This is a genomic window from Methylobacterium sp. NEAU K, from assembly GCF_030700285.1.
In the GTDB taxonomy this organism is placed as follows: Bacteria; Pseudomonadota; Alphaproteobacteria; order Rhizobiales; family Beijerinckiaceae; genus Methylobacterium.
This window is the reverse complement of the sequence record NZ_JAUYZJ010000039.1, coordinates 1-45878: the sequence shown is the minus strand read 5'-3', so window position 1 is coordinate 45878 and position 45878 is coordinate 1. Positions and strand designations below refer to the sequence as shown.

34 protein-coding genes, 1 tRNA gene and 1 riboswitch are annotated in these 45878 nt (G+C 67.6%); of the genes, 15 read left to right on the top strand and 20 right to left on the bottom strand.

Annotated elements, in window-relative coordinates; genetic code table 11:
- Positions 1-128: 128 nt before the first annotated feature.
- The 3 genes from Q8W67_RS23170 to Q8W67_RS23160 are packed head-to-tail and all read left to right on the top strand — an operon-like array spanning position 129 to position 2677.
- Entirely contained in the window at positions 129-743 is a 615-nt protein-coding gene (locus Q8W67_RS23170) for a TadE/TadG family type IV pilus assembly protein (RefSeq protein WP_305550167.1), read from the top strand.
- Positions 744-751: 8 nt separating this feature from the next.
- The gene (locus Q8W67_RS23165) at positions 752-1348 is read left to right on the top strand and encodes a TadE/TadG family type IV pilus assembly protein (protein WP_305550166.1); all 597 of its coding nucleotides are present in this window, start codon (positions 752-754) and stop codon (positions 1346-1348) included.
- A 15-nt stretch (positions 1349-1363) separates the two neighbouring features.
- Positions 1364-2677 carry a TadE/TadG family type IV pilus assembly protein gene (locus Q8W67_RS23160; RefSeq protein ID WP_305550165.1) on the top strand — a complete coding sequence of 438 codons (1314 nt, stop codon included), beginning with the start codon at positions 1364-1366 and terminating at the stop codon, positions 2675-2677.
- A 1053-nt stretch (positions 2678-3730) separates the two neighbouring features.
- On the opposite strand, the gene Q8W67_RS23155 is transcribed toward Q8W67_RS23160, so the two are convergent.
- The 5 genes from Q8W67_RS23155 to Q8W67_RS23135 all read right to left on the bottom strand — a co-directional run bounded on the left by Q8W67_RS23155 (position 3731) and on the right by Q8W67_RS23135 (position 12788).
- A complete protein-coding gene (locus Q8W67_RS23155; protein ID WP_305550164.1) occupies positions 3731-4969 on the bottom strand; it encodes a hypothetical protein in 1239 nt (412 codons plus the stop codon).
- 767 nt (positions 4970-5736) lie between these two features.
- The gene (locus Q8W67_RS23150; protein WP_305550163.1) at positions 5737-6696 is read right to left on the bottom strand and encodes a DUF1775 domain-containing protein; all 960 of its coding nucleotides are present in this window, start codon (positions 6694-6696) and stop codon (positions 5737-5739) included.
- Between the two features lie 101 nt (positions 6697-6797).
- Positions 6798-8948: a TonB-dependent receptor gene (locus Q8W67_RS23145; RefSeq protein WP_305550162.1), complete on the bottom strand. Its 2151-nt coding sequence runs from the start codon at positions 8946-8948 to the stop codon at positions 6798-6800.
- 523 nt (positions 8949-9471) lie between these two features.
- Entirely contained in the window at positions 9472-11502 is a 2031-nt protein-coding gene (locus Q8W67_RS23140; RefSeq protein WP_305550168.1) for a TonB-dependent receptor, read from the bottom strand.
- Between the two features lie 240 nt (positions 11503-11742).
- A riboswitch (cobalamin riboswitch) is annotated at positions 11743-11940 on the bottom strand.
- Positions 11941-12167: 227 nt separating this feature from the next.
- The gene (locus Q8W67_RS23135; RefSeq protein ID WP_305550161.1) at positions 12168-12788 is read right to left on the bottom strand and encodes a tyrosine-type recombinase/integrase; all 621 of its coding nucleotides are present in this window, start codon (positions 12786-12788) and stop codon (positions 12168-12170) included.
- A gap of 207 nt (positions 12789-12995) precedes the next feature.
- Here Q8W67_RS23135 and Q8W67_RS23130 point away from each other — a divergent pair, with 207 nt between their 5' ends.
- On the top strand, positions 12996-16790 hold the full coding sequence (locus Q8W67_RS23130; protein ID WP_305550160.1) for a hypothetical protein: 3795 nt from the start codon (positions 12996-12998) through the stop codon (positions 16788-16790).
- Positions 16791-17773: 983 nt separating this feature from the next.
- Here the strand turns inward: Q8W67_RS23130 and Q8W67_RS23125 are convergent.
- The 9 genes from Q8W67_RS23125 to Q8W67_RS23085 all read right to left on the bottom strand — a co-directional run bounded on the left by Q8W67_RS23125 (position 17774) and on the right by Q8W67_RS23085 (position 24318).
- Positions 17774-18478 (bottom strand): hypothetical protein, encoded by a 705-nt coding sequence (locus tag Q8W67_RS23125; protein ID WP_305550159.1) that lies wholly within the window; start codon positions 18476-18478, stop codon positions 17774-17776.
- Between the two features lie 17 nt (positions 18479-18495).
- Complete coding sequence (locus tag Q8W67_RS23120) at positions 18496-18954, bottom strand: hypothetical protein (protein ID WP_305550158.1); 459 nt, start codon at positions 18952-18954, stop codon at positions 18496-18498.
- A gap of 14 nt (positions 18955-18968) precedes the next feature.
- Positions 18969-19445 (bottom strand): hypothetical protein, encoded by a 477-nt coding sequence (locus tag Q8W67_RS23115; protein WP_305550157.1) that lies wholly within the window; start codon positions 19443-19445, stop codon positions 18969-18971.
- A gap of 84 nt (positions 19446-19529) precedes the next feature.
- Positions 19530-19991 (bottom strand): hypothetical protein, encoded by a 462-nt coding sequence (locus tag Q8W67_RS23110; protein ID WP_305550156.1) that lies wholly within the window; start codon positions 19989-19991, stop codon positions 19530-19532.
- 320 nt (positions 19992-20311) lie between these two features.
- Positions 20312-20656 carry a hypothetical protein gene (locus Q8W67_RS23105; protein WP_305550154.1) on the bottom strand — a complete coding sequence of 115 codons (345 nt, stop codon included), beginning with the start codon at positions 20654-20656 and terminating at the stop codon, positions 20312-20314.
- 105 nt (positions 20657-20761) lie between these two features.
- Positions 20762-21718: a replication initiator protein A gene (locus Q8W67_RS23100; protein ID WP_305550153.1), complete on the bottom strand. Its 957-nt coding sequence runs from the start codon at positions 21716-21718 to the stop codon at positions 20762-20764.
- Positions 21715-23262: a bifunctional DNA primase/polymerase gene (locus Q8W67_RS23095; RefSeq protein ID WP_305550152.1), complete on the bottom strand. Its 1548-nt coding sequence runs from the start codon at positions 23260-23262 to the stop codon at positions 21715-21717. The genes Q8W67_RS23100 and Q8W67_RS23095 overlap by 4 nt, the downstream gene beginning before the upstream one ends.
- Before the next feature lie 6 nt (positions 23263-23268).
- Complete coding sequence (locus tag Q8W67_RS23090; RefSeq protein ID WP_305550151.1) at positions 23269-23463, bottom strand: AlpA family transcriptional regulator; 195 nt, start codon at positions 23461-23463, stop codon at positions 23269-23271.
- A 174-nt stretch (positions 23464-23637) separates the two neighbouring features.
- A complete protein-coding gene (locus tag Q8W67_RS23085) occupies positions 23638-24318 on the bottom strand; it encodes a hypothetical protein (RefSeq protein WP_305550150.1) in 681 nt (226 codons plus the stop codon).
- A gap of 788 nt (positions 24319-25106) precedes the next feature.
- On the opposite strand from Q8W67_RS23085, the gene Q8W67_RS23080 reads away from it, so the two are divergent.
- Complete coding sequence (locus tag Q8W67_RS23080; protein WP_305550149.1) at positions 25107-26441, top strand: IS1182 family transposase; 1335 nt, start codon at positions 25107-25109, stop codon at positions 26439-26441.
- A gap of 555 nt (positions 26442-26996) precedes the next feature.
- On the opposite strand, the gene Q8W67_RS23075 is transcribed toward Q8W67_RS23080, so the two are convergent.
- From Q8W67_RS23075 to uraD, 5 genes are all read right to left on the bottom strand, one after another.
- Positions 26997-27073 (bottom strand) — tRNA-Arg (locus Q8W67_RS23075).
- 726 nt (positions 27074-27799) lie between these two features.
- The gene (locus Q8W67_RS23065) at positions 27800-29146 is read right to left on the bottom strand and encodes an NCS2 family permease (protein WP_305550148.1); all 1347 of its coding nucleotides are present in this window, start codon (positions 29144-29146) and stop codon (positions 27800-27802) included.
- Positions 29146-31881: a molybdopterin cofactor-binding domain-containing protein gene (locus tag Q8W67_RS23060; RefSeq protein WP_305550145.1), complete on the bottom strand. Its 2736-nt coding sequence runs from the start codon at positions 31879-31881 to the stop codon at positions 29146-29148. Before Q8W67_RS23060 ends, Q8W67_RS23065 begins: the two co-directional genes overlap by 1 nt.
- Positions 31878-32705, bottom strand: a complete 828-nt coding sequence (locus Q8W67_RS23055; protein ID WP_305550143.1) for an FAD binding domain-containing protein — start codon at positions 32703-32705, stop codon at positions 31878-31880. The genes Q8W67_RS23060 and Q8W67_RS23055 overlap by 4 nt, the downstream gene beginning before the upstream one ends.
- 292 nt (positions 32706-32997) lie before the next feature.
- Positions 32998-33894: a 2-oxo-4-hydroxy-4-carboxy-5-ureidoimidazoline decarboxylase gene (gene uraD, locus Q8W67_RS23050; RefSeq protein ID WP_305550142.1), complete on the bottom strand. Its 897-nt coding sequence runs from the start codon at positions 33892-33894 to the stop codon at positions 32998-33000.
- A gap of 404 nt (positions 33895-34298) precedes the next feature.
- Between uraD and pucL the strand changes: the two genes are divergently transcribed.
- Positions 34299-35141, top strand: a complete 843-nt coding sequence (gene pucL / locus Q8W67_RS23045) for a factor-independent urate hydroxylase (RefSeq protein ID WP_305550141.1) — start codon at positions 34299-34301, stop codon at positions 35139-35141.
- Between the two features lie 670 nt (positions 35142-35811).
- Here pucL and Q8W67_RS23040 read toward each other — a convergent pair.
- The gene (locus Q8W67_RS23040) at positions 35812-36246 is read right to left on the bottom strand and encodes a hypothetical protein (RefSeq protein ID WP_305550139.1); all 435 of its coding nucleotides are present in this window, start codon (positions 36244-36246) and stop codon (positions 35812-35814) included.
- Between the two features lie 489 nt (positions 36247-36735).
- Between Q8W67_RS23040 and Q8W67_RS23035 the strand changes: the two genes are divergently transcribed.
- From Q8W67_RS23035 to Q8W67_RS22995, 9 genes are all read left to right on the top strand, one after another.
- Complete coding sequence (locus tag Q8W67_RS23035; protein ID WP_305550138.1) at positions 36736-37200, top strand: hypothetical protein; 465 nt, start codon at positions 36736-36738, stop codon at positions 37198-37200.
- Positions 37201-37508: 308 nt separating this feature from the next.
- Positions 37509-37799 carry a hypothetical protein gene (locus tag Q8W67_RS23030; protein WP_305550137.1) on the top strand — a complete coding sequence of 97 codons (291 nt, stop codon included), beginning with the start codon at positions 37509-37511 and terminating at the stop codon, positions 37797-37799.
- Between the two features lie 331 nt (positions 37800-38130).
- The gene (locus Q8W67_RS23025; protein WP_305550136.1) at positions 38131-39027 is read left to right on the top strand and encodes a LysR substrate-binding domain-containing protein; all 897 of its coding nucleotides are present in this window, start codon (positions 38131-38133) and stop codon (positions 39025-39027) included.
- Positions 39028-39238: 211 nt separating this feature from the next.
- Entirely contained in the window at positions 39239-39988 is a 750-nt protein-coding gene (locus Q8W67_RS23020) for an SDR family NAD(P)-dependent oxidoreductase (protein ID WP_305550135.1), read from the top strand.
- Positions 39989-39999: 11 nt separating this feature from the next.
- Complete coding sequence (locus tag Q8W67_RS23015; protein WP_305550134.1) at positions 40000-40866, top strand: transketolase; 867 nt, start codon at positions 40000-40002, stop codon at positions 40864-40866.
- On the top strand, positions 40863-41885 hold the full coding sequence (locus Q8W67_RS23010) for a transketolase family protein (RefSeq protein WP_305550133.1): 1023 nt from the start codon (positions 40863-40865) through the stop codon (positions 41883-41885). Before Q8W67_RS23015 ends, Q8W67_RS23010 begins: the two co-directional genes overlap by 4 nt.
- Positions 41876-42763: an NAD(P)-dependent oxidoreductase gene (locus Q8W67_RS23005; RefSeq protein ID WP_305550132.1), complete on the top strand. Its 888-nt coding sequence runs from the start codon at positions 41876-41878 to the stop codon at positions 42761-42763. Before Q8W67_RS23010 ends, Q8W67_RS23005 begins: the two co-directional genes overlap by 10 nt.
- Before the next feature lie 197 nt (positions 42764-42960).
- Positions 42961-43977: a TRAP transporter substrate-binding protein gene (locus Q8W67_RS23000; RefSeq protein WP_305550130.1), complete on the top strand. Its 1017-nt coding sequence runs from the start codon at positions 42961-42963 to the stop codon at positions 43975-43977.
- A 12-nt stretch (positions 43978-43989) separates the two neighbouring features.
- Positions 43990-45878, top strand: a 1889-nt coding sequence (locus Q8W67_RS22995; protein WP_305545069.1) for a TRAP transporter large permease subunit, incomplete at its 3' end; no start/stop codon positions are given.

Here is a 45878-nt window from a genome sequence, read left to right as displayed (position 1 = left end):
ATTTCAATTTCTGGTGGCTTTAGAAACGGATCGTCAATCGCTTCGACCTTATTGTAGCCGGCGCGACGCCTGCCGAGGACGCAGGAGGCAGACGTTTGGGGCGACCGATGGGCCACGAGCCGGCACACTTGGCCGTCACTCGACGATTGCGAAATTGCCTGTGGGTCCTGCGGCGTTTCTACCGCGCGGGGGAAGGTGCGACAGCGGTAGAGTTTGGCCTGCTCGGGCTGCCATTCCTCGCTCTGATCTGTGCCTGCCTGGAGAATGGCCTGGTCTACTGGGAGCAGGAGATCCTTCAGCAGGCCGTCGTCGATGCCGGACGACAGATCTACACCGGTCAGTTCCAGACGACGAACGCCGGCATCACCAACTCCACGACTTTAATAGCCAACTTCCGAAGCGCAATCTGCACGATGCCGAATGGCGCGGTTCGGTTGACGATCTTCAATTGTGCCAACGTGCGCGTCAGCGTCACCCAAGCGGCGAGTTTTTCCGGCGCTTCTACAGTTTCCCCTGTAGCCATCGACTCGTCGACGCATATCAGCGATTGGAATCCGAGTTTTCAGGGCTACACCTGCGCTGGCGCTTCTGCCATCATGATTGTCCAAGCGGCAGTAGATGTACCAGTCTTCTTTCCCTTGCTCGGATCCACGGTGGCGACCTTACCGAACAAACGTCGCGTTCTCCAAGCCGCCACTGTGTTCAAGGTCGAGCCCTACAACACCAAGTCGGTATGCTCGTGAGCTGCGCCATGTTCACTCGCTTCCGCACAAATCAGCGTGGCGTGGCCGCGATCGAATTCGCAATGATCCTACCCGCCTTGGTGACGATCTATTTCGGAACCGTCGAGTTGACGCGCATCGGCGATACGACTCGCAAGCTGACCCTATTCGCCCGAGCACTCGCTGATCTCTCAGGCCGGGCTGACAACCCGAGCCCGTCAGCGTCCGACATGACGACCATCGCCTCCGCTGCGAGCGCGATCATGCAACCGCTCGATGTGTCCGGACTGCAGATCGTCGTCAGCGCGATGGGCGTCGAGAGTGTCGGCGGTACTCTTTTTGGCGGCGTCTGCTCAAGCTGGGCCCAGAACGCCACGGCACGCGCGCGTCTGGTGATCGCTGGCACCAACGGCGTGCCTGCCGCGCCCGCCACCTACCAGTTCGACGGCGCTCGCTACATTTTGGCCGAGGTTTCGATGACCTACACGCCGCTCATCGGGAGCAGCCTCTACAGATGGATCTTCGGGACGCGGCAACTGACCTTCACGCGCCAGATCCCCTGGGCCGAGCGCACTACGAACGAGATCGTCATGCCAGGCGGAGCCGCCTGTCCGAATTATAGCTGAGTTGCTTGAGGGGTCGTGCTGCGATTTTCAAGACAGGGCGCACGGCGCCTTCGCACCTCCACAGAACAGTTTGGACGTGCCCGATCGGGTCAGGTCGCGATCATGTTCGCGCTGATGTCCATTCCGGTCTTGTTCGCGACGGGCGCGGCGGTCGACTACGGCCGGCGCAACGCTGCAAAAGTTCAACTCGACGCCGCCCTCGACGGCGCGGTGCTCGCGGTGATGGCGCAAAAATCTAATACCATCGCTCAATCCAGTCTCACGGCCTTGGAGACGCAGTTTCGCACTGAGGCTGCGAAAGTGCCCGGCGTGACGGTCAACAGCTTCACACCCGGTCCGGTCGTGAATGGGGCCTCGACGTTGAGTTTGACCGCGAGCTACAAAGCCAACATCAAGACGACAATCGGCAGCATCATGAAGGTGCCAGCATTGTATTTTGACGGAGCTTCATCGAGCACGCGCAACCTGTTTCAGTACATAAATTTCTACCTGTTGCTCGACACTTCGCCATCCATGGGGCTCGCAGCTACCGATACCGACGTGAACAACATGAAGCTCGTTACAGGCGGGTGTGCATTTGCGTGTCATGAACATACCTACGACAAGAAGGGGAGAGTGACTGGCGACAGCACGACTGATAATTATCACATCGCACAGAAGAACAATATCAAACTCCGCATTCAGGTACTGAGAGATGCGGTTTCAGCGCTCGTAGACCAAGCCAATTCCAGTATGTCTCTCGCCCAGCAATTTCAGATGGAGATGTGGATTTTCAATGATTCGACCACGCAAACCCGGCTGCAGGCGATGACGCCGACGTTGAGCCAGATCAAAACAGCCGCTCCAAGTATTGATATTGCTTATGCGTACTACAACCAAGATGACAATCAAACTGATTTCGAGCGTGCGATTGCTAAGATGAACACGACCATACCCGCGAGCGGCACCGGTACCACTGCAGGTTCGCCGATCCGGTTTCTATTTTTTGTCACTGATGGCGTTGAAGATACTGGAGGAAGCGTCACAAATAAGAGTGCAGGTTTTCAGTATACGAGCAACCGCTTCATTGGTCCGTTCAGCCCATCGACATGCAATACGCTCAAAAATAATAATGTTCGCATTGGAATCATTTACACGCAATATCTGCCAATTTATGATAACGGTTTCTATAATTCCTATGTCAAACCGTATGAAAACAACATTGGTCCGATGTTGAAGGCTTGCGCATCGGACGGTCTCTATTTCCCAGTCGCATCAGGCGGCGATATTACATCGGCAATGCTGCAGTTATTCTCGACGGCGGTAGCTTCAGTGCGAATTAGCAATTAACATTTGGCGCTTCGAGTGCGACTTGAAGGCGTTCGCCCAGCGAATGTGGCCGAGCGACGGCTGTACCTCCACGAAGCGCACCGACCTGAGCGGCCACAACACTCACTCTGCTTCCAGGGTGACTGACCCAGCACTGGTTTCGATCGTCTTGACCCGTGCGCTGAACCAACAGTGATCCGGCAAGGTGCTCAGGTACCGGTTGCAGGCTGTAGGATGGACGGCGCCCGAGGTGGTCGGCATCACTGCCAGCAACTCGCGCAGGAAGCCCGCGACCGCGACCCCACGTCGCTCCGGCAGGTACTACTCTTCGCGGAAACGCTCGTAAGCTGAGACGATATTCTCAGCGACGATGGCCGCGAACCGCTCCTGAGCTACCTCCGTAATAGGCCTGTTCCTCCTACAGAAATCCGCTCCCGCTGTGCCCTCTGACGGTGTTCGGCCGCCGAATGTAGGTCATGACGGTGTCCGCGTTGCGGTGGCCGCTCTGGTCATGATCCGGGCGAGATCGGTGCCGCGCTCGGGCGCACTGGTGATGTATCCTCCACATCACGGCAGGCTGACCATCTCATGACACGCATGGCGGGAGGGCCCAGAACCTCCTCCCTCTGGAGTCGAGTTCGCTCAAGGCGACGCCGTCCCCAGTGGGCCGCTTCAACCCCTCTGTCGCTCCAAACCGGCCATTCCGTTTTCGGCCAGACCCGGTCATTCGTCGAGATGTCGGAATGTCCAAAGCGGCCAGAATGAACGAGCGCTCTGCGCGCCGCTGGCGTTGATGACGCCCCCATGAAGGGCGGCTGTCGCCGCGGGGGCGAGCTACAGCTCGCGGGTCGCGGATTAGCCCGTTTTGCGCGGAATTGCGGGGGCGAGGGCGCTCTAGTTTCAAACACCTGCGCGGGGCGCGAACTGGGCAGAATCGCGGGATGGGCGGGTGCTGGTGGGTCGGTGCCGCGGGTGTGTCCGCGATCGCGCGGATGTGCACCAGAATGGACTCGGGCCGGCGGCATGGGGTTGCCGCCGGCCCGAGCCGTCTCGTGTTGATCGTCGCGAGGTGCGTCAGGCGGCAGCGCGTGTGCGCGTCGTGGCGCGGACGCGCCGCGGTCGTTCGCCCGTGGCCGGGTTTACGACGAAGGGGGCGTCGGTCGGTACGGGCGACATCGGCGCGTTGTCCGGCGTTGGCGCATCTGCCGTTGCGGCCGTCATCGCGAGTTCGAGCTCGCCGTCGAGCAGCCACCAGTCGGTGTAGCGACGGTGGAGGGCGGCCGCGTGCGCGGGCTGGCCGGCGGCGGCTAGCGCTGCGAAGGCGTGCTCCAGGGTCAGCGGCACGAACGGGATCGGGCCGGCCTGCGGGTCGGTGAGTTGGCGGCTGTAAGTTGCGGCCGCGGCGTGTGCGAGTTGGTTGTGCGCGGGGGCGATGAACGCGAGCGTCGCCGTGTCCGCGAGGCCGGCTGCGATCGTCGCTGCGGCGAGGCAGTGCTGGCGGTAGGGCTGCTGGCAGGCCGGGCCGGTCAGCGTCTGGTCATCGGGCGCGATGAAGAGGCCGGGCGTCGTGCGCGCAATCTCGGCGTGGCGCGGATGGGGCGGGGGCGCAGGGTCGTGGCCGGCCTCACTGTACTTTATCTCGATGCAGATCAGCGCGCGGGCGCCGGTCGCGGTGCGGCCCCGAATGACAACATCGAAGGCGGTTCGGTCGTCGGTGAAGCGCGGGTCGCCACGGCCGGGACTATGCTCGAACAGGATGTCTGTGACCTGCGCCAGCAGGGCGGGGAACAGCTCGGCCATGAAGCGGGTGGCGAGAGCGGGGTTGGCGGCGAGTGAGCCGAACAGGTTGAAGGCGAGCGGCTGTGAGGACAGCAGGTTCGTGCGCAGACGGCTGATGTCGTAGGCGGACCCGGGCTCGCGGTAGATCAACGCTCGGGCCGCCACGGCGGCGATCTCGGCGTTCATGAAGTTGGCGCCGGTGCGGCCGGCGGCGATCGAGATGCGCGAGCCGAGGCGGCGGACGCTGTGCGGATTAGCGCGGTCAATATGCGTGCCGATCGGCAGGTCGCGGTCCTCGCGCCAGAGCGCCTGGAGGAAGCGGGCGGCGGCCTTGAAGCGGTGGTCTGCGGGGACGAAGACGGCATGGCGGCGGCGGGCGGTCTCGGGGATCAGCGGCAGGTGGGACGGGGGTGCGCCGAAGCCGGATGGGTCGAGGACGGCGCGGGCGGTGTCGGCGAGTGCGGTCGGGATGCTGCGCGAGTCATGGAAGTCGCTGGTATCGGCGAGCCGCGGCAGCGGGATGGTGGCGTCCATAGTCGGGGGGCCTCGTGGCGACCGCGGGGGTGCGGCCGGGACGTGGTTCCCGGGATGGGCAGAGTAGTGAACAGGCGCCGCCGTAGGACGCCGACACCGGCGCAGGGTAGGCAGGCGTGGGAGGGCGGCGGCGACCGCACGGCAAGCGAGGCTCGGCGGTGGGGGCGGCGGTGGGGCTGCCTGGGGTCCAGGCGCAGGTAGAGAGGGGTTGGATGCGATGTAGCCGGTGGGACACGCGCTCGACACGCGCAGCCGTGCGTCAAAGCGCCGTCCGGTCACTTGGGTCCGAGACGCGCCAAGAGCTGACATCAGCTCGATGCCCGATAGCCGACATTCAGTTTCAGGTGATCATCCGTCTGGTGTCGACCCTTATCTGAAGTTCAGTAGGTCCGCTTGCGGGCAGCCTGATCCAGTCCTGTGACCAATCCTGATTGAGGACGGCCAGGGCCGCCGTCGCGTCATGAGCGTGGCGCGACAGGTAGCCGAGCGCGGCGGCGTGGAGGGGCTGCTATCTGATCTCGATGCGCGTCCGTGGCAGCAGTTCCTGCCGTGCAAGCTCCTTCACGGTTTCGCTGAGGGCTTTGCTCTCGATCTTCCGGCGCAGGCTTTCGTCCGTGTGGCCCATGTAGGGTCGCTCTGAAGTCCACCGACCGCGGATCATTCCAATCATTGAAGGCCTCTGCATGATCCTCGCTGAGGCCCGCTCGCTGCAACTAGAAGTCCGATGGTTGTAACATGGGTTAGGATCTCGACCATCCCCATTCGGATCAGTGCTCGTGCTGATGCTCCCCTGCGTTCGGAGCTTGCGCCGCAATGCCCTCGACAGTGAATGCTACCGGAACCGTTCCAGCTTTCTCGAAGGTCAACGTGCCGTCGACCTTGTCGCCCTTCGCGAGCGGCTGTTTCAGGTCCGTAAACATCAGGTGGTAGCCGCCGGGCTTCAGCGTCACAGTCTCGCCGGGCTTGATCACGAGGCCGCCCTCGACGGGGGCCATCTTCATCACACCGCCGTCCATCGACATCGCGTGGATCTCGCCGCGGCTCGCCCTGTCGAGGGAAACTCCGGTGAGCTTGTCCGGCTCGGTTCCGGCGTTGGTGATGCTCAGATAGCCACCGGCCACCTTGGCGCCGTTCGGCGTTGCGCGCGCCCACGGTACCTGGATGGACAGAGCGCCGGCTTTGATCGGGGCCGGGGTCGGCGCGCCACCCTGCGCGGCAACGATGAGCACGCCGGGAGCGGGCGTCTTCATAGAATGCGCGGACGTGCCGGCAGGAGGGATCTCGCTCCAGCTGTAGCTGCCCTTGTCGCAGTCCTGCTGCACCGGGAAGTACACGGTCTGGCCGGGCACGAAGGCGTCCGAGATCCGCGCAAAGAAGGTGAACTCGTCGACCTCGTCATCGGGTAGGCGTCCCCCGGTCCAGGTGATGGTCTTCACCCCCTCCGAGATGGCGTCGTGGTAATATGGGTACGCTTTGGCATAAGCGCCCTTGGTGGTCGTCACCTGCCAGCCGGGCTTGGGCATCGGCTTGGCGCCGACCACGCCCTCGGGGATCGTCACGCTGACCTGTGTGGTCGGCGACCCAGCGCAGCCGTGGGTGATCTGGACGACGCCCCGATAGGAGGCGTCCGGTGATGCTTCCTTCCGCTCCATTACGGCGTGAGCCTGTGCCTCTGTCGCTGATAGCGCAACAAGGCCGACGAGCGCGAGGCGAGTGGCGAGGTGCATGGCCGAGGATCCGAGGAGTGACTGGTGGAGGGCGAGGTGGGATGCTGGCCGTTTGGCCACGCTGGTTTGAGCCAGCGCAGCGGTGAGGACCCGCTTAGGGCTCAGAACGAGGCGCGCACCCCCGCGAACACGCTGCGGCCGTTGCCAGGGTAGAACGCCGCCAGCGCCGCTGCACCGCCGGCCGCCGCCTGGGCGTTGTTCACCACCGCGATGTCGGAGATGTAACGCTCGTCGGTCAGATTACGGGCGTCCACGAACAGCGACACGCCGTTGGCGAAGTCGATGCCGGTCTGGATGTTGAACAGCGCGTAGCCAGGCGCCTGCAGTGTGTTGGCGTGGTCCGCGAAAGCCCCCTGCGGCACCCAGTCTACCGACGGGGCGAAGTAGAAGCCGCTCGGGTGGCGGTAGCTGAGGACCGTGCGCAGCACATCATCCGGGATGCCGGCGATGCGGTTGTTGCCGTAGACGGGGTCGCGCACGAACCGGAAGTCGTTGTGCGTCCAGATCTGGGTAACGGCGAGCGTGTCACCGATCCCGGTCAGGTCTCTGACGAGATCGAGCGAGACGGCGGCCTCGACGCCCTGGTGGATGGTGCGAGGCGCGTTGAACGTCGCCGCCTGGATGCCGAGGCCCGGGTTGGTCGAGAAGTTGATCAGCTCATCGTGCAACTCGGCGCGGTAGAGGGTCACGTCCCAGGTGAGCCGGTCGATGTGCCCGCGGGAGCCTGCCTCGTAGGTCCAGGCGCGCTGGGCCGCGAGCGGCACGAAGGTGGCGCTGATCAGGTTCTGCTGCACCAGATCGCTGAAGTCCGGCACGTCGCGCGAGCGGGTGATGTCGGCGAACACCTGGATGTCCGGCAGCGGCTGCCACAGCAGGCCGATCTTCGGGTTTACCCCCTCGTAGGTGATGTTGCCGTACTGCACGGCCGGGCTCGCCGGCAGACCGCCCTTGTTGCTGTAGGTGCGGTTCGACGAGAACAGCTTGGCTCCGGTCATCAGCGCCACATCGGGCAGGAACCAGAAGCGGTTTTCGCCATACGCCTCGTAGTTCGAGGCGCTTTGCAGGGCGTTCAGCGTCGGCACTCCGCGCTGACCCTGGATGTTGACGAACTGCTGGGCGGAGTTCTGGCCCGCGAAGGCGCGCAGGCCCAAGATCGTATCATTGCGGTAGCCGCCGACATCGAAGGTGCCGGCCCAGTGCGGGCTGATGCCGTAGGTCCAGCCGTCCTGGTCGATGACCTGAAAGATCGGGTGGTAGAGGTTCTTGTGGATCGCCCAGGTGTCGATGTCGAGCTTGCCGACATCGAGCAGGAACGAGGTGCGGTTGGCGACCCGTTCAGTCTCGACCTGCCGCGACTGGTTGCCAGTGATGGCCGAGAGGTTGGCGATCCGCGGCGTGTTGAGGGCCTGGCCGAGCGTGATGGAGCCGGGCAGCTTCTGCTCGGTCAGGTAGCCGCCGAGATAGAACCGCGTCTCGACGCCGGGCGCGAGCTGGTAGCCGATGTTGGCGTTGAAGTTCTGGGTGCGCTGAGACTCGTGGTCCCGGAACCCGTCCGAGTTGGTGAAGGTACCGTTGACCATGAAGTCGACCGGCCCCGAGATGCGCGAGAACTGGAAGTTCTCCCGGATCGTGCCGAAGCTGCCACCATCGATGCGCAGGATGTTGGGCGCGAAGGCCGTGTAGGCGGTGGGCGTGACGAAGTTGACCGCGCCGCCCAGCGTCGTGGCGCCGAAGGTCAGCGCGTTGCCGCCCTTGTAGACCTCGGCCGAGCGCAGGGCGAGCGGGTCGATCTGGTAGAAGTCGCCGCTGCCGTCGGCGAGGTTGAACGGGATCCCGTCCTGAAGCACCTCGATGCCACGCAGGTGGAAGCCGCGAGCAATGCCGGAACCGCGGATGGAGAGGCGCAACTCCTGTCCGTATCGCTCCTGCACGTAGACGCCAGGGACGTCCTTCAGCACGTCGCGCAGGGTGTTTGCGTAGCGATCCTGGAAGTCTTTGGCATCGACAAACGCGACCGAGCCGACGGTCGAGTTCACAGCGGCGCGCTGCTGAGCGACGCTGGGCACCGTGACGGAGCCGGAACTCTCGCCCGGTGTGGACGAGGTTCCGACGCTCGGTGCGGAGGAGCCCGCCACGCTCAGTTCGGGGAGGGTGACGGATTGCGAGGCGACGGACTGGGCGAAGGCCGACGTGGAGGCGAGCAGCGTCAGCAACAGGGCGGCGTACAGCTCGACCCGAGGTATGCGGTACATGATGGGACGTCCATAATCTGGGTGATCGGGATGTGGCGATCAGCTCAGACGACGGGCGGGGCTCTCGCTTGTGCTCGGAACCGTGGGGGAGCGCGGGGAACGGCGACGACTTCAGGCCGCCAGGCGAGGCTCACGGCATGGCGACGCGGCCAGACGACGGTCGACACTGCGAGAACGGGGACATGGCTTGCCGGATGGACATGGGCCGCGGTGCAGCAGTCGCAGCCGGCATGAGCGGGCGCCGGCTTGGCTGGCCCACTATCATCCGTTCCTGGGGCGCCGACGCAGAGGTGATGGTCCGGCCCGGAGAGGCTGACTGAGAGCACGCCGCCGAGGAAGCTCTGCAGCGCGAGCGCGTACAGCGCGGCCACGGCGACGGCCACGCGGACAGCAGCCCAGCTTGGCCGAAGCGCGCTCATGTCCAGCGGGTAAGGCACGGGCGCGAGCTGCGTCAACGCACAGTTGTGGATCTACCAACGATTTCAGTCGCCTGTGGCGAAAGAGTCGTCCTGTTCCTGTAGCCTCAGAACCGACCCGCGATGGTGAGGCGCACGGCCGTGGGCTCGACCGGGTGGAACACGCGGTCGATCAGACCCTCGGCGGGCTCGCCGGGCAGGCGCGAGACGTAGGCGTAGGTGATCTGGTCGGACTTGCTGTTGGTCAGGTTCAGCACGTCGAGGGAGACGCTGATCCCGTTCTCGAAGGCGTAGCCGACCCGGCCGTTGAACAACGCGGTCGGTCGCGAGCGGATGGAGTTGTCCTCGATAAGCGGCCGCGGCCCGAAATACCGGAACCGCAGGGATCCGAACCAGCCGAGCGGCTCGCCAAAGGTGACGCCAGCCGACGCGATGGTAGTAGGCGCCTCCGGCACGCGATTGCCGACCGGGTCGTAGTCAGAGAAGCGGGCGTTGGTGATCGTCAGATCTCCCTCCAACGACAACCACGGCGTCACTGCGTAGCGGTTGGTCCACTCGACACCGAAACGCCGGGTAGGGCGGCTCGGCTCGGTGGTGCCGGTGTCGCCCTGGAACAGGTTCTCCGAGGCGAAATCGAGCCGGAACAGGGCCAGGCTGGTCTCCAGTCCGGCGATCGAGCGGTTGCGCAGGCCGATCTCGTAGCCGGTCGACGGCACCAGGAACGGCGAGCGGGTGGTGTTGAACAGCGCGCTTGACGGATCGACCGTGGCGGTCACGCCGCGCACGTCGTTCGAGTGGAAGCCGCCGCCGTAGTTCACGTACAGCTCGGTGTCGAACCACGGCCCAAGGGTCAGGCCGAGCTTCGGATTGACGATGCTGTCGCGCGCCTTGCCCGAGTTCGCAGGCGTGTCCGAGACGACGCTGGCGTAGTAGCCGTCCGCGCGGAAGCCGATCGAGGTCCGCAACCAGTCCGTCCAGCGGACCCGGTTGTCGAAGTAGAAAGCCCCGCTCGTCTCTAGCACACGGTCATCGAGCACGCCCGAGCGGTACTGTCGGTTCGTGGTGTTGAACAGGCCGACACGGATCGAGTCGGTGCGGGTCTGGACGCCAATCTCGTTTTCCATCGGCCGCCCGAACAGGTCGCCTTGGAAGATGTGCAGGGCCTCGCCGCCACCGATGATGCGCTGATCAAGCTGATGGAACTGGTCGCCATTGACTGGATCGTTGAGGAAGTAGGTGAAGTCGTTGAACAGGTTAAGCTGGGACCGGATCACGTAGGCCGAGGCCCGCGTCACCCCGGTGTCGTCCGTCGCGCTGAACTTTCCCGACAGCGAGAAGCGCGAGGTGTCGCCGCCGTCTGTGGGATTGATCGTGCCGTAACGGCTGATCAGCCCTTCCGTGATGGCGCGCTCGGGGATCTGGTTGGTGGCAGTCCAACGGGCCGCGTAGGCCATACCGGTGACGGAGAACCCGTCGAGTGCCGTGCCCTGGCTGTAGCGGGCGACCCCATTAATCTTGCGCAGGGCGTCAGGGACGACCCATGGGCCGTCGTAAACCTGGGCTTCCCCAGCCAGGAGGAGGTTGCCTTCACCGAGCGGCACGGTGGTGATCGACAACGCCCGCTTGTAGCCGAACGAGCCGATTGAGGTCAGCGCGACATTCTTCGCGGTCGTGTCGAGGTAGTCGATCCGAACCGAGCCCGCCGAGGCAAAGTCGCCGTCACGCACGAAGTACGGCCCCTTGTGGAACTCCACCGCACCGACGAGTTCCGGGATCAGGAAGTTGATGTCGGCGTAGCCCTGCCCATGGGCATGGGTGCGCATGTTCAGCGGCATGCCATCAAGGAATAGGGCGATGTCGGTCCCGTGGTCGAGGTTGAACCCCCGCAGGAAGAACTGGTTGGCCTTCCCCTCCCCGCTATGCTGGGTGACGATCAGGCCCGGCACCGCCTCAAGTACCTCGCCCGGGCGCGTCACCGGGCGGCTGTTGAGCTGCGCCCCCGTGATGACGCTGGCACTGGCGGAGTCCACGGGCCTGCTGATGCCACCGATGCCAGTCGTACCCCCGACGTAGCCTGCGCTCGCGGACGGCCCGACTTGCGGCGCCGCGGCTGCGGCGGTCTCAGCGGTGACAGAGATCTCCTCCAACGTCGTTTCTGCGGTCGCAGCATTTGGAGCGGATCGGTCCTGAGCTATGGCCGATGATGCCAAGGCGGCGATGCCTAGGCCCGACAAGGTCGAGAGCGTTCGGGTAGTTGGACGACGGGACAAGGAGGCCTCGGGCGACGGCAGTGGCACGTCACCGCGAACAAGTCCGAGAAGACCACGTCAGCATGGCCGCCTCGTCACCCACCTGGACACCCCGCCCGGCGCGTTTCGCGTGTGACCACGGCTGACGGCAGGTCTCCTGGCTCGCGGGTCGTCGCCCTCTCATCGTCTTCCCGGGCGAGACTGCCCAGTGACGTCGTGATGAAGGACTCGCCGCTTACAGTTGCGGGGGCAGCCGCGGCATCGAGGCAGGCCCCTCACCGCGTTCCCTTTTGATCCCCGAAGGGAACCGTCACGGTCAGGCTAGGTGATCGGCCGACGCTCCGTCAACGCGACGAGGCACGTTCCTGTGATGTGTGCCCTTTTGGCTGCATTCCGGAGATCGCCTCTGCGAGTGTTCGATCGCTGCCGACAGGACTGGGAACAGGCTCATGCCGAGGGGCCGCTTCCAGGTGTCGAGCCAACTCCCGCTGTCCACCCTTCTCGGACGGTGGGTCGCTAGATGCGGCAGCCCATTGGGGCCGCCGCGGTGAGGGTCAGATGTCAGTCTGCTCGGACAACACCAGGGCGTCATCCGCCTCAATGCCGAGATAGCGCACCGTGCTCTCGAGCTTGGTGTGCCCGAGCAGCAGCTGACAGGCGCGTAGGTTGCCCGTCCGCCGGTAGATCAGCGCGACCTTCGTCCGGCGCAGGCTGTGCGTGCCGTAGCCCGCCGGGTCTAGGCCGATCAGCGCCACCCACTCGTCGACGAGCCGGCCGTACTGGCGCGTCGTCAGGTGCTCGCCGGGGCGGCTGCGGCTGGGAAACAACCAATCGCTGGCCCGCGGTCCCCGCAGCTTCAGCCAAGCCGCCAACGTCTCGCGGGTCGTCTCGGTCAGCTCGAACGGCACGGGCCGGCCGGTCTTCTGCTGCACGATGGTGGTGCGCAAGCGGACGCCGTCGCCAAGGTGGACGTCGGCCACGCGCAGGCGGACGAGGTCGCAGCCGCGCAGCTTGCTGTCGATGGCGGTGTTGAACAGGGCGAGGTCGCGGGTGCGGCCCTCGTGCTGCAGGCGGGTGCGGATCGCCCAGATATGCTTCGGCTTGAACGGCGGCTTAGGGCCGATCAGGCGTCCCAGGTTCCAGGGCCTGCGAATGATCTCGATGGTGGTGGGCATAGCAATGCTCCGTTTGTGGAGCCCTTAACATCACACCCCGGCTGCGATCCGCTCGCGCCGCAGCGGCACGCCAACATCCATCAGAAATCGGCTCGACGGCCGGTATCAGACTATCCCATATTCGACGTGTTCAAGCCTGCACCGCTGCCTCTAACACCACCGCATCTCGCGGCTGCCAAAGAGCGACGGCAACCCTAAATAGTTCGCATGTTTGAGGTCACTGGCGATGACGTCGCTGCCCTGAGCGACGGCGATCTCCGTACGCTGATAAACCTGTTGTGCGAGGCAGAGCTGCGCCGTAGGGGCCTTCCCACCGCGGCGGTTACCGCGGGCGGCGATCAGGATGCCCCGGACGGTGGTGTAGACGTGCGCGTCGCGTTGCCGCCGGAGACCGCCATCGGCGGCTTCATCCGCCGGGCTGCCACCGTCTACCAAACCAAGAAGTCCGACATGACGCGGACAGCGATCCTCAAGGAGATGCGCCCACGTGGCATCCTCCGCCCGGCGATCGTCGCACTGGCTGAGGAGAGGGGCGCCTACGTCATCGTCAGTTCGGGTGCCAAGACGGCTGATCCGGTGCTCAATAGCCGGCGGACGGCCATGAAGGAGGCACTGCACGGCGTCCCATCCGCCGCTGACCTGACCATCGACTTCTACGATCGGACGCGCGTAGCGACCTGGGTCCGCGACCACCCGGCTATGGCTCTCTGGGTTCGCGCCCGGATCGGCCGTTCGTTGCGCGGCTGGCGCCCGTTCGGCCGGTGGTCGTCGCAGCCCGCCGGGGCGGACCCTTCCTACCTGCTGGACGATGCCGCCCGCATTAGGACGAACGCTATCGATGAGGCCGACAGTCTAAGCGCGGCCGGCGGTATCGAACGTATTCGAGCTGAACTGAGCGAGCCGGGCAAGTCTGTGCGCCTCGTGGGGCTGTCTGGCGTCGGCAAAACGCGGCTCGCCGAGGCGTTGTTCGACTCGAGCGTCGGCAAACCGGGCCTCGACCCATCGCTGGCGTTCTATGCCGATATTGCCGACGAGCCTGATCCGTCGCCGGTCGGCCTTGCATCCGACCTGATCGCCGGTCGCACCCGCGCGATCCTCGTGATCGACAACTGTCCGCCGGAGACGCACCGGCGGTTGACCGAGATCGTCAAGGCGGAGGGCTCGACGGTCAGTCTGCTCACGATCGAGTACGACATCCAGGACGGCGAGCCCGAGGGCACCGACGTATTCATCCTTGAGACGTCATCTGCGGCGCTCATCGAGCAACTGCTGGCTCGGCGCTTCCCGTCACTGTCGCAGGTTGACGCGCGCACCATCGCAGAGTTCTCCGGAGGCAACGCACGCATCGCGCTCGCGCTGGCCGAGGTCGCGCCTAGGAGCGGGACTGTTGCAAGCCTCGGCGACAAGGAGCTGTTTCGGCGGCTGTTCGAGCAGCGTGACGCCCCAGACGCGTCGCTGCTGCCGATCGCGCAGGTCTGCGCCCTACTCTACTCGTTCGAGGGTGAGTCTCTCGACGGCGAAGCCGCCGAGCTGCCGGTCCTGGGCAATGTGATCGGTCGTACAGCGGAAGACGTGCGAACCGCCGCGATCAGGCTGAAGCGGCGTCAGCTTGTGCAGGCGCGCGGACCATGGCGGGCGGTGCTTCCGCACGCCGTCGCTAACCGCCTCGCGGCCACCGCGCTTGAAGAGATACCGCGCTCCCGTTTGATGGCTGCGCTGGTGGAGGCCGCCTCAGACCGCGTCCTGCGCTCCTTCTCCCGGCGTCTCGGCTACCTCGACGCCAGCGAGGAGGCGCGCGACATCGTGCGATCGTGGCTCGCGCCGGGCGGCTTGCTCGCCGATATCACGCACCTCAACGAACTCGGGATCGCGGTGCTGACCAACGTCGCTCCGGTTGCGCCGGAAGCGGTATTGGCCGCGTTGGAAACCGCGATGCAGGGGGCGGATGACGAAGCAATCCGGAAATGTACCCCATTCGTCCGATTGCTACGCGCGCTCGCTTATGAGCCGGCGCATTTCGAACGCGCAGCGACGCTCCTCGTGCAGCTTGCTCGGTTGCCAAAAGAAAATCGCCTCCGAGGCGACGCCGCCGAAATCTTGGAATCTCTGTTCCCTATCAGACTGTCGGGAACGCGAGCGCCCCTCGAACTGCGCCTCAAGGTCGTAGAACGGCTGCTGCGTTCCGCGGACGAGAACGAGCAGCGCCTCGGCATCAGGTTGCTGCGGGCCGTTATGAGGACGGAGCTGTTCACCTCTGGCTATGACTTCGAGTTCGGTGCGCGCTCGCGCGGTTACGGCCTTCACCCGCGCAACGAACAGGAAGTTCGCGAATGGTACGGAGCCGCGCTCGGGCTCGCGGCGCCGTTCCTGTCCGCGAACGGCCCCGTCCCCGATGGCGTGCGGGACGTGGTCGCCCGCGCGTTTCGAGGTCTGTGGGTGCGGGGCGGCCAAGCCGCTGAGTTGACGCGTCTCATCCATACCATCGTCGGTGTGCACGGCTTCTGGCGCGACGGTTGGGTCGCCGTTCGACAAACGCGCATCTATGGCGGCGAGCATCTATCGCCGGACGCGCTGGCCGAGCTCGGAGCACTTGAGGACGCTCTGCGTCCGCGGACCACGATCGACAAGATCCGCCACGTCGTTCTGCACGGGGGCGGGCACAGCAGGGATCTCGACGATCCGGTCGAGGATGACGACACGGGAACGCGCGAGATCACGGTGATCAAGCGCTTGGCGCAGGAAATCATCTCAGACGAGGTCGCGTTCCATGCTCTGCTGCCTGATCTGGTCGAGGCTGACAGCTACAAGGTCGGGTTCTTTGGAGAAGGTTTGGCCGAGATATCCGAGGCGCTACAAGCGACCTGGGACGCCCTTCGTGCACACACCGCTGCCGCCTCGAAACCAGGTGTCTCCGTCTTGTGCGGGTTCTTGACCGGCGTCGAACGGCGGGATGCCGCCCTCGCACGGACGATCCTCGAGGAGGCGCTGGAAGATCCCATCCTCGCCCCGTTTTTTCCCATCCTGCAATCGAACGTGACGTTCGATGACGCCGCGCTGGCCCGGCTCCATCGCGCGCTCGCGACCGGGGTGACCCCAGTAGAGCGATTTGCCCGGCTCGCATACGGCGGCGTTGCGAGCACCGTCTCTGAACCAGACCTGAAACGCCTTCTCCTGACGATTGCCGAGATCGAGGGTGGCAACGCGATCGCGCGGCAGATCCTCCACACGAGGTTTCACCTCGACCGCAGCAACAGGCGAGAGTCCGGCCCCGATCTTGTCGAGACCGGTCGCGTGCTGCTCTCGGATTTTCGGTTTGAGCGTGAGCGCAGGCGTCACTCCCTTGAGGACCATGAGTTGGCATTGATGGTCCGCGTGTCGCTTGTGGGCGACAGCGGGCGGTCGACCGTGCGAACCCTTTGTCAGACACTGATGCAGGCGATGACCCGCTGCGAGATCAGTCACTACGAGTACGACGACCTGATGCAGGCACTATTAGAGGTCCACCCAATCGAGATGCTCGATACACTGTTCTCAGGCGACGAGATCTCTCGCCGAAGGAGCGCCGAGTTGCTGAATGAGCTCCCGCGTTCGGGCAAGCTTCCTATGAGCGCGGTGTCCGACGATGTCGTGCTTGCATGGTGCGGTCGCGAACCGTTGGAGCGCTTCCCTCTCGCTGCGGCCTTCGTGCAGTTGTCCGAGCGGCCCGACGAGGAGGCCCCCCTTGGCTGGACGAGCTTGATGCGACACCTGCTTTCGAGCGCCCCCGACCCTGTCTTGGTTTTTGAGACCATCGTCGAACGCCTCCATCCGAGGAGTTGGAGCGGGTCGCTGGCTACAGAGTTCGCATCGCGCCTCGATCTTCTTGAGCAGCTCGACATCGACGCTCTGCCTGTCCTTGCGGAGCCGATGGAGCGCGCACGGGAGGCGCTGAGAGACAGATTCGATCGTGAGCGCCGACGTGAGCAGGCCGAAGCCAGGGAGCGCGATAGCCGGTTCGAATGATCGAAGGCTCTGGTCGCGCTATCTAGACCAAGCTCGGAAGGCGCTTTCCGACATCCATACTTCAGTCCATGGTGCCATAGTTCCTCAGGAAATCACGAGAGATGCCGATCGGATCCGTCAGTGTGCCCCTTCTTGCGAATCCAAATAGGATCACGGCTTCAAAGCGACCTTCCAACGGCCTAGTCCGATCCCGAAAAGCCCATTCTCCGAGGGAGAAGGGATATCACGTGGCGACCCCGACAGGGCTCGAATCTGCGATCTGCCGCTAATTAAGACGGCTACGCTTAGCTGCCGTCTTGAACTGTCGGAAGCGGACGTCTCCAACTTCCGCTTCGGGTCAACTGCGGTAGGAGGGCGGCGGTCGTGCTGGGGGCGAGCTACAGCTCGCCGTTGGCCGCGTAGGCCGTTTGTCGGCCGAACCGGGCCATTCTGACCTCTCGAGTTTCAAACACTTGGCGGGGCCGCGGAGTGCCCCGAAACACCGTTGTGGGGGTGAGGGTGCCGCTGGATGGTGTCGCCGCGGAAGAGGTGAGCACGGCCGGCATTCAGTCAGGAGACGGCTATGTCCGGGGTCGAGCGGCGGTCGGCCATCGTATGGCCCCAGCTGGGTTGACGGCGCCCGAAGTGTATCTGGCGCGTCGGTGGGGGGGGTGAGCGCGAGTGTGGCCGGCGCCGGCGGTGCGCCGGCAGGGAGTAGGGGCGGCAAGCGGTCGTCCCATCCGGTCGATGCAGGTTTCGGAGAAACATAGCGCCGTCCGGGGCGTGGTGCGCAGGCGTGTCCGCCGCTCGCCTCCGCAGCGATGGCGCCGACCCTCGTGCGGACGCCGGTCGGCGTTACGCGCGAGCAGCCGACGTCTTCACGCCGGCTGCAGCAGTGTGCGTCCGGGCGCACAGCGACGTCCTGCACTGGCAACGCGAGCCGCCAGGGCCCTCAGTCGCTGCCGACGCCCCAGAACGTGAGAGCGGGACGCGCTTGCACCCGATCAGCCCGGCTTCGCCTCGTCGCTGTCTTCGAGGGGCCGGCGCCAGACCGGCACGTAGTTCGGGTCGAGGCCGGCGCGCCGCTCGCTCATGAATCGGCTGAACGAGAACGTCGTCGACAGAACAGCGTCACCGATCGCCAGCCGCAGCCGTGTCTGGCCACTCTCTTCCAGGTCGTCCGTCTCGCGCAGTAGGCCTTGCACGCGGTAGAGATCGACGGCGCCGCCCGCGATCAGAGCGGCGGCATCCGCGTGATTGTCAATGGCGTCCGACCGACACCACAGCCAGAGGAGGTGCTCCGCGCTTGCAAGCCGCGACGGGACACCGAACCACGGGCGGGTGATCGCATCCGCCAGTAGACCCGCTTCGGTCGCGCAGGCGCAGGGCCGCAGAGTCACCTCGATGGGCCGCGGACACAGCTTCGGGTCCATGTGCGCCAGGAACCTTGCGCGCGTCGCCCGCTCGAGGTCCGCGGCGCGCTCGCGCCCGTCCGCGCCGAGGTCGGCGACGATCTCGATCGCGCGCACGAACCGCGCCTGCTCGTGCAGCGTCAGCGCGATGCGCCCGACCACGGCGTAGGCACAGCCCTCCGCGTCGAGCTCTCCGACGATATCGCGGAAGATCGCCGGTAGCATTCCCGGCGTCAGGTTGCTCGGGTCGTTGACGTCGACGAGGAGCGCCTCGATGTCGGCTGAGCTGCCGCCCATACTGCGGGACCTCCGTCTCAGGCGAGGGTGCGGTAGTGCCCGTCCGAGCGCACCGTGTGGTGCTTCCCGACGAGGCCGAACAGCCGGATGAGGTCGGCGATCGTCTCCGGCCCTTGCAGCCGCCGGTCGGCGTAGAGGGTGAACCGCGCCGGCCCGCGCATGTAGACCACCCGCCCGCGAGGGAACGCCTCATACTCGTGGCCCGCGATGGCCGGCGGCAGGCCGCGGCGGCGCAGCACCGTGGTGCCGAGCTTGCGCCAAGCCTCCCAGACCTCGTGGTGCCCGCGCGGGTGGGTGAGGCAGTCGCCGTAGGCTTCCGCCTCGGCCAGGAGCGTGCGGTCCGTGATCAGGACCGTGCGCCCGCCGTCGGGTACGCCCCAGAAGATGCCGACGCTCGGGACATGCGTCTCGCCGAGAGAGCTACCGGAGTCTAGACCGTCGGCATCCGTGCCGGTGATGTCCGTGTTCGTGCGCATGGTGCCCGTCCTCGTCAGAACACGAATTTCCAGTCGATCCGCCGCATGGGGGTACCCACGTCAGCGAGCGTCGCGGAGCACATCGCGACGATGTCCTGCCGCACCGCCTTCGTATCGGCCTGCACCGGGTTCGGCTTGACCAAGAAGCAAAGGCCCTTGGCCGGCCAATGCCGCTGCCGCTCGGGGGCGCCGACCGTCATGTGGGTCAGGCGGAGCGCGTAGCCGTAGGCGTTCTCCATGTAGGGAGCCTGGGCGGTCGCGAAGTTGACCACCATCTCCGGCTTCGCCTGCGCCTCGCGGTAGCCTGTGACGAAGTTCACCTCGCCCTTGCCGTCGTCGGCGAGGCGGAAGTCGTGGTTGCAGGGGGTGGGCCGGCCGTCGAGCTTGAGTGCGAGACAGCCGCCGAACTTGGTTTCGTCGACCGGCGGGTTCGCCCGGGCCGGGTGGGCGGCCAGCAGCAACAGGGCGAGCGGCAGCATCGCGCGCATCATGGGGGTGATCCGTCAGGGAGATGGGGCAGGAAGGGCGGCGCGTTGTCCGGGCGCCTGGGGGCGCCCGGACAATGTGGCTTGCAGTCAGCGGCGGGTCAGCGCGCCGCCGAAGGCGCAGGACGCCCCGTGGAAGTCGCCGCAGCCCTGCTCCTCCGCCCGCACGCGCTCGGCGTTCGGGCCGAAGCGCAGGCGGAGGGTGCAGGCCTCCTCCGAGCCGCTCGGCTTGCGGGTCAGCACCAGCGCCCTCGGGCCACCGGGCGTGGCCAGACCGCGCGGCTCGCCGGTGCATTCGTTCGGGATCGCGGTGTCGGCGACGACAAAATGCGCGCCGCTGCCGTCGCCGAGCTCGAACAACTGGAAGTCGAGTCGGCCGTCGCCGCGGCCCTGGTAGCGTTTCTCGAACGGTGATTCGGCGTGAGTGAGCGCCGCAGCAAGGACGAGGGTGAGCAGCGCGCCGAGCCGCAGTGCGGTCGCGGTGGGGGGTGCCTGTTCGCGGAGCCGCGGCGTGCAGCAGCTCGGGGCGGCGGAAGGGAACGGGTTGGACATGACGAAGGGGTCTCGCGGACGCTCCGGCGGAGCCGACGAGAGGGATTCCCGCTGCCTCCTCGGAAATTTACCGCTGGATGCTGATTCCTGCCGCGGCTGGCGGTCGCACCCCTCCTGCGTCTGTTTCGCCAGACTGCGCCGAGAGCTGTGTCCGACGCCACGCCGGCGGGGCGGCGGAAGGCTGCGGCTGTGCATCCGGCGTGCCCCCCGACGACAGTGCTATTGCGAATGATCTCGATCCGCCCGCTGCGCAAGATCACCGAAGCATGCGTCAGGGTTTTGAGGGAACCACCGGCACCGCCCCCGCCAAAGTGGTGGGCTCAGTCGTCGAGACTGCGGAAGACCCGCCCTTCCCAGCTCGCCCATTCCTCGGGACCGTGTCCGTAGGGTGAGTATGCTTCGACATCGTTCCAGTGAATGTAAAATTCACCGTTACACATGTAGGGCTGTATCTCCCCGATTGTGATCTCATCTTCGAGGAAGCAAGCAAATGAAGCCTCGATCAGGCGCAATGGACGAACGGGAAGACCGTCGATCGTGTCGATGGCGTGGGGGCCCTCGGCAATACGGCGCCGGCGTTCGGCACGATCGCGCTTGGCCGAGTCGGACTGCTTTTGTGCGGCGATGTACTCCGGGGAAAACGGGCCGTTGGCGAAATTGTACATGGCCGTGAAAACCCTTTCTGAGATGCGGCGATTTTAGGGTGACTGTTTCGCACAGAGCTCGACGACTCAGGCTTGTGTCGAGCGCCGCGGTCTCGATAGCGATGCTCAGAGACCGTCGGGTAGCAGCAAATCCTCAGTGTCGAAGTGGGTGCGCGTTCGTCGCGCCTGGTCTGTCTGCCCGAATATCTCGGCGAGCTCGGGCGTCATGGGCCCGAAGATGTCTTCGAGGGACAATTCTTCAGGGGCCGCCTTTTCGAACTGTGGCGGGGGCTGCCGTCCTGCTTCCTGACGCACGAGGGTCAGGACCGTGTCTGCGCCGTCGCCGGAGAGCGAGAGGTTGATGCCCGGCAGGCGGTTGCTCTCGACGATCGCATTCAATGCGTGACGGAAGCGTCGAGGCTTGTCCGTCGAGCCGCTCAGCACGAAGGCGCGCTTCAGGGGCAGGGCGTAGGTTCCCGTAGGACCGCCACAATATGTTCGGGCCCAGCCATAGATGCGCCGCTCCAGCCCCCGTAGATCTAGGGCACACGGATCAATCTGCAGGATTCGGTACTCTTGCACCTCACGGGTCAGGAATGGAGACACGTCGATTTGCCATCGGCCGTCGACGCGTTCGGCTCGCTCAATGATGCGGTGGCAGTCGTGTTGCCCACGCAGGTCCGTAGACATCACGGTGTTGCTCAGGCGCGCAATCTGCGCGGCCAGCAGGCGGTGCTGCTGACCGCCCACAGGACGTCCGAGCGCGCGCAGACAGGCAGCCGAGGTGAAGATGAGCGGCGGTGCGAGTGATTGTTGCAGGTTGAGTCGGTGCGTGAGGAGCGTCGCGACGAAGGTGAGCACGCCGCCGTCGGCCAGCGTGGCCAGCGGATCCCCGATCCTCGCCGGATGCGTGCGAAGGAAGAACCTCAGGCCACCCTCGATACCCCGGAATTCACCACCGTGCGGGCCGGTCCGGCCTGGCTCCCGGGCGGTCAGACTGAGAACGGGATAGCGTTCCACGACGGTGAATGAGCGCGGGCCCGTCAGGGCACCGCTGCGGCGGTGCGATGCGACGGTCGTCATGCTGGCCTCCGTGACGATGGCTGCGCGGGTACAGATTCTCCCCACGGCACCGCGGCGACGGGAGCTACGGCACTTGGGCGATCGATCTCGCGGCACTTGGGCGACGCCGATTTTTCACCTGAATGACCAAGAGTGATAATCGATTGTTTTGAGGGGGCATTCAGATCGTCGTGTGCTTCGTCCTGCCGCCGCGCCTCGATGGCCTCCTGCGTCTCCTGTCCCTGATCCTGATAGGTTGCCCCCCCCTCCACTGGTTTCGGGTGTATGGGACGATCACCGTTTTCGGACGGGTCGGTGGTTCCGTCCCCCCGCAAGTGGGGCGCGAGAACCGCTGGGTTCGGCCTGTAGTGAGCGCCTTGGGCCCGTCCGCCGCGGTTGTTCGTGACCAGCCAGAGGCCCGCCTGCACCAGACGTTGACGCCCCCGTTTGACAGTGCGCTCATTGACGTCGAGCGAAGCCGCAAGCGTAGCGGGACTGGCAAAGCACGGGCCGCCGCCGCGGAAGTAGCCACTCATGGCATGCGAGACCCGGACGGCACTGGGTGGCAGGCGACCAAGTGCGCCACTCGCATCCACCGTGGCGTTGAAGGCGGCCAGGCGGGACATGTTCCAGAATCTGTCCTCGTCGGGGCGAGCACCTGCTCCGCCGGGGTGGAACTTCGGGTTGCGTACGATGTACTTGGCCTTTGTTAGGGCGTCCGCTCGGCACCAATAGCGGGACCCGTTGCGCCTCGGGCGGGCGAGATCGGCCGTGGCGGCGAAGAGGCCCCACGCATGCCCCGCGATCGCGTCGGGAGCGGCGTGCCCGAGTGCATACGCGCGGGCGATCAGATGGGTGAGGTACGCGTCCCGGCCGTTGTGGACCTTCCTGTCAGGACCGATCTCCCAGCGTCGGTCGGCCGGCGCTGCCGTTGTCGGTCTGGGCTTCACGCCCCTGGCCGGGACGCCCGTGTCCGGGGTTGCGGATCGCGTCCGATCCTCGGCCGCGCGCAAGACATCCTTCAAGGCCGTGACTTGGTCGGGGCTGGGCGCAGGGACCGCGCGGAGCGGGAGTTCCTCGGGCCTGCCCTTTGGCCATTCGTAGGGATGCTTCGTACCGGAATGGATATTGTGGGCAACGACGTAACGGCCATCCCCGATCAGCTCGACCTTGTCGGCGAGTTGACAGCTCCGAACCGGCTTCGAACCGGCATTGCGGTAGATCAGGACGCAGCGGGGCGCGCGTCCGATCCGGACAAGCGGCGTCTCGCCGAGGATCGCGACGACGAGCGCCACCAAGAACTTGACGCGACCCTCATCCTCCTCGTCGATGTCGATAGCGAAGCAGGCATGCCCGCACGGGAAGGCGATGCCGTACTCGGGGTATTGATGAACCCATCGCGCGGTCTCCGCGGTGGTGGGCATCCTGCGGCACCAAAGCGTCCACCCTTTCCAATTGGTTCGCTTGGTGCCGCGCGGAATGGGGAAGGCGGGGTAGCCGTTGGCGGCGATAGCGGGAAGCAGCGCCATGCAGAAGGCTGTGGTGGAAGAAAGGAGCGGAGCCATGGCCGCTCAGCCCACGGTGAATTCGGAGGTGCTGCGGTGCGTGTGCGCCTCGGCCCAGGCCGCAAGATCATGCGCCCGGTAGACTACCCTGCGGCCGAGCTTCACGAAGATGGGGCCGGTGCCGGCCACACGGTGTCGCTCGAGTGTTCGACTGGAAATGCGCAGGGCATCGGCTGCTTCGCGCTGCGTCAGCAACGCCATGCTGCCATTCGATGAGACTCCGCTGCTCCTTGCGGGAGAGGATGCGCCAATTACCATGGTTTGCTCCTGTCGCCGTCGTGTGACGGCGTCGATGGAGCGACTATGAACAGGAGCTGAGGCTGCTTTGAACGTCTGAAGGGTTCGACGTGAAAGCGTGGAGGGTTTCGGCGCCTGTCACTTCCTGGCGGGCTTTGGATAGGTCACGCCGTTGTAGGGTGCCAGGGGATTAGCGCTGCGCTCACCGACGGTTTCGGGCTTTCCGAAAGCACCCCCCTTATCGAAATGTGTATCTCTTAAGAAAGTTGCAATGTATCCTGCCTTCGATTTTGAACGCTCTAGGCCTGATGGGAAATTTTCAACTATCCATTCCTGTAGAATTTCTTTCTTGAAACGATATTTTGGCGAAAGATCAAATCGGTACACTATCTCATTCATGAAACTTATGTAAGGAAACGAAAGAAAATCAGGCTGGGCATCGCTGCTGGCCGGCGCAGTGGGTGTTTTCGGGAAAAACTTTGAGACGAATGCAAGACGGTCAATCAGTAGGTATCCTGACTGGAACTCGTCGCCACACTCGACTGTCTGCAAGCATGTGCTGTAAGCCTCAAGCCATAGGTATTGGCCAGCCCATTGATGCCGAGAAATTTTGAATTCTTTTCCATCCTCGCGAATACACCAGCCGTCGATGACGCCATTTACGAGCGCATGCCGCAAAGGATGGTTGGGGTTCTGTCTCTCGCGATGCCAGTCAAAACCGGAAGAGTATTCATCCCCGTGATGAAGCCAATCCAGCGCGCGACGAAGTTCGATTCGCTCATCAGGCAGCTTCAGTGATACATAGTCTTCTGTGTACATCGCAGCAGCCCGGTAGTTATGCAAACTACCGCAAGAACAAAAATCAGGCCTGTCTTGCGGCCTGAGAAGGATTGATAACTGCAAGGTATGAATTAGGTGTAAGCACCCAGATCGCTTGCGGAGTTTCTGACCAACTCCCCCCGGCGGACCCCGGCCTGTGGGGGCGCGGGATAAAGGGCAAGCATACGATGCCCCCAGCCGCTGGCGAGCCGCTCCGCCTCTATGCTATGGGACAGGCTCGCCTGTTCGCAATCGGCGACGCACCAAAACCGCGCTACCGGCGCGGCATTCGAAGCGAGCATCTGATCGGTACGCAACCAACGGGTCACGGCCCTCGGCTGCAACCGAAGCAGGTCGTTGCCGTGGTCGTGAGCACCCTCGTGGTTTCGGAGTAGCCCAACGGCAGAGACGACAAGTGCCCAAGAAGGGTCGACGCCGGACGGTCGGCCAAGTGGAGCGGTGATGTCTACCACAGGGGCGTCGAGCTCAGTTATGCCTATGGCGGCGTACAAGCGGACGCCGGCGCGCAGCGTGGCCTTGGTCGCGCATCCGGAGCGCCGCGACGCCCCCTTTCAGGGCTGGCCGCGCAGGGAGGCCGGCTGGCTCGGCAGCGCGAAGCGGACGCCCGTATCCCGGATGGCGCCACCCTCGATCCGGTACACGCCGAGGCTGTCGTCGGAGTATTTGCCGATGTAGACGTATTCGCCGCTCGGATCGAAGGCGATGCCCTGGGAGCCCGTCCGAGTAATCGGCTCGACGGCGAGGCTGCGGGGTGATTCACTCGGCTCATGGCCAAGGTGTTTCGCTCCTGGGACGTCGATCAGGGCTGGCTGCTGCCGCCCTCGCTGCACGAGTTCGTGCCGCCCGGGCACATCGCGCACTTCGTGCGCGACACGGTGCGGGAGGCGCTCGACCTCTCGGCCATCCTCGACACCTACACGGAAGAGCGCGGCTACCCGCCCTATCATCCGGGCATGATGGTGGCCCTGCTGCTCTACGGCTACAGCCGCGGTCTGTACTCGTCGCGTCAGCTCGCCCGGGCCTGCGAGGAGCGGGTCGATGTCATGGCCGTCACCGGCCTGAACCGGCCCGACTTCCGCACCATCGCCGACTTCCGCAAGCGCCACCTCGTGGCTCTGTCGGACCTATTCGTGCAGGTTCTGCGCCTGTGTCGGACGGCCGGTCTGGTCGAGTTCGCCCACGTGGCGGTGGACGGGACCAAGCTGAAGGCCAACGCCTCTCGCCACAAAGCGATGAGCTATGGGCGGATGAAGACGGCCGAGCCGGCCCTGGCCGCTGAGGTGAACGCTTGGCTGGATCGCGCGCGCGAGGCTGACGCGGCCGAGGATCAGGCTCACGGCGTGAACCGGCGCGGCGACGAGACGCCGGACTGGATGGCCGACAAGCAGCGGCGGCTGGAGACGATCCGCGCCGCCAAGGCCGCGCTGGAGGCGGAGGCGGCTGATCCGCCCGATCCGGACGACGAGAGCGGGCCGGGTGCCTCGTCGGGCATGCGCCGGCAGGGCCGGCCACTGCGCGGGGAGGATGGCAGTCCGCCCGACCGGGCGCAGCACAACTTCACCGACCCGGACAGCCGGATCCTGCCCACGCGTGATGGCTTCGTGCAGGGCTACAACGGCCAGATCGCAGTCGACGCAGCGCATCAGATCATCGTCGCCCATCGCCTCGTGACCAACGCGGCCGACTACCGCGGCCTCGTGCCGCTTGTGGACGGGGTCCGGGCTCATCTCGGGCGCAAGCCGCGGGAGGTCTCGGGCGATGCCGGCTTTGCCAACGAGGCGAACCTGGTCGCGCTCAAGGAACGCGGCATCACGGGCTACCTTGCTCCGGGGCGGGCGCGTCATGGCGAGGCGGATGCGGCCGGGCGCCGGAAGGTGACGAAGCTGCCCCTGATGAGCGCGATGGCCGCCCGCCTGAGGCGGGCTGGGCGCCGCAGCCGCTATCGCCTCAGGAAGCAGGTCGTCGAGCCGGTGTTCGGGCAGATCAAGCAGGCCCGAGGCTTCCGGCAGTTCCCGCTCCGCGGTCTCGATCAGGTCCGGGGCGAATGGGCGATGATCTGCACGGCCCACAACCTCCTCAAGCTGGCACAGGCCGGCCGCTGAGCCCGCCAAGCCGCAGCCTCTGCTCAGGTCTCGCCGCTCCACCCCAGCTCCAAACCCCGTTACTTAGACACGCTCCTAGCAGGAAGGGGCAGCCCTCCGCCGCCCAGGCATTCCCGGCGAGCAACAGGGCCGAGAGCAGCCCCGCGCTCCAGCATGAACCGACCCCCATCGCTTCCCCCTTACCGGAACCTCGGAACAGCGTTGCATCAACCAGTAAAGGCTCCGAATCAGGGCGACCAACTCTGGCTCTTGGATCCGCTCGGCCGCCCCTGCGCTGCCGAACCACTGAACCTCACGCGGGCCTTCCTCGCGCCAAGTGCCCAACTCGTCGGTGAGGTCGAGGACATAGACGGAGACGCGGCATGCGTACGCTCGACCGTACGCTTCTCAGCCACCACCGCCAACATGGCGCGGACCGAACGGGCGAAACGATCCCAGACACGGCGAAGTGGGGAGCCGCCTTCAGCCGCCAGTGCTACGCATCACCGCAGTAGCCCGGCTGTAGCCCAAACTTGCACTGGGAGTGCTGTCGCGTTGCTAAGTCATTGAGGAGATTGGCGCACCCGACACGATTCGAACGTGTGACCTTTGCCTTCGGAGGGCAACGCTCTATCCAGCTGAGCTACGGGTGCTGACCGCGCCGATTTTCTAACCCAACCGAGCCGGCGGCGCAACGGCGCTGTGGAGCTCGACGTAGAGGTAGCGGAGGCTCCTTGCCTACAGAGCGTGGGACGAAACCCGCGTGACACGGTCGCCAGTCGAAGGGCCCGCGGCCCCTGGCGCCGGCTTTGCGGGTGCAGCGAAGCGATGACGGCGCGAGACAATCGGCCGAGCTCTCCAACCGGAAGCCGCATCGATCCCCGAGTGGATCGTATCCGATAGGCAATCCTCGATCCACGGCCGAGATCGCGACGGGATCGGAGGGCGCGGCGAGGGTCATCAGCTGGCGGGCCGCCGCGTCAGCCCGCGGCGCGCACTGCCGGGCAGCGGAGCGGGGCGCCTGGCGGGGGTGTCGTGGACGCATGCGCCCGCCACCCAGGTCGCCCGCGCAGTGCGGTGGTCGCCCGGCCACATGAGAACGAACAGCAACGCCTCGATGTCCCTGCAGGTGCCCGTGCCAGAGCGCGATCAGCGCCGTGCTCTCGTCGTAGCCGCGTTGCGCCCTGTAGAGCAGCGCCGCCGGGGTGTTCCGGTCCATCACGACCTTGCCGGCGATCATGCGGGTGTTGAAGCGCTCGGATTCCGCGAAGAACCTCTCCACGGAACCCGGATCCACCGTGCTGGAAACCGCCGCGGTGGTCGCGTCGGGGGTCCGGAGGCCGCGACCCGCCTTGCCTCGCTCGACGCGTGCTCGGCCGTCAATGCGCGCTTCCGGTCGCGACGAACTTGAACAGGAAGACCGCCGCGATCACCCAGACGACCGGTTTCACCTCCCGGGCCCGGCCGGTCAGCAGCTTCAGCACCGCGTAGGTGATGAAGCCGAACGAGACACCGGTGGCGATCGAGTAGGTGAAGGGCATGAGCAATGCCGTCACGCAGGCCGGGATCGCCTCGGTGAGGTCGTCCCACGCGAGGTCGACCAGCTCGCGCAGCATCAGGCAGGCGACGTAGAACAGCGCCGGTGCGGTGGCGTAGGGCGGCACCGCGCTCGCCAGCGGGGCGATGAACAGGCAGGCCAGGAACAGCACGGCCACGGTGGCGGCGGTGAGGCCGGTGCGGCCGCCCTCCGCAACCCCGGCGGCGCTCTCCAGATAGGCGGTGGTGCTCGACGTGCCGAGGAGCGAGCCCACGAAGATCGCCGCGGAATCGGCCATCAGCGCGCGGTCGAGGCGCTCCATCCGCCCCTCGGTCAACAGCCCGGCGCGGCTCGCCACCCCCATGAGCGTGCCGGTGGCGTCGAACAGCTCGACCAGGAACAGCAGCAGGACGACGTTGAACAGGCCGCCCGACAGAGCACCCGTCAGGTCGAGGGCGAGGAGCGTCGGGGCGATCGAGGGCGGCAGCGACACGACGCCCTGAAAGACGTTGTCGGCGAAGAAAAAGCTCAGCCCCGTCACGGTGAGGATGCTTGTGAGCAGCGCCGCCCGTACCTTCCGGGCGCAGAGCGCGGCGACCATCAGAAAGCCGACCACTGCCAGCACCGTGCTCGGCTTGTGCAGGTCGCCGAGGGTGACGAAGGTCGCCGGGCTCGCGGCGACGACGCCGGCGTTCTTGAGCGCGATGATGGCCAGGAACAGGCCGATGCCGACTGTCAGGGCGATGCGCATGGAGCGCGGGATGCCGTCCACGATGACCGCGCGCAGGCCCGTCAGGGTGACGATCAGGAAGCACAGGCCGGACATGAACACGGCGCCCAGCGCGGCTTCCCACGTGTAGCCCAGCCCGAGCACGATCACGTAGGCGAAGTAGGCGTTGAGCCCCATCCCCGGCGCCAGGGCGATCGGGTAATTGGCGTAGAGCGCCATGATCATCGAGCCCAGCGCCGCGGCGAGGCAGGTCGCCACGAACACCGCGCCCTTTGGCATGCCGGCATCGGCCAGGATGCTGGGGTTGATGAAGACGATGTAGGCCATCGTCAGGAAGGTGGTGAGCCCGGCCATCACCTCCGTGCGCACGGTGGTGCCGTGCTCGGCGAGCCGGAACCTGCGCTCCAGCAATCCGGCTCGCCCGGCCGCCGGAATCGCGGGATCGCGCTTGACGTCCATCACCCCTCCCCGCCCCCGGCCGCCATCACGGCACGGAAGATCCTGTCGGGCGCGAACGGCGTGGCGGTGAGCCGGGCCCCGGTCGCGTCGCGGATCGCGTTGCCGAGCGCCGCCGCGACCGGATTGTAGGGCGATTCGCTCATCGATTTGGCGCCCAGCGGACCGATCCTGTCGTGGGTCGCGGCGAACAGGACCTCGGTGTCCGGGACGTCCGCGCAGGCGGGAATGTGGTAGTCGCGCAGCGCCTGCGTGACGACGCGGCCCGCGGCGTCGATGGACAGATCCTCGTAGAGCGCCGCGCCGATCGCCTGCGCGACGCCGCCCTCGACCTGGCCGCGGCACTGCATCGGGTTGATCACAGTGCCGGCATCGGCGGCGTGCACGCTCCGGAGGATGCGGACCTCGCCGCTCACCGGATGGACCGCCACCCGGAACGCCTGGACGTTGAACGCCACCGAGCGGGGGCTGCCGTCGGCCCGGCCCCTTGCCGCGAGGGGCCCGAGATCGGCGAGCGCCAGCGGGCCGCCCGGCGTCTCCACGCTGTCCCCGGCGAGCCGGCACGCGGCCGGGTCCGCGCCGCACAGCTCCGCGGCCCGGACCCGGATCCGCTGCGCCAGCGCCTCGGCCGCCCGGAGCGTCGCGAGGCCGGCCACCACCGTGCCGGTGCTGCCATAGGCCCCGGTGTCGTGGCCGACCGAATCCGTGTCCCCGCCCGCGACGCGGACGCGGTCCGGCGCGGCGCCGAGCGCCGAGGCCGCGATCTGGCGGTGCACGGTGCTGGTGCCGTTGCCGAACTCGGCCGTGCCGACCCGCACGGTGTAGCGGCCGTCCGCGTCGAGGCACGCCTGCGCGTCGGCGTGGTGGCCACGGGGCGGGATCGTGTCGATCATCGCCATCGCCATGCCTGTGCCGGCGCGCCAGCCGGGCTCCGGCTCCGGCCCGGGATCGGCCCGCAGGGCCTCCTCCACCCGGGTCAGGCACTGGTCGAGGCCGTAGCTGCCGAACACCACGTCGTGCGGCTCCAGGCTGTTCGACACCATCGGGTCGCCCGGCCGCACGGCGTTGATCCGGCGCAGGTCGAACGGGTCGATCTCGAGCGCGCGGGCGACGTCGTCGAGCGCCGATTCCAGCGCGAAGATTATCTGGCTGAGGCCGTAGCCGCGGAAGGCGCCGGCCGGCAGCGTGTTGGTGTAGACCGCGTGGCCGTCGACCCGCTTGTTCGGGCAGGCATAGGCGGCGAGCACCTCGTTGCAGCCGTGGTGGATCACGCCGCCCGCGTGGTTGCCGTAGGCGCCCGTGTCCGAGAGCACATCGAGGCCGATCGCCGTGAGGCGCCCGTCCCGGCGGGCCCCGACCGTCACGGCGACCCGCATTGGGTGGCGGGTCGTGGTCGCGGTGAACTGCTCCTGCCGGGTCAGCTCCCACATCACCGGGCGGCCGGTGCGCAGGACCGCGAGCGTCACGAGATCCTCGGTGAGCATCTCCTGCTTGCCGCCGAAGCCGCCGCCGACGCGGCCGCAGACGACCCGCACCGCGTCCCGGTCGAGGCCGAACAGATCGCACAGGGCGTCGCGGGTCAGGAACGGCACCTGGCTGCTGGTCCGGAGCGTCAGGCGCCCGTCCGGGTCGCGCCAGCCCAGGCAGCCATGGGTTTCGAGGGCCGCGTGCTGGACGCGCTGGGACCGGAACGTCTCCGCATAGACGAAATCCGCCTCGGCGAAGCCCGCCGTCACGTCGCCGACCTCGCCGTGGACCTCTGCGGCGAGGTTCGGGTGGCGGGTGAGCGGCGGCGCATCCGCGCCCGGCCGGTCCACCGGATCGTGGACCTTCGGCGCGTCGGGGGTGAGTGCCAGATCCGGATCGAGGAGGGCGGGGCGGACCTCGTAGCTGACGCGCAGCGCCCGGCAGCCCGCCTCGGCCGCCGCCGCGGTCTCGGCGACCACCGCGGCGACCCGCTGGCCGACGAAGCGCAGCACCGGATCGAGCACCCGCGTGTCGGCCGCATCGTCGCGCGGGTCCTGGTGGCGGCCGGTGGAGAAGCGGCGCTGCGGCGCGTCCGCCGGGGTGAGGATCGCCACGACCCCCGGGACCGCGCGCGCGTCGGCGGTATCGATCGCCACGATGCGGGCATGGGCGTGGGGCGAGCGCAGGACCTTGAGGTGGAGCGACCCGCCCGGCGGCGTGTCGAGGGTGAAGCGCGCCCGCCCGGTTACCACCTGGGGCGCGGCCGGCGCCGGCAGGTTCTTCCCGACCGGATCGCCGCCCTCTGCCCCGTCCTCGACATGCGAGACCCCCGCGATGGCGTCCCGGATGGCGCGGTAGCCGGTGCAGCGGCAGAGGTTGCCCTTCAGGGCGGTGCCGAGATCCCGCTTCTGGCCCTGGTCGAGGGCGGCCGCCGTCATGATCATGCCCGGCGTGCAGAAGCCGCACTGGAAGCCCTGCGCCGCCAGGAAGGCCGCCTGCATCGGGTGCACGGCCTCGGGCGCCGGATCCTCCGGTCGGCACGGGCCGGCCAGACCCTCGATGGTGGTGACGCTGCGCCCCTCGGCGCGGAAGGCCGGGTAGAGGCAGCTGTGCACCGGCTCGCCGTCGAGATGGACCGTGCAGGCACCGCAATCGCCGGCGTCGCAGCCCTTCTTGACCCCGAACCAGCCGGCCTCGCGGAGGTACGTGCGCAGGCACTGGCCGGGGCGGGGCGCGCCCGCATGCGCGAAGCCGTTGACCGTGAGCCTCATGCGGTCGCCCCGTCCGCCAGCGCGTCGCGGATCTCGTCGGCAAAATGCCGGGTCATGTGCCGGCGCCAGTCCGGCCTTCCATGGACGTCGTCGTAGTAGAGATCGTCCGGGATCGCGTGCTCCAGCGCCCGGGCCAGGGCGTCGCGGTCGGGCAGCGCCGCGAAGGCGAGGCGCAGCGGGCGGCGGACCGAGGCGGTGACGGTGAGCGCGAAGCCGCCATCCGGGTCGCGCGTGCCGATCAGCAGCGCCCCCGAGCGGCCGTTCGGGCTGAGGCTGATGCGCCGGAAGGCGGTGCGGCGCGCGAGCGCCGCGGCCGGCACGGACAGGCCGCGCAGGATCTCCCCCGGCCTCAGGGCATTGCGCTGGGGGGCCAGGACGAAGTCGGTCACCGGCAGGTGCCGCTCGCCCCCGTCCCGTGCCCAGATCGTGCAGGTGGCCTCCAGCGCGGCGGCCAGCGCGGTCATCGGCCCGGCCGGCAGGGCCATGCAGAGGTTGCCCCCCACCGTGGCGACGGTCCAGATCTTGAACGATCCGAGCAGGGCGCGGCAGCACTGCCCGACCAGGGGGGCGGCGATCCAGGCTGGCGGCAGATCCAGCCGATCGAGTTGGGCGATGGTGCAGGTGGCCGCCAGCGTCAGACCGTCCGCCGCGATGGCGTGCGGCGGCCAGCCGAGGCCGGTCAGGTCGACGAGGCGCCGCGTCCCGGGCTGCGGTTCCGAGAACAGCCAGGTGCCGCCCGCCAGGCAGGCATCGCCGTCGCGCCAATCCGGAAGGTCAGACCGGCTGCGGGGCCGGATGACGGTCTCGATCGCGTTGAGATCCATGGCCCCTCGTAGGCCGGATGCCGGCCTTGCATCAGCGGGTTTCGCAAAGTGTCCCGCGGCTTCGCGTCAAAGGCCAGCGCCCGATCAGAAGCCTGAGCGGACGATGCGTTGGCCTGCCGACGCAAGTTCATTCAGCCTCGCAATAGGCCTGCCGCCTTCCTTCGCCCAGCCATGCCTCGCGGCGAGTGCGACGATCGACCCGAGCCGGAGAACGCACATCCCGGTCCCCTCCGCGCGCCTCCCGACAGCCGGCACGCGCGGCGTGCGCGCCGCCGCAGGCCCCTTCCGAGCCTCAGCTTCCGCGGTAGGTCTGGAAGCTCCACGGCGTCGCTGCCAGCGGCACGTGGTAGTGCCCCTCCGGCTCCGCCACGCCGAAGCGCAGAGGCACGACGTCGAGGAAGGGCGGCTGCGGCAGGTCGAGGCCGAGCCGGCGGTGGTAGTCGCCGAGCGCGAAGCGCAGTTCGTAGGTGGCGATCGGGACCGGGCGTCCGCTGATCAGCGGCGCGTCGGTGCGCCCGTCCGCGTTGGTCCGCGCCCGCGCCACGAGAGCGCTCTCGGTCGCGGAGACGATCTCGACGAGGTCCACCGCCACGCCCTCGGCCGGGCGGCCGAGCGCCGTATCAAGCACGTGGGTCGAGATCCCCCCGGTCGTGCGCAGGCGTCCCTCCCCGGCGACCAGGGCGTCGAGGCGGATCGCCGCGATGCGGCACACCTCGGCCTGCGCCGTGCGGGACTCGGTCTCCGGATCGGAGGCCAGGCGGCGCTCGAAGGCGGCCAGCAGGGCGGCGCGGCCGTGGCGCTTCACGCAGAGGATGAACGGGATGCCGAAGCGCGCGCGGTACGCGGCGTTCAGCGCCTCGAGGCGCCGGTACTCGGCATCGGAGAGCCGGTCGAGACCGGCCGACGCCTGCTCGGCGATCGAGTCCGGCGCGATGGCACCGTTGCGGGCGGCGCGCCCCGCCAATTCCGGGTGGCCGGCGAGCAGCGCGTGGCGCATCCCGGGGGACGCCGCCTCGACGGCGGCGCACATCGCTGCGTGCAGGGCGGCCACGGTGGCGAACGGGCGCCGCGCCGCCGCGTCCCGCGCGACCCAGGGGGCGTGCTCGAACACGCCGCCCAGGGCCGCGACGAAATCCGGCTCCGGCATGCCGTTGAGATCCGCGAGGGAGAAGGTCATCGCGCCCGTCATGTCCTGATCCGTGGCGTGATTAGCAGGCAACGGGCCACGAGCAGGCAATGACCTGAGCGCGGGGTCAAGCGCCGCGCTGCGGCACGCGATCCGGCCTCGAACCGTCCGCACGAACCGGTCGGGGCCGCCGCAGGCTGCGGGAATGGCCAGCGTCCGCCCCTCTCCCTCCGCGCCGGGTTCGTCCCGTCGTGGTACACGGCTCGGCGCCCCCGCGATCAGGGCGCGCCGAGCCGAGATCCGATGCCGCACGCGCTGGATCCGCGGCGCGAATCCGGCATCCTGCCCTGTGCCCTCCCGATCTTGACGCGGAACCTGTACTTCGACGGACGCGGCGCGCGAGGCCGTCACCCGCCCAGCCGAGACCGCCGAGGCGCACTGACGGCCTAGCCTTTTCGGAGATCCCCATGGCCCTGACGGCATCGCGATACGGCAAGGACCGGGTCCGGGTGATGCGGCTGACCCGCGACGGCGACCACCACGTCCCGCGGGAACTGGCGCTCTCCGTGCTCATGACCGGGCGCTTCGACGCCGCCTGGACCGAGGGCGATAACCGGTCCTGCATCGCTACCGACAGCGTGAAGAACATCGTCAACGTCACGGCGGCCAGAAACCTCGCCCTCGACAAGGAGGCCTTCGTGGCGGCCGTGGCGCAGGTCCTGCTCGACACCTACGCGCAGGTCGAGGCGGTGGCGATCGAGGCCGAGGAGACGCGCTGGCTGCGCCACGCCATCGCGGGCGTCCCGCACGGCCACACCTTCACGCGGGACGGCAACGGTGTCGGCTTCGTCGGGCTGGCGGCCGGCCGCGCCGGCACGACACTGCGCTCGGGCCTGCGCGGCTACACCTTCATGAAGACGACGCAGTCGGGCTGGGCCGACTTCGTCGATGACGGCTACCGCACCCTGCCCGACACCACCGACCGCATCGCGGCCACCAGCATGGACGCGACCTGGACGTGGTCGGCCACGCCAGGCGACTACGAGGGCGCCAACACGCGGATCCTGTCGACCCTGCTCGCGGTGTTCGGCACGACCTACAGCCGGAGCGTTCAGGACAGCATGTACCGGATGGGCGAGGCGGTGCTGGCCGACGTCCCGGAGGTGGCCGAGATCGCCTTCGTCATGCCGAACAAGCACTACGTGCCGATCGACCTGAAGCCCTTCGGGCTGGAGAACCCGGGTACCGTGTTCCTGCCCACCGACGAGCCGCACGGCCGGATCGAGGCGACGATCGCCCGGACCGGTTGAGACGGCCGCCCGGGGCCGCGCGGGCGGGGGGCGGCGCCAAGCTGTAACGGCGGGCGGAATGGATCGTGGTGATGTCGGACGGGCGCATCGTCTGTGCGACTCCGGCGACCGCCGAGGTCAGAACCATCGGCCGACCCATGGCCGGCCATCACCGGGGCACCTGGCCGGGGACGAGCCATTCGGGCGCGCCGGCGGAGCGACGGGCTCGGAATACACGACGCTCCATGCAAGTCGCGAGATTGAGAGCGCGCGCGATCCGGGCCACCATCGGCTCGATCCACGGGCGCGGCCATGCAGGCGCAGACAAGCGCACTGGGCTTTCAGCGGCGCGACCCGATCCACATGGCCGAGGCCTTCAGAAATGAGGACCCCATAGGCCGCAAAGCGCAGCTTCTTGGTAAGCTCGGCCGCAGCGGCTCCCGATGTTGCCGCGGCGACAACGGATCGTCGGCCACTCGTCCTCTCGCGATTGCCGCAGATGCGGGACGCCCTCCCCTCACCGCCATCCGAGCAGCACGATGAGGCTGGAGAATGTGAACGCCGAGGCCATGACGGTGAGCGCGGAGATATCCATCGGCATCCGGTAGAGGCACGGCGTGGACTTGCCCATTCGACCACCCGCCGCAGCGACATGGTGGCACCCGTCCGCCGCGCGGCGTCCCCCGACTTCTCAGCGACCGACACCGGTCCCGCCGCCGATCGGACCGATCGCGTTCGGTCCGGTATTGGGAGCGGGCGTCGCGGCCTGGTTCCGCTCGATGTTCATCTGAAGCCTGTCGCTCTGCGTCGTCTGTTCCTGTCGCAGGGAGCGCATCTGGCTATTGTACTCCATCGACTGGTTTGCCGCGTTCGGGTTGTCCTGCCGCACCTGCGCCAGGACCGGCGTCAAGAACGCCGATGAGAGGCAGAGGCCGGCGAGGAGGATGAGGCGCATGGTCAGGCTCTGAACGTGAACGGGTTCGCCGGGTCGACGCATTCGGGGCCAGCCAAGTTCCGCTCGACAGCCGATACCGCCGTGTGGATCCCATCGCGGGCGCGGCTTGTCGCGGCCGAACGGAACGACGCGGTTGGTCGCGGCGATGCAGGCTATGCGGATGGAGCCCAAGCTGCCGCCATCCCGGCTGCTGTCTATCGCCGACGGTGATGTATCGTTCCGTGCCCCGGCCTGCTGGAATAGTCGCGCTTGTCGGCGAGGACGCACTGGTCATTGCTGCGCGCGCGCCCGTCAGCACGTCGTGAGGCTCCTCATGATCCATCTCGACGGCGGTTCCGAACCGCCAAGTTTCCCGTCGTCGCGCAGGCGTGGTCGTGCACGCCGTCTTCTTGATGAGTACGTATTAAATACGCACGACGACCCCGCGAATCCCGGTGTCCGGCGCACGCGATGCTTCGCCAGGGGGGGGCGTTGGTCGCCCCGTGATCCGCACGTTAATCTTCGGGGCGAGCCAGTCTTCGAGGGTCGGTATCAGTCTTTTGCATGACCGCCGATTGGACATCGTGCTCCGCTTTCGGTTAATGCTTAAGCTCAAGTGCGGCGATGAGGGCCGGGCATCGCGTCAGGGCGAGCATGATGATTGTCAAGCGGATCGCGACCTTGGGCCTCGTGCTTCTGGCGGGCGCTTGTTCGCGTCTGACGAATGTTCCGACGACCTACAGCGCGTTGCCGCCAGTCTCTGCATCGGCGCTGGCGGCGGCTCCGGCAGACGTGGTCGCTGACCTGCCGCCTGTGGTCATCCCCGGCACCATGCGGGTGCCGGCCACGGATGGCGGGTCGCGCGGCGTGAATCCGACCGCGGCGCTGGATGCGTCCCGGCATACCCGCCTGGCCTGGGAGGCCTTGCGCCCCGCGGATCTCCTGAAGCCGCCCGCGCTGGCCGCAGCATCACGCGGCCGGTCGTCACCCGCCGACGTGACGGAGACCGCCGCCACCGCGACGCGGGCATCAAGCATCGACAAGCCGGCGGCGATCGCGACGCTGACCGACGACCGCGAGGCGACGATGGAGCGCCTCTTGAAGGGTGGTCGAAACGCTGCGAGCGCGATCTGCTCCGGGTGCTGAGGCCCTGCGCACGCCGTCCACGGGCACTGCCTCGTCCCGATAGATCTGCCGGAGCCGGCCAAGAGCTCCGGTGAAGGACCAGCATCGCGGCCTCGCGAGGCCTGACCGGGCGGCCACGATCCACCGCACATCTGTCCGCAATACGCTGCTGCCCCGAACGAGCCGGCCGGGGGCGGATCGTCCGTTCATCCGTGCCGCACCTCCTGGAGGCGACAGGGTTAGCCGATCCCTCCCCGTCGCCCGGTGTGTTTACGCCTCGTTAACAAATTCTCTCCAGGTTGTGTGAGGCGACCTGGAGGAGACATGTCATGGCGGCGATGAAGGTGGAAGACGAGCAAGCTGTCGAGCGCCTGACGCTGCAACTCCTTCAGGATGCCTATTGCGACCTCGCGGCCGTGCTGCGCGGTGCGCAGCCGCATGCCGCCGCAGCCATCCTCGCCGTCATGGAACAGCGCGTCACCGACGTCCTCACCCGGATCTGCCGGCAGGATTCGGAGGGGACCGCCTCCGCGGAGATCGCGATCGCCGTCGGAGAGCGGATCGGCGAGATCATGGATCAGGCTCACGGTCGGGCCGGGCATACCGCGCTCGCGGCCTGACCCGCGGCCTTCGCCTGCCAGCAACGCTTCGCCCCGGCGCGGTGCGCGTTCCCGCGTAGTCGACCGCGTTTCTCCAGGTCCGGCCAGCCCTCACAAGCGGATCGGTGACCTGAGCGTCCATGCCGAACGGGCATTCTCGATCACGATCAGGCCGGCAAATCGACGCCTCGACCGTCCGATCCTGCAGCTCCCGACCGTCGGCCAGAATGCGCCCCGAGGTGATCGCATACCACGGCTCGGATCGGCCAGGGTCGTGTCTTGGGTCAGGATTCCGCCTGAGGCGGGTCGCGCTCATTGCCAACGCCGTGAGTGCCGTCACATCCTGCCTCGAATGCGCCCGCCCGTTCCCCTCTCCGCCATCCGGATCTTCGAGGCCGCTGCGCGGCGCCGCTCGTTCAAGGCCGCGGCTGGCGAGCTGAACCTGTCGCCGAGCGCCGTCAGCCACGCCATCCGCAAGATGGAGGAGACGCTCGGCATCACGCTGTTCGAGCGGGTCGGCCCCGGCATCGCGCCGACGCCGGCCGCGGAAGCGCTGTGCGACCATGTCGGCCGGGCGTTCGTGGAGCTCAATCGCGGCTTCGACTTGGTGGCGAACCGCGGCCCGCAGCTGCTCCGGCTGCACTGCGCTCCGAGCTTCGCCGCGCAGTGGCTCGCCCCCCGGCTCGCCCGTTTCCTCAGCGAGCATCCGGGCTTCGAGGTGCGCCTAGCCGCCGGTATGGACTACGCCCGCTTCATCACCGACGAGTTCGACGCCGACATCGTCTACGGCCCGCCCCGCGGCGAGGGGCTGGTGCGCATGCCGCTGGGGCTCGAGACGGTGACGCCGCTGTGCGATCCCGAGCGTGCCGCCCGGATCGCCGATCCGGGCGACCTGCTCGCACACACGCTGATCCAGAGCGACAACAAGCAGGTGCGCTGGACTCACTGGTTCGAGCGGAACCGGCTCGCCGCGCCGCCGGCCGCGGGCATCCGCTTCGACCGGAGCTTCCTGGCCCTCGCGGCCGCCGCGGACGGGCTCGGCGTCGCCCTCGAATCGACGCGTCTGGCCGAACGGGAGATCGCGGCGGGCCGCCTCGTCGCGCCGCTCGCCGGGCGCGCCCAGGACATCCATTACATCGGGCATCACTTCGTCTGCCCGGCCGATGCCCGCCGCCGGGCGCCGCTGCGGGTCTTCGCCCGCTGGCTCGCCGGGGAACTGGCGATCGCGCTCAGCCCCGAACTCGCCTGACTCGGAAGGAGGTGAATGGCATTCACCTGCGCGTGCAAGATTCGCGTTTGTCGCGGAGGCTCCTTGACGGCACAGTCCCCGCAACGAGAGAGACGGGAGGAGACGACGCCGCAGGCCGCGCGATCCGGAGGATCGCGGTCATCGGCCCGCCGCACCCCCGTCCTGACGACAGCTTCGATCGCGCGCCATCGCGGGTCGCCGGGAGGGTCCCATGCTTCTGAACGATCGGGTCTGCGTGATCACCGGGGCGGCTTCCGCCCGCGGCATCGGCAAGGCGACTGCGCGGCTGTTCGCCGGCCACGGCGCCCGCGTCGCCATCCTCGACCTCGACGCCGGCCAGGCCGAGGCTGCCGCCCGCGACATCGGGCCCGGCCATATCGGGCTGGCCTGCGACGTGACCGACCGGGCCGCCTGCTCTGCGGCGGCGGACGAGATCGTGGCGCGGCTCGGGCGCATCGACGTGCTCGTCAACAACGCCGGCATCACGCAGCCGCTCAAGATCATGGAGATCGGGCCGGAGAACTACGACGCGGTCACCGACGTGAACCTGCGCGGCACGCTCTACATGAGCCAGGCGGTGATCCCGGGGATGCGCGGCCAGGGCTCGGGGGCAATCGTGTGCATGTCCTCGGTCTCCGCCCAGCGCGGCGGCGGCATCTTCGGCGGCCCGCACTACAGCGCCGCCAAGGGCGGCGTGCTGGGCCTCGCCAAGGCGATGGCACGCGAGCTCGGCCCTGACGGGATCCGGGTGAATTCCGTGACACCCGGCCTGATCCAGACCGACATCACCGGCGGCAAGCTCACGCCCGAGCTGAAGACCGAGATCGCCAGGGGCATCCCCCTCGGGCGCCTCGGGGTGGCCGACGACGTCGCCAATGCCTGCCTGTTCCTCGCCTGCGACCTGTCCACGTACATCACCGGCGCGGTGATCGACGTGAACGGCGGCATGCTGATCCACTGAAGGGGCGCGCCATGCCGACCGAAAGGCTGCCGACCGAACGGCCCCGCGCGGGCTCCAACGTCCCGCTCAGCGAGCGCGCCTACCGGATCCGCCGCCACGCCCTGCGCATGGGCGAGGTCCAGGGCCAGGGCTACATCGCCCAGGCGCTCGGCATCAGCGACGTGCTGGCGGTGAGCTACTTCCACGCCATGACCTACCGGCCCGAGGATCCCGAATGGGAAGGCCGCGACCGCTTCCTGCTGTCGATCGGCCACTACGCCATCGCCCTCTACGCCGCGCTGATCGAGGCGGAGATCCTCCCCGAGGACGAGCTCACGAGCTACGGCGGCGACGACAGCCGCCTGCCGATGTCGGGCATGGCCGCCTACACGCCGGGCATGGAGATCACCGGCGGCTCGCTCGGCCACGGTCTGGGTATCGCGGTGGGCATGGCGCTGGGCCTCAAGCGGAAGAACGCGAAAAGCTTCGTCTACAACCTGTTCTCCGACGGCGAGCTCGACGAGGGCTCGACCTGGGAGGCCGCGATGTCGGCGGGCTCGTTCAAGCTCGACAACCTGATCGGCATCGTCGACGTGAACGGCATGCAGGCCGATGGCGCCTCCACGGGGGTGCTCAACTTCGAGCCCCTGGCCCCTAAATTCGAGGCGTTCAACTGGTTCGTGCAGCGGGTCGACGGCAACGACCTCGACGCGCTGGTCCAGGCCTTCGACGCGGCGCGCCATCACTCGGGCACCCAGCCCCGGATCATCATCTGCGACACCCGCATGGCCAAGGGCGTGCCGTTCCTCGAGGCGCGCGAGCGCAACCACTTCCTGCGCGTCGAGCCCGACGAGTGGCAGCGGGCGCTGGCGATCCTGGATGAAGGGAGGGTGCGGTGAGACGCTCCAAGTACGAGAAGCCCGCCCCCCGCGAGGGCGGCAGCCTCAAGACCTCGGCGATGATCGCCTCGCTCGCCGCCCCCGGGCAGCGGACCAAGGCCGCGCCGTTCGGCCATGCCCTGGTCGAACTCGCCAAGACGCGGCCCGATATCGTCGGCCTCTCGGCGGACCTGTCGAAATACACCGACCTGCACATCTTCGCGCAGGCCTACCCTGAGCGCTTCTACCAGATGGGGATGGCCGAGCAGCTCTTGATGAGCGCGGCCGCCGGCCTCGCCCGGGAGGGCTTCACGCCCTTCGCCACCACCTACGCGGTGTTCGCGGCACGGCGCGCCTACGACTTCATCTGCCTGGCGATCGCGGAGGAGAACCTCGACGTCAAGATCGCCTGCGCGCTGCCCGGCCTGACCACCGGCTACGGCCCGAGCCACCAGGCGACGGAAGACCTCGCGATCTTCCGCGGTATGCCCAACCTCACGATCATCGACCCGTGCGACGCGCACGAGATCGAGCAGGTCGTGCCGGCGATGGCCGCCCATAAGGGGCCGGTCTACCTGCGGCTCCTGCGCGGCAACGTCCCCCTTGTGCTCGACGCGTACGGCTACACGTTCGAGCTCGGCAAGGCCAAGACGATCCGCGACGGCCGCGACGTGCTCGTGATCTCCTCCGGGCTGATGACCATGCGGGCGCTGGAGGTGGCCGAGGCTTTGCGCGACGACCGGATCGACGTGGCCGTCCTGCACGTGCCGACGATCAAGCCCCTCGACGCGGCGACGATCCTGCGCGAGGCCGGGCGCGGCGGACGGCTCGTGGTGGTGGCGGAGAACCACACGGTGATCGGCGGCCTCGGCGAGGCGGTGGCCGGCCTGCTGATGCGCAACGGCACGATGCCGGAGCGCGGCTTCCGCCAGATCGGCCTGCCGGACCAATTCCTCGACGCCGGCGCCCTGCCGACGCTCCACGACCGCTACGGGATCTCGACCGCCGCGATGGCGCGGAGCATCCGCGGATGGCTGTGAGCCGCATCGCCTTCGTCGGCCTCGGCGCCATGGGCCTGCCGATGGCCGGCCACCTCGTTGCCGCAGGCTTCACGGTGCGCGGCTACGACATCCGGGCGGAGAGCCGCGCAGCCCTCGTCGCGGTCGGCGGCGCGCCGGCGGAGACCCTGGCGCAGGCGGCCGACGGCGCCGACGCGCTGCTGCTGATGGTGGTGAACGCCGCCCAGGCCGAGGACGTGCTGTTCGCGCAAGGCGCCCTCGACGCCCTCGCCCCGGACGGGATCGTCGTCCTGATGGCGACCTGCCCGCCGGGGGCGGTGGAGGCCATCGCCGGGCGCGTTTCGGCCTCTGGCCGCCGGTTCGTGGACGCCCCGGTCTCGGGGGGCGTCGTCGGGGCGAAGGCGGCCAAGCTCACGATCATGGCCGCGGCGCCGGCCGGGACGCTCGCGGCGATCCGCCCGGTCCTCGACGCGCTGGGCGACCGGATCTTCCACGTCGGCGAGCGGCCGGGCCAGGGCGCCACCGTCAAGGCCGTGAACCAACTCTTGTGCGGCGTCCACATCGCCGCCGCCGCCGAGGCGCTGGCACTCGCCGGGCGGGTCGGGGTCGATCTCGCCGTGGTGCTGGAGATCCTCTCGGGCTCCTCGGCGTCGAGCTGGATGCTGCGCGACCGCGGGCCCCGCATGCTGGAGCGGGCGCCGGAGGTGACCAGCGCGGTCGACATCTTCGTCAAGGATCTCGGCATCGTGCTGGAGGCCGGCCGCAGCGCGGGCGCGGCGCTGCCGCTCGCCGCCCTGGCCCATCAGCTCTTCGTCTCGACTTCGGGCCGCGGCGACGGTGCGGTCGACGACAGCCAAGTGGTGCGCGCCTATCGCGCGCTCAACGGGGACCGAATGTAGGTGCTTACGCGCCGTCGCGGCTTGTCCGCGCGCCGCTGAGCCCGGATGATCTGCACCGGAGCGAGAGACGGCGCGTGAGACGCACGGAAACGGCACCGGGACCAGTATCCGGGGCCGGAGATTAAGGGACGCGCGAATCCACAGGACCGGATAACGGCGGGGATCGCGCGGCTCGGGACGACCCAGGGAGTGAAACCATGCGCGACACGCGTTTCAGCCGCCGCAGCCTGCTCGCGGGCGCAGCCGCCCTGCCGGTCTTCGGCATCCTCACCCGGCGCGGGCAGGCCGCCGAGTTCTCCTACAAGCTCGCCACCGGCCAGGACCCGACCCACCCGGTCAACATCCGGGCGCAGGAGGCCCTGGACCGGATCCGCGAAGCGACGGGCGGGCGCCTGGAGATCAAGCTTTTCCCGGCCAACCAGCTTGGCTCGGACACCGACCTGCTGGCGCAGGTCCGCAACGGCAGCGTCGAGTTCTTCAACCTCGCGACCTCGATCCTCGCGACCTTCGTGCCGGCCGCGAGCCTGCCCAATACGGGGTTCGCCTTCAAGGATTACGAGGCCGTCTGGTCGGCGATGGATGGCGGCCTCGGCGCCTTCGTGCGAGGCGAAATCGCCAAGACGCCGATCCTCACCGTCTCGAAGGTCTGGGACAACGGCTTCCGGCAGATCACCTCGTCGACCCGCGAGATCCGTACGCCGGAGGACCTGAAGGGCTTCAAGATCCGCGTGCCTCCTGCGCCGATGCTCACCTCGCTGTTCAAGGCGCTCGATGCCGGCGCGGCGCCGATCAACTTCAACGAGCTGTACTCCGCGCTCCAGACCAAGGTGGTCGAGGGCCAGGAAAACCCGCTCGCCATCACGGCCACGACGCGGCTCTACGAGGTGCAGAAATCCTGCAGCCTGACCGGCCACGTCTGGGACGGCTACTGGATCCTCGGCAACAAGCGGGCGTGGCAGCGGCTGCCGGAGGACCTGCGCCAGACGGTCTCGCGGGAACTCGATCGGTCCGGAAGCGACCAGCGCGGGGATGTTGCCAAGCTCAGCGTCTCCTTGCGCGAGAGCCTCACCGCCAAGGGCATCACCTTCATCGACGTCGATCGCGCGCAGTTTCGCGAGGCGCTCGGCCGGACGAGCTTCTACAGGGATTGGAAGGCCAAGTTCGGCGATGCGGCCTGGTCGCATCTCGAGGATGTGTCGGGCAAGCTCACCTGAAGGGAGGGCGCCATGCAGATCGACATCGCGGCGGTGGAGAGTGCGGCGGGTCTTGAGCTGGCAGGTCCGCCCCTGCGCGCGCGGCCGTGGCTGCGCCGGTTGGACGACGGGCTGGGCTACCTCGTGGAGATCCCGGCGGCGCTGCTCGTGCTGGCCGAGATCGGCGTGCTGCTCGGCGGGGTGGTGAGCCGCTACGTGTTCCGTGAACCGCTGGTCTGGTCGGACGAACTGGCCTCGATCCTGTTCCTGTGGCTCGCCATGCTGGGCGCCGTGGTCGCCTTCCGCCGCGCCGAGCACATGCGCATGACCGCGCTCGTCGCCATGAGCGGCCCGCGCCTGCGCGCCTTCCTGGAGACGGTCGCCCTGGTGGCCGGCCTGATCTTCGTGGCGCTGCTGCTGGAGCCGGCCTGGGAGTTCGCCAGCGAGGAGGCCTTCGTCCAGACGCCCGCGCTGGAACTCAACAACGCCTGGCGGGCCGCCGCCCTGCCGGTCGGCCTCGGCCTCATGCTGGTCGTCGCGGCGATCCGCCTGCTGGAGACCGCCGACTGGCGCCTGACCGTGGGCGCGCTGGCGCTGGGCGGGGGCCTCGCCGCCGGGCTGGTGGCGCTCCAGCCCTGGTTCGCGGGGCTGGGCAACCTCAATCTGCTGCTGTTCTTCGTCCTCGGCGTCGGCGCGCTGGTCTTCTCCGGCGTGCCGATCGCCTTCGCGTTCGGGTTGTCGACCTTCGCCTACATCACGCTCACCACCAACGCGCCCTCGATGGTGGTGGTCGGGCGCATGGACGAGGGCATGAGCCACCTCATCCTGCTGGCCGTGCCGCTGTTCGTCTTCCTCGGCCTGCTGATCGAGATGACCGGCATGGCCCGGGCCATGGTGGGCTTCCTGGCGAGCCTGCTCGGCCACGTGCGCGGCGGGCTGCACTACGTGCTGGTCGGGGCGATGTACCTCGTGTCGGGCATCTCCGGCTCGAAGGCGGCCGACATGGCCGCGGTCGCGCCCGTGCTGTTCCCCGAGATGAAGGCGCGGGGCGCCAAGGAGGGCGACCTCGTGGCGCTCTTGGCCACGACGGGCGCGCAGACCGAGACGATCCCGCCCTCGATCGTGCTGATCACCATCGGCTCGGTCACGGGGGTGTCGATCACCGCCCTGTTCACCGGCGGCCTGCTGCCGGGCCTCGTGCTCGCCGTGACGCTCTGCGCGCTCGTGTGGTGGCGCTATCGCGGCGAGGACCTGAGCCACGTCGCCCGGCCCGCGCGGCGGGTCATCGGCCGGGCCTTCGTGGTGGCGGTGCCGGCGCTGGCGCTGCCCTTCGTGATCCGCTTCGCGGTGGTCGAGGGCATCGCCACCGCCACCGAGGTCTCGACCATCGGGATCGTCTATGCCGCATTGGCAGGGCTGCTGATCTACCGTCAGTTCGACTGGCGGCGGCTCTACCCGATGCTGGTGACGACCGCGACGCTGTCGGGGGCGATCCTGCTGATCATCGGCGCGGCCACCGGCATGGCCTGGGCGCTGACCCAGTCGGGCTTCTCGCAGACGCTGGCGGTGACGATGAAGAGCCTGCCCGGCGGGGCGATCGGCTTCCTGTTCGTGTCGGCGGCGGCCTTCATCGTGCTGGGCTCGGTGCTGGAGGGCATCCCGGCGATCGTGCTGTTCGGCCCGCTGCTGTTCCCGATCGCCCGGCAGGTCGGCGTGCACGAGGTCCACTACGCGATGGTGGTGATCCTCGCCATGGGCATCGGATTGTTCGCGCCGCCCTTCGGCGTCGGCTACTACGCCGCCTGCGCCATCAGCCGGATCCACCCGGACGCCGGCATGCGCCCGATCGTCGGCTACATCCTGGCCCTCCTGGTCGGCCTCCTCGCCATCATCCTCGTCCCCTGGTTCTCCATCGGATTCCT

What these genes read in the sequence shown, in the direction of transcription:
- Q8W67_RS23110 (WP_305550156.1), bottom strand. Translation starts at nt 19,991, where the DNA reads ATGTCCAACCCGTTCCCTTCCGCCGCCCCGAGCTGCTGCACGCCGCGG.
- Q8W67_RS23155 (WP_305550164.1), bottom strand. Translation starts at nt 4,969, where the DNA reads ATGGACGCCACCATCCCGCTGCCGCGGCTCGCCGATACCAGCGACTTC.
- Q8W67_RS23165 (WP_305550166.1), top strand. Translation starts at nt 752, where the DNA reads ATGTTCACTCGCTTCCGCACAAATCAGCGTGGCGTGGCCGCGATCGAA.
- Q8W67_RS23085 (WP_305550150.1), bottom strand. Translation starts at nt 24,318, where the DNA reads ATGTACACAGAAGACTATGTATCACTGAAGCTGCCTGATGAGCGAATC.
- Q8W67_RS23130 (WP_305550160.1), top strand. Translation starts at nt 12,996, where the DNA reads ATGTTTGAGGTCACTGGCGATGACGTCGCTGCCCTGAGCGACGGCGAT.
- Q8W67_RS23030 (WP_305550137.1), top strand. Translation starts at nt 37,509, where the DNA reads ATGGCGGCGATGAAGGTGGAAGACGAGCAAGCTGTCGAGCGCCTGACG.
- Q8W67_RS23150 (WP_305550163.1), bottom strand. Translation starts at nt 6,696, where the DNA reads ATGCACCTCGCCACTCGCCTCGCGCTCGTCGGCCTTGTTGCGCTATCA.
- Q8W67_RS23095 (WP_305550152.1), bottom strand. Translation starts at nt 23,262, where the DNA reads ATGGCTCCGCTCCTTTCTTCCACCACAGCCTTCTGCATGGCGCTGCTT.
- pucL (WP_305550141.1), top strand. Translation starts at nt 34,299, where the DNA reads ATGGCCCTGACGGCATCGCGATACGGCAAGGACCGGGTCCGGGTGATG.
- Q8W67_RS23080 (WP_305550149.1), top strand. Translation starts at nt 25,107, where the DNA reads ATGGCCAAGGTGTTTCGCTCCTGGGACGTCGATCAGGGCTGGCTGCTG.
- uraD (WP_305550142.1), bottom strand. Translation starts at nt 33,894, where the DNA reads ATGACGGGCGCGATGACCTTCTCCCTCGCGGATCTCAACGGCATGCCG.
- Q8W67_RS23090 (WP_305550151.1), bottom strand. Translation starts at nt 23,463, where the DNA reads ATGGCGTTGCTGACGCAGCGCGAAGCAGCCGATGCCCTGCGCATTTCC.
- Q8W67_RS23060 (WP_305550145.1), bottom strand. Translation starts at nt 31,881, where the DNA reads ATGAGGCTCACGGTCAACGGCTTCGCGCATGCGGGCGCGCCCCGCCCC.
- Q8W67_RS23025 (WP_305550136.1), top strand. Translation starts at nt 38,131, where the DNA reads ATGCGCCCGCCCGTTCCCCTCTCCGCCATCCGGATCTTCGAGGCCGCT.
- Q8W67_RS23115 (WP_305550157.1), bottom strand. Translation starts at nt 19,445, where the DNA reads ATGATGCGCGCGATGCTGCCGCTCGCCCTGTTGCTGCTGGCCGCCCAC.
- Q8W67_RS23135 (WP_305550161.1), bottom strand. Translation starts at nt 12,788, where the DNA reads ATGCCCACCACCATCGAGATCATTCGCAGGCCCTGGAACCTGGGACGC.
- Q8W67_RS23000 (WP_305550130.1), top strand. Translation starts at nt 42,961, where the DNA reads ATGCGCGACACGCGTTTCAGCCGCCGCAGCCTGCTCGCGGGCGCAGCC.
- Q8W67_RS23120 (WP_305550158.1), bottom strand. Translation starts at nt 18,954, where the DNA reads ATGCGCACGAACACGGACATCACCGGCACGGATGCCGACGGTCTAGAC.
- Q8W67_RS23105 (WP_305550154.1), bottom strand. Translation starts at nt 20,656, where the DNA reads ATGTACAATTTCGCCAACGGCCCGTTTTCCCCGGAGTACATCGCCGCA.
- Q8W67_RS23145 (WP_305550162.1), bottom strand. Translation starts at nt 8,948, where the DNA reads ATGTACCGCATACCTCGGGTCGAGCTGTACGCCGCCCTGTTGCTGACG.
- Q8W67_RS23020 (WP_305550135.1), top strand. Translation starts at nt 39,239, where the DNA reads ATGCTTCTGAACGATCGGGTCTGCGTGATCACCGGGGCGGCTTCCGCC.
- Q8W67_RS23065 (WP_305550148.1), bottom strand. Translation starts at nt 29,146, where the DNA reads ATGGACGTCAAGCGCGATCCCGCGATTCCGGCGGCCGGGCGAGCCGGA.
- Q8W67_RS23055 (WP_305550143.1), bottom strand. Translation starts at nt 32,705, where the DNA reads ATGGATCTCAACGCGATCGAGACCGTCATCCGGCCCCGCAGCCGGTCT.
- Q8W67_RS23015 (WP_305550134.1), top strand. Translation starts at nt 40,000, where the DNA reads ATGCCGACCGAAAGGCTGCCGACCGAACGGCCCCGCGCGGGCTCCAAC.
- Q8W67_RS23100 (WP_305550153.1), bottom strand. Translation starts at nt 21,718, where the DNA reads ATGACGACCGTCGCATCGCACCGCCGCAGCGGTGCCCTGACGGGCCCG.
- Q8W67_RS23125 (WP_305550159.1), bottom strand. Translation starts at nt 18,478, where the DNA reads ATGGGCGGCAGCTCAGCCGACATCGAGGCGCTCCTCGTCGACGTCAAC.
- Q8W67_RS23005 (WP_305550132.1), top strand. Translation starts at nt 41,876, where the DNA reads ATGGCTGTGAGCCGCATCGCCTTCGTCGGCCTCGGCGCCATGGGCCTG.